This is a genomic window from Bacteroides sp. M10 (genome assembly GCF_014334015.1).
Classification (GTDB): domain Bacteria; phylum Bacteroidota; class Bacteroidia; order Bacteroidales; family Bacteroidaceae; genus Bacteroides; species Bacteroides intestinigallinarum.
In genome coordinates, this window is the sequence record NZ_CP060488.1 from 3009352 (window position 1) to 3067022 (window position 57671).

Annotated in this window: 41 protein-coding genes and 2 pseudogenes (2 of these 43 only partly in view); 30 read left to right on the top strand and 13 right to left on the bottom strand. The window is 42.2% G+C overall.

Features of this window, described 5'->3' with window-relative positions:
- On the bottom strand, positions 1–286 hold the beginning of the coding sequence (rsmA, locus tag H8796_RS10705) for a 16S rRNA (adenine(1518)-N(6)/adenine(1519)-N(6))-dimethyltransferase RsmA (protein WP_117937691.1). 515 nt of this gene lie to the left of the window's left edge; 286 of the gene's 801 nt are visible here — the first part of the coding sequence; the start codon lies at positions 284–286; its stop codon lies off the left edge, out of view.
- A 70-nt stretch (positions 287–356) separates the two neighbouring features.
- Between rsmA and H8796_RS10710 the strand changes: the two genes are divergently transcribed.
- The 10 genes and pseudogenes from H8796_RS10710 to meaB all read left to right on the top strand — a co-directional run bounded on the left by H8796_RS10710 (position 357) and on the right by meaB (position 16980).
- The gene (locus tag H8796_RS10710) at positions 357–1343 is read left to right on the top strand and encodes a lysylphosphatidylglycerol synthase transmembrane domain-containing protein (RefSeq protein ID WP_117937689.1); all 987 of its coding nucleotides are present in this window, start codon (positions 357–359) and stop codon (positions 1341–1343) included.
- 121 nt (positions 1344–1464) lie between these two features.
- The gene (locus H8796_RS10715) at positions 1465–2922 is read left to right on the top strand and encodes an aminoacyl-histidine dipeptidase (protein ID WP_009000363.1); all 1458 of its coding nucleotides are present in this window, start codon (positions 1465–1467) and stop codon (positions 2920–2922) included.
- Positions 2923–3805: 883 nt separating this feature from the next.
- Positions 3806–3976: a hypothetical protein gene (locus tag H8796_RS10720; RefSeq protein ID WP_004301421.1), complete on the top strand. Its 171-nt coding sequence runs from the start codon at positions 3806–3808 to the stop codon at positions 3974–3976.
- Between the two features lie 145 nt (positions 3977–4121).
- Positions 4122–4712, top strand: coding sequence for a tyrosine-type recombinase/integrase (locus H8796_RS10725; RefSeq protein ID WP_187343968.1), 591 nt, complete (start codon positions 4122–4124; stop codon positions 4710–4712).
- 413 nt (positions 4713–5125) lie between these two features.
- Positions 5126–6532, top strand: a complete 1407-nt coding sequence (gene ltrA, locus H8796_RS10730; RefSeq protein ID WP_117938143.1) for a group II intron reverse transcriptase/maturase — start codon at positions 5126–5128, stop codon at positions 6530–6532.
- Positions 6533–6648: 116 nt separating this feature from the next.
- Positions 6649–6960, top strand: a pseudogene (locus H8796_RS10735) (tyrosine-type recombinase/integrase); the annotation flags it as partial.
- Positions 6944–8093: pseudogene (locus tag H8796_RS25630) on the top strand (IS91 family transposase). The pseudogenes H8796_RS10735 and H8796_RS25630, both read left to right, overlap by 17 nt.
- Positions 8094–8837: 744 nt before the next feature.
- Positions 8838–14573, top strand: coding sequence for an alpha-2-macroglobulin (locus H8796_RS10745; protein WP_187343969.1), 5736 nt, complete (start codon positions 8838–8840; stop codon positions 14571–14573).
- Between the two features lie 236 nt (positions 14574–14809).
- Positions 14810–15877, top strand: a complete 1068-nt coding sequence (locus tag H8796_RS10750) for a DUF1573 domain-containing protein (protein WP_187343970.1) — start codon at positions 14810–14812, stop codon at positions 15875–15877.
- 11 nt (positions 15878–15888) lie between these two features.
- Positions 15889–16980, top strand: a complete 1092-nt coding sequence (gene meaB / locus H8796_RS10755) for a methylmalonyl Co-A mutase-associated GTPase MeaB (RefSeq protein ID WP_009000366.1) — start codon at positions 15889–15891, stop codon at positions 16978–16980.
- 86 nt (positions 16981–17066) lie between these two features.
- Here the strand turns inward: meaB and H8796_RS10760 are convergent, their stop codons facing one another.
- Positions 17067–17987, bottom strand: coding sequence for a DMT family transporter (locus H8796_RS10760; protein WP_009000367.1), 921 nt, complete (start codon positions 17985–17987; stop codon positions 17067–17069).
- A gap of 492 nt (positions 17988–18479) precedes the next feature.
- Between H8796_RS10760 and H8796_RS10765 the strand changes: the two genes are divergently transcribed.
- The 15 genes from H8796_RS10765 to H8796_RS10835 all read left to right on the top strand — a co-directional run bounded on the left by H8796_RS10765 (position 18480) and on the right by H8796_RS10835 (position 39584).
- Complete coding sequence (locus tag H8796_RS10765; RefSeq protein ID WP_117934634.1) at positions 18480–19031, top strand: hypothetical protein; 552 nt, start codon at positions 18480–18482, stop codon at positions 19029–19031.
- Positions 19032–19069: 38 nt separating this feature from the next.
- Positions 19070–22147 (top strand): tubulin-like doman-containing protein, encoded by a 3078-nt coding sequence (locus tag H8796_RS10770; RefSeq protein WP_117934637.1) that lies wholly within the window; start codon positions 19070–19072, stop codon positions 22145–22147.
- A 6-nt stretch (positions 22148–22153) separates the two neighbouring features.
- Positions 22154–22831 carry a hypothetical protein gene (locus tag H8796_RS10775; RefSeq protein ID WP_117934640.1) on the top strand — a complete coding sequence of 226 codons (678 nt, stop codon included), beginning with the start codon at positions 22154–22156 and terminating at the stop codon, positions 22829–22831.
- Positions 22831–23835, top strand: a complete 1005-nt coding sequence (locus tag H8796_RS10780; protein ID WP_117934643.1) for a hypothetical protein — start codon at positions 22831–22833, stop codon at positions 23833–23835. Before H8796_RS10775 ends, H8796_RS10780 begins: the two co-directional genes overlap by 1 nt.
- Positions 23832–24596 (top strand): hypothetical protein, encoded by a 765-nt coding sequence (locus H8796_RS10785; protein WP_117934646.1) that lies wholly within the window; start codon positions 23832–23834, stop codon positions 24594–24596. The genes H8796_RS10780 and H8796_RS10785 overlap by 4 nt, the downstream gene beginning before the upstream one ends.
- A gap of 25 nt (positions 24597–24621) precedes the next feature.
- A complete protein-coding gene (locus tag H8796_RS10790; RefSeq protein ID WP_117934648.1) occupies positions 24622–25623 on the top strand; it encodes a hypothetical protein in 1002 nt (333 codons plus the stop codon).
- A gap of 13 nt (positions 25624–25636) precedes the next feature.
- Entirely contained in the window at positions 25637–27007 is a 1371-nt protein-coding gene (locus tag H8796_RS10795) for a hypothetical protein (protein ID WP_233530390.1), read from the top strand.
- 39 nt (positions 27008–27046) lie between these two features.
- Entirely contained in the window at positions 27047–27895 is an 849-nt protein-coding gene (locus H8796_RS10800) for a hypothetical protein (RefSeq protein ID WP_117934651.1), read from the top strand.
- 199 nt (positions 27896–28094) lie between these two features.
- The gene (locus H8796_RS10805) at positions 28095–28949 is read left to right on the top strand and encodes an AAA family ATPase (protein WP_117934653.1); all 855 of its coding nucleotides are present in this window, start codon (positions 28095–28097) and stop codon (positions 28947–28949) included.
- Positions 28927–29943, top strand: a complete 1017-nt coding sequence (locus H8796_RS10810; RefSeq protein ID WP_117934656.1) for a DUF4435 domain-containing protein — start codon at positions 28927–28929, stop codon at positions 29941–29943. Before H8796_RS10805 ends, H8796_RS10810 begins: the two co-directional genes overlap by 23 nt.
- Positions 29944–29980: 37 nt before the next feature.
- Positions 29981–31321, top strand: a complete 1341-nt coding sequence (locus tag H8796_RS10815) for a mechanosensitive ion channel family protein (RefSeq protein WP_117934659.1) — start codon at positions 29981–29983, stop codon at positions 31319–31321.
- Positions 31322–31347: 26 nt separating this feature from the next.
- Positions 31348–32244 carry an AraC family transcriptional regulator gene (locus tag H8796_RS10820; protein WP_009000371.1) on the top strand — a complete coding sequence of 299 codons (897 nt, stop codon included), beginning with the start codon at positions 31348–31350 and terminating at the stop codon, positions 32242–32244.
- A gap of 373 nt (positions 32245–32617) precedes the next feature.
- Positions 32618–35329: a TonB-dependent receptor gene (locus H8796_RS10825; protein WP_117934662.1), complete on the top strand. Its 2712-nt coding sequence runs from the start codon at positions 32618–32620 to the stop codon at positions 35327–35329.
- Positions 35330–35372: 43 nt separating this feature from the next.
- The gene (locus H8796_RS10830; protein WP_117934665.1) at positions 35373–36581 is read left to right on the top strand and encodes a hypothetical protein; all 1209 of its coding nucleotides are present in this window, start codon (positions 35373–35375) and stop codon (positions 36579–36581) included.
- 192 nt (positions 36582–36773) lie between these two features.
- The gene (locus tag H8796_RS10835; protein ID WP_117934667.1) at positions 36774–39584 is read left to right on the top strand and encodes an ATP-binding protein; all 2811 of its coding nucleotides are present in this window, start codon (positions 36774–36776) and stop codon (positions 39582–39584) included.
- Between the two features lie 99 nt (positions 39585–39683).
- Here H8796_RS10835 and H8796_RS10840 read toward each other — a convergent pair whose 3' ends face one another.
- From H8796_RS10840 to H8796_RS10890, 11 genes are all read right to left on the bottom strand, one after another.
- Positions 39684–41123, bottom strand: a complete 1440-nt coding sequence (locus H8796_RS10840) for an NADH-quinone oxidoreductase subunit N (RefSeq protein WP_117934670.1) — start codon at positions 41121–41123, stop codon at positions 39684–39686.
- Between the two features lie 37 nt (positions 41124–41160).
- Positions 41161–42645: a NuoM family protein gene (locus tag H8796_RS10845; protein ID WP_004305342.1), complete on the bottom strand. Its 1485-nt coding sequence runs from the start codon at positions 42643–42645 to the stop codon at positions 41161–41163.
- Positions 42646–42658: 13 nt separating this feature from the next.
- Complete coding sequence (gene nuoL, locus H8796_RS10850) at positions 42659–44548, bottom strand: NADH-quinone oxidoreductase subunit L (protein ID WP_004305340.1); 1890 nt, start codon at positions 44546–44548, stop codon at positions 42659–42661.
- 55 nt (positions 44549–44603) lie between these two features.
- Positions 44604–44912 carry an NADH-quinone oxidoreductase subunit NuoK gene (gene nuoK, locus H8796_RS10855; RefSeq protein ID WP_004301460.1) on the bottom strand — a complete coding sequence of 103 codons (309 nt, stop codon included), beginning with the start codon at positions 44910–44912 and terminating at the stop codon, positions 44604–44606.
- 33 nt (positions 44913–44945) lie between these two features.
- Positions 44946–45458, bottom strand: a complete 513-nt coding sequence (locus H8796_RS10860) for an NADH-quinone oxidoreductase subunit J (RefSeq protein ID WP_117934672.1) — start codon at positions 45456–45458, stop codon at positions 44946–44948.
- Positions 45459–45460: 2 nt separating this feature from the next.
- A complete protein-coding gene (locus H8796_RS10865) occupies positions 45461–45949 on the bottom strand; it encodes a 4Fe-4S binding protein (RefSeq protein WP_004305338.1) in 489 nt (162 codons plus the stop codon).
- A 12-nt stretch (positions 45950–45961) separates the two neighbouring features.
- Entirely contained in the window at positions 45962–47038 is a 1077-nt protein-coding gene (gene nuoH, locus H8796_RS10870; RefSeq protein ID WP_004301463.1) for an NADH-quinone oxidoreductase subunit NuoH, read from the bottom strand.
- A gap of 22 nt (positions 47039–47060) precedes the next feature.
- Positions 47061–48653 carry an NADH-quinone oxidoreductase subunit D gene (locus tag H8796_RS10875; RefSeq protein WP_117934675.1) on the bottom strand — a complete coding sequence of 531 codons (1593 nt, stop codon included), beginning with the start codon at positions 48651–48653 and terminating at the stop codon, positions 47061–47063.
- A gap of 27 nt (positions 48654–48680) precedes the next feature.
- On the bottom strand, positions 48681–49283 hold the full coding sequence (locus tag H8796_RS10880; RefSeq protein WP_004301465.1) for an NADH-quinone oxidoreductase subunit B: 603 nt from the start codon (positions 49281–49283) through the stop codon (positions 48681–48683).
- Positions 49274–49624 carry an NADH-quinone oxidoreductase subunit A gene (locus tag H8796_RS10885; protein WP_004301466.1) on the bottom strand — a complete coding sequence of 117 codons (351 nt, stop codon included), beginning with the start codon at positions 49622–49624 and terminating at the stop codon, positions 49274–49276. Before H8796_RS10885 ends, H8796_RS10880 begins: the two co-directional genes overlap by 10 nt.
- A gap of 118 nt (positions 49625–49742) precedes the next feature.
- Positions 49743–50120, bottom strand: coding sequence for a hypothetical protein (locus tag H8796_RS10890; protein WP_117934678.1), 378 nt, complete (start codon positions 50118–50120; stop codon positions 49743–49745).
- A gap of 262 nt (positions 50121–50382) precedes the next feature.
- On the opposite strand from H8796_RS10890, the gene H8796_RS10895 reads away from it, so the two are divergent.
- The 5 genes from H8796_RS10895 to H8796_RS10915 form a co-directional block, all read left to right on the top strand.
- The gene (locus H8796_RS10895; protein ID WP_117934680.1) at positions 50383–51987 is read left to right on the top strand and encodes a DUF6377 domain-containing protein; all 1605 of its coding nucleotides are present in this window, start codon (positions 50383–50385) and stop codon (positions 51985–51987) included.
- A 192-nt stretch (positions 51988–52179) separates the two neighbouring features.
- Positions 52180–52704, top strand: coding sequence for an RNA polymerase sigma-70 factor (locus H8796_RS10900; RefSeq protein ID WP_117934683.1), 525 nt, complete (start codon positions 52180–52182; stop codon positions 52702–52704).
- Between the two features lie 75 nt (positions 52705–52779).
- Positions 52780–53010, top strand: coding sequence for an anti-sigma factor (locus tag H8796_RS10905; protein WP_117934686.1), 231 nt, complete (start codon positions 52780–52782; stop codon positions 53008–53010).
- 12 nt (positions 53011–53022) lie between these two features.
- Complete coding sequence (locus H8796_RS10910; RefSeq protein ID WP_117934689.1) at positions 53023–55590, top strand: glycoside hydrolase family 38 C-terminal domain-containing protein; 2568 nt, start codon at positions 53023–53025, stop codon at positions 55588–55590.
- A gap of 18 nt (positions 55591–55608) precedes the next feature.
- Positions 55609–57671, top strand: partial view of a GH92 family glycosyl hydrolase gene (locus H8796_RS10915; protein WP_117934692.1) — the 5' portion only. It continues 277 nt past the right edge of the window; the window shows 2063 of its 2340 coding nt (coding positions 1–2063); its start codon is at positions 55609–55611; its stop codon lies beyond the right edge, outside the window.

The window sequence follows — 57671 nt, forward strand, 5'->3', positions numbered from 1 at the left end:
CGAACAGTCGGTGAAGGTTCATTTTCAGGAAGTCATCTTCGATGATGTGGTCCTCCAACGATGGATAAGCTTCGCGAAGATAGGCAACCGACTCATAGTCAACTTCTACGACTTTTATCAACCGGTCTTTTTTCACCAGAAACTGGGTCAATACTCCCATGCCCGGTCCCACCTCCAAAATAGGCAGTTCGGGGAAGGTGTCGACAGTATCGGCAATATCTTGCGCAACTTTCAGATCTTTCAGAAAGTGCTGTCCGAGAAACTTTTTAGGCTTTACTAATTTCATTTACCAACTAAATAATTACTTTTGCAGCCGACAAAGGTAATTCTTTTAAATGAAGAATGAAGAATTAAGGATGAAGAAACTATTAAAAAAGACGCTGAAACTGATATTACCGGTTGTTTTAGGCGGCTTTATCTTATTCTGGGTGTATCGCGACTTTGATTTTACAAAAGCGGGCGATGTGTTATTACACGGTACAAATTGGTGGTGGATGCTCTTCTCATTAGTATTCGGGGTGTTCGCGCAAGTCTTTCGTGGATGGCGGTGGAGGCAGACACTGGAACCGTTGGACGCTTTCCCGAAAAAGAGCGATTGTGTGAATGCTATCTTCATTTCTTATGCAGCCAGCTTGGTGGTTCCCCGGATCGGGGAAGTGAGCCGTTGCGGGGTATTGGCGAAATATGATAACGTCTCGTTTGCCAAGTCGTTGGGAACAGTCGTTACGGAGCGCCTGGTCGATACGTTGACTATTCTTCTCATCACAGGCGTGACTGTCTTGCTTCAATTACCGATATTCGCCACCTTTCTTCAACAGACCGGAACAAAAATTCCTTCCCTTGTCCATCTCCTGACTTCGGTATGGTTTTATATTATCCTGTTCTGTTTTATCGGCGTGGTGATCCTTCTTTATTATTTAAGAAAAACGCTGTTCTTCTATGAACGGGTGAAAGGTTTTGTGCTTAATATATGGGAGGGGATTATGTCTTTAAAGGGAGTGCGCAACATTCCTCTCTTTATTTTTTATACATTGGCCATTTGGGCATGCTACTTTTTCCATTTCTATTTTACATTCTATTGCTTCGCTTTTACGTCACATTTAGGAATTCTGGCAGCATTGGTCATGTTTGTAGGTGGTACGTTTGCCGTGATTGTGCCTACTCCCAACGGGGCGGGACCGTGGCATTTCGCTATCATTTCTATGATGATGCTTTATGGGGTAAATGTGACGGATGCCGGAATCTTTGCCCTGATTGTGCATGGTATTCAAACCTTTCTGGTTGTTCTGTTGGGTATCTATGGCTTTGCTGCCCTGTCGTTCACTAACAGACATCGAGGGTGAAATTTTAGCTAAAAGTGTGTATTCTTAAATGTTTTTGCTGACGTCCTTTGCCATCTGAAAACTTTTCCATAACTTGGCACTGTTTAATTATTAGATTTAAAATCGTTTTAAAATATTTATTATGAGTACCATTCTTTCTTTAGCTCCACAAAACGTGTGGAAGCATTTTTATTCGTTGACACAGATTCCTCGTCCGTCAGGACACATGGAAAAAATAACAGAATTTCTTCTAGGTTTCGGAAAAGGTTTGGGTCTGGAGTCTTTTGTAGACGAAGCAGGTAATGTAATTATCCGTAAACCGGCGACTCCGGGTATGGAAAACCGGAAAGGTGTAATTCTTCAGGCGCACATGGATATGGTTCCGCAGAAGAATAACGATACTGTACACGATTTTGAAAAAGATCCGATTGAAACTTATATAGATGGTGACTGGGTAAAGGCAAAAGGTACTACTTTGGGTGCGGACAACGGACTGGGAGTAGCTGCCATCATGGCCGTGCTGGAAGCAAAAGACTTGAAACACGGTCCTCTGGAAGCTCTTATCACTAAAGACGAAGAAACCGGCATGTACGGTGCATTTGGCTTGAAGCCGGGCACCCTGAACGGTGAAATCCTTTTGAATCTGGATTCCGAAGATGAAGGTGAATTGTATATCGGTTGTGCCGGAGGTATGGACGTAACTGCTACCCTGGAATATAAGGAAGTAGCTCCCGAAGCAGGAGATATCGCAGTGAAAGTTACTTTGAAAGGATTACGCGGCGGACATTCGGGATTGGAAATCAATGAAGGACGTGCCAATGCCAATAAGTTGTTGGTTCGTTTCGTTCGTGAAGCGGTTGCCAGCTATGAAGCCCGTTTGGCTAGCTGGGAAGGTGGTAATATGCGTAATGCTATCCCACGTGAAGCACATGCTGTTATTACCATTCCGGCTGAAAATGAAGAAGAACTGCTGGGCTTGGTGAAATACTGCGAAAACCTGTTCAACGAAGAATATTCGGCTATTGAAACTCCGATCAGCTTTACGGCTGAACGTGTAGAACTTCCTGCCGGTGAAGTACCTGAAGAAATTCAAGACAATCTGATTGATGCAATCTTTGCTTGTCAGAACGGTGTGACACGTATGATCCCTACTGTTCCGGATACGGTAGAAACTTCTTCCAACCTTGCTATTATAACGATTGGTGAAGGAAAGGCAGCCATTAAGATTCTGGCTCGCAGTTCAAGCGATAGCATGAAAGAATATCTGACTACCAGCCTGGAGTCTTGTTTCTCTATGGCAGGGATGAAGGTAGAGATGACAGGCGGATATTCCGGTTGGCAACCTGATGTAAATTCTCCGATTTTACATGCGATGAAGGCATCCTATAAACAACAGTTTGGTGTAGAACCTGCAGTGAAAGTGATTCACGCTGGCTTGGAATGTGGCATTATTGGTGCTATTATTCCGGGATTGGACATGATTTCTTTTGGTCCGACTTTGCGTTCACCGCATTCACCGGACGAAAGAGCGTTGATTCCTACCGTACAGAAGTTCTATGACTTCTTGGTGGCAACTTTGGAGCAAACTCCAATGAAATAACGTATTTCTCTTTATATAAATATTCTCCTATTATATAATAGGTAACCATAGTGAAGGCACGGATGATATTTCATCTGTGCCTTTTTGTCATATTTATTGTAGCGTATATTACAATTCTGCTTTATAACAAATAAATTAATTGATGCAAATCAAGAAATATGCTATAAAACATAAATTTCTCTCTTTTTTAGATCAATGTATAAACAAAGGCTGTATTTTTGTGTTGTAAAACATGTAATTAGGAGGATAACAAAATGAAAAGTTTAAAAAGATTGTTTAGAAAGATCGGCGAAGCCGATGTACATGTTTGGGGATATTCAACAATTAATACCAAACCAAACAAGTAAGTTTTATTTTTTAGTTTTCAAGAATTAGTAATTTTAAAGGTTTAAAGATTATGGCAAAGAAAATGGGTTCTTTAGTTAGAAAAATCCTTAGTGAAGTAGGTCGTAATGAAATGCTTTCATGGGGGTACAGAATTGAGAAATGAGAACAAGTACATTAATTAAGTTTAGAGTGGGGATACGTTATTAAATACGATATCCCCATTTTTTATATCTAAAATTTTAGATAGAGTTGTTTTAGCTAACAACTGTGGCGGGGGATCTGTTTCAGTGTCAGTTCCTCCTTTAATTTCTGTGTTTGGGTACACTGTCTTTTGCCACTTGGGCTGGAATGTATCACATGCGAGTTTGGTTGGTTTTACTATCACACCCTCACCAAATCACTTGAAAGCCTTTGTTCATTGGTGTTACAAAGGGTGAGGGTAACTGTGATTGTAGGGTGAGGGTAATTTTTACTCTCACCCTACAATTATACCTGTAATAAGTGCTTAATGGTTGATTCCTAGTAAGCTATATGCTGATTTGTCTGGTACTAATACATGAAAGATGATGTATTTGTGTCTGATAACTGGCGTAATATTATCTGGAATAACAGGCTGAACGAGATAATAGATACGGATGAATTAATTGTATTCCGTAAAGTTTCGATTGGCTTCTCCATAGGGGAAAATCAGTTTCAAGCTTGTGAACAGTTTGTTTCATACGCTTGAAACACTTAGTTTCAAGGCTTGGAACTACTAGTTGTACTAAATCCCGCATACGTAATAGCTAAAGTTTCGCTTTCTGCATGCGGGATCGTTTTTTTGTTGTACTTTGGAGTAACAATCAATTTTCCAACAAAAAAACATTTTCATTATGGCAAGTATAATTGAGCGTGCCTGTGACTCTATTCCAGAGTTTAGGCAAAAGTACGAAAAGTTTAGTAAAGAACTTCATGTTCAACAGTATTCTTCGGGTACCATTACCGGTTACTGTCACCAGTTAGCCACGCTTTGTTTCCATTTCAAGAAAGTTCCTGAAGACTTGAGTCAGGAGGAGGTTCGTGATTACTTGAGTTGTCTTTCTTCTGGCAATTCCTGTAAAATCAGTAAGTTCAAGCACACCATTTATAGCCTTCGTTGCTACCGCAAGATGATGTCTCTTTCCGTCTGGCATTTTTCTCTTCCGCGTATCCGCAAATCCAAGAAGCTCCCTTTCGTTTTTTCGTGCGAGGAGATTCTTCTGTTTCTCTCTAGTTGTGAGGGGCTTCGTTCGCGAGCTATTTTTTCTCTTATTTACTCGTGCGGTCTTCGGGTAAGCGAACTTCGTCATATGCAAATCTCCCATATTGACAGCCGTCGCATGCAAGTGTTGATTTATCAGGGCAAAGGAAAAAAGGACCGGTATGTTCCTTTATCGGCGCAAACCCTGTTGGATTTGCGCCGATACTTTGTACGCTCGGCATGAGCATTATCTAACGGGTGTAAGTCCCGAGTAAGCCCTAATAGCGGGAATTACATAGCCAATGGCAATGGTGTCCATCGCGAGCTGGAATCAGAAGGAAGCCGGCAGCAAACATCTGACCTGACGAACAGAAACTTCATACAAGGCATTTGACCGTGGGTAAGGTTGCAAAGCGAACCAAAGCCCTATAGCTATTCGGAACGGTTGGTGTAAATGAAGCAGGTATAAGATGGAAAGATAATGCCCCTTATCCGAGGAGGTCTCACGGACGTGCGGACTAGTTTTTTTTTTTTTACGAAATGTACGGAGTAAAGCTTGCCGTGAGAAGTCAGCAGAAGTTATAGTAGTGAAGTTATCGATAAGCTTCATGAAGGACTGAACCTAATAATTAAGCGATAGTAATTGAAAGTTACCTTATGAAAGGACGAATGCAGAAAACATCAGCTCCAGCTAATGACTGCTCTCAAAGAGCTAGGACGGAATCCGAATGGTATGAGGGAGTGCAGACTTTCATGTGGATGACCGAAGACAACATCGTGGAAGTAGCATTCGACAAGGAACATTTGTTTGAACTTATTCTTAGTCCCTCTAATCTGAATAAAGCCTATAAAGCTGTATCCGGCAATAAAGGGTGTGGCGGTATCGACAAGATGTCATGGGAAGAACTGTTTCCATGGCTTTTGGCTAATAAGGATGAGTTTATAATTTCTTTGCAAAACGGGACATATCGTCCTAATCCAGTCCGGAGGGTTGAAATCCCTAAGGCTAATGGCAAGACACGCCTTTTGGGTATTCCTACCGTGGTAGACCGCCTGGTGCAACAAGCCATCCACCAAGTTCTGACACCAATTTACGAGCGTCAGTTCTCCATGACAAGTTATGGCTTCCGTCCAAAAAGGGGCTGCCATGACGCACTGCGAAGAGCGCAGAAGATAGTTGATGAGGGCTACAGATATGTAGTTGACCTTGATCTAGAGCGTTTCTTTGATACAGTAAGTCATAGCAAGCTGATAGAGATACTTAGCCACACAATAAAGGATGGAAGGGTTGTGAGTTTGATACACAAATATCTTCGCAGCGGTGTAATGAACCGAGGCCTGTTCGAAACAAGTACGGAAGGTACTCCCCAGGGTGGTCCTTTAAGTCCGCTGTTAAGCAATATAATGCTTAATGAACTGGACAAAGAACTAGAAAGCCGTGGGCACCCTTTTGTTCGTTATGCTGATGATGCGCTGATATTCTGTAAATCCAAACGCGCAGCACAACGCGTCAAGGAATCCATCACCCGATTCATTGAAGGACAACTCTTTTTGAAAGTGAATCGTGAAAAGACAGTTGTGTCGTACGTGCAAGGAGTAAAGTTCCTTGGCTATTCTTTTTATGTAATGAAAGGCAAATGTCTGCTGACGGTACATCCCCAATCCAAGTCAAAGATGAAATTCAAACTCAAGGAGTTGACAAGTCGTAGTAACGGGTGGGGATATGAATGCAGGAAACAGAAACTTAGGAAATACATAAGAGGATGGTTAGGTTACTATCACTTGGCCCAGATCAAGCGTCTTTGTCTTGAAACGGACGAATGGTTAAGGCGACGGATACGTATGTGTATCTGGAAATCATGGAAGAATCCCAAGACCAGAGTGGCAAATCTAAAGAAATGCGGTGTCCTTGACTGGCAGGCGTATCAATGGGGTAACACTCGACTCGGGTATTGGCGTGTAGCACTCAGCCGTCTGCTTACATTCGCAATGTCTAACGATAAGTTGCGCAGAGCAGGTTATGCTAGCCTAATGGATTATTATCTCGAATGGTACCCAAAATAGGAACCGCCGTATGCGGAACCGCATGTACGGTGGTGTGAGAGGTCGGAAAGCGAAAGTAGGAAGAAAACTACTTCGTTTTCCTCCTACTCGATTCCAGATATCAGCCCAAGTTCTATCTCTTTAACAGCACACCGGGGCATCCAATTAGCGAGGAAGTCATCCGCACTTTGTTTCGTGAAGCCGTATTGCTTGCCGGTATCCGTAAACCCTGTACTTTGCATACCCTGCGTCACAGTTACGCCACTCATTTGTTGGAGTTTGGTGAAAACCTCCTACGCATCCGGGATCTTTTGGGGCATACGAACATTACTACAACCATGACTTATCTTCATATAAGCCGGCTTGAGCAAGGTGGAAAGTCCTTTAGTCCACTTGACAGGGTAATAGCTGGAGCGAATCAGCCCCACAAGGATGAGAACGAAGTTTGAAGTTGCGCAGATAATCTCCCGCTTTAAAGCTCTGTTTTATGAGAAATATGCCCCCTGCCCACAAGTTCGCAAAGTTTTTGGGCATCTGGAACAATGCCGTACCGCTGAACTGGGAGGTCATGTGGATGCCTGCCCTGAATGTGGCGCCATACGTGTCAGCTACAACAGCTGCCGCAACCGGCATTGTCCCAAATGTCAGGGAGTGGAACGTGAGTTGTGGATACAAGCCCGCAAGGAAGACCTGCTTCCGGTAAAATACTTTCATGTGGTTTTCACTCTGCCCGATGCATTGGATCCGGTATCATTGGGCAACATGAGAACTGTCTACAACTCTCTGTTCAGTGCCGCTTGGGATACTTTGAGCACCTTTGCCCGCAACAAAGGGGTACAGGGGGGGAATGATATCCGTACTGCATACCTGGGGAAGTAATTTGCATTATCACCCCCATTTGCATTGCATTGTTCCCTGTGGGGGACTGGACAATAACGGTATGTGGAAGAAACTTTCCTCATCCGGTAAAGAGAGCCCGTTCCTGTTTCCGGTCAAAGCTATGAGCAAGGTGTTCAGAGCTAAATTTATGGCGGCACTCACCAGACAGGCGGATGTCACGCCACAGATCAGAAAGAAGCTATTCCGTACGGAATGGATCGTTTACAGTAAATCGCCTTTTTGTGGAGCGGGCAAAGTGTTGGAATACTTGGGGAGGTACTCACACCGGGTAGCTATCAGTAACAACCGGATTAAGAATGTGACGGACAGGACTGTGACCTTTGATTACAAAGATTACCGGGCGGCAGGCAAGCACAAAGAGCGTGAGCTCACAGGAGAAGAGTTTCTGCATCAATACAGTCTGCATATCCTTCCGCATGGATTTGTACGTATACGCCATTATGGGTTTCTGGCTGGCTGTAACAGGGAGAAACTAAGAAACATACAGATACAGATGGATGTCACGCCTTCTCCAATGAAGAGGGGAAAGAAGATATGGACGGAGGTGTGCAAGCAGAATTGGGAAGAATATAATCTGTGCAAGCATTGTGGAAAGGCACAGATGGTGACCGTAGAGATATTTGCCCGTACAAGAGCACCACCAAACAGGTTCGAAGCAAAACTTCAAGAATCTGTATTTTAAGCATTTAAAGGATACCTCTGAAATCTAATGGGTGGCGGGGGAAGATTACTAGTGCTTATAGTGAACGGAAACGAAAGAAAAAACGTCAAAAGAAGGAAGAACAAGACTGGAGGAAGCTAGGAAGCAAGGAAGATGAACAAAAAACACTGAAAAACAAAGAACGAACAAAAATATTAGATTATACGAAAAAGAGAAAAGAGAGATGAATACCCATAATAAGGAGAGCGTACAACAAAGGCTCCAAATGTCCTACGGACACACGGAGCCCTATATCGTTCACCGGCATGAACAAGCCATTTTATGTAGAGGTGCTGCAAATTATTGAGTGTCTTCTATGAATATACCCGGATTCTTATAAACGAGACAGTGTGTAAGATACCTCTATCTTGCATGCATCTGCATCGGTATCTTGCACTGCTTCAAATACTTGTATATCAGTTAACTATCGCTGGTTTAGTGTAAGGTGCAAGATACTTTTGCATTTATGAACTTGTAAAAGATAGGTGAATCTTATTGCAGAAGATAAACTTTTCAATTAAATAATAAACCGAGTGGCAGTTTTGGGACTTTTTATTTTATTCCAGAGCGAGTTGATTAATAGGCTAATGTTTATACAATATGGTATGGGGCTGATAGCTTGATAAAAGCTTTTTTTAAGCTAAAAAGTACAAATCTTTAAACTTTATTTCCTTACTTTGTTATTTATAAGAGTGAGACTTATAGCAAACTTAAACTAGAAAGATTATGAAAGTAAAGCAGATTTGTATGATGGTGCTGCTATGGTTGGGAGTGATTCCGGCGGTACAGGCACAAACTTTCGACAAATTATGGAAAGAAGTGGAGCAAGCGGAGAAAAAGAGCTTGCCTAAGACTGTGATAAAACTGACTGATGAGATTTATCAGAAAGGGGAAAAAGAGAAAAACTCTCCACAAATGCTCAAAGCATATACGTGGCGGATGAAATATAGGGAAATGTTGAATCCCGACAGTCTTTACGCTGATTTGAAAGGACTGGAACAATGGGTGAAACAGACTGACCAACCAATGGATCGCGCCATCTTACACTCTTTGATAGCGGGAATCTATGCAGATTATGCAGCCAGCAACCAGTGGCAACTCCGCCAACGGACAGAAATCGTAGACCAGACACCTGCTACCGATATGCGTGAATGGACAGCCAATATGTTCATCGAAAAAGTGCGGACAAATATAAAGGAGGCATTGGCCGATTCTGTATTGCTGCTCAAAACGTCCTCACGCGACTATATTCCTTTTGTAGAACTGGGGGAAACGAGCGAATACTATCACCATGATATGTATCATTTATTGGCTTCCCGTAGCATTGAAGCACTGCAACGGGTGGAAGAATTGGGTAACAGGATTACTAATGACGGTACTGTGAATCCGGTCAAACAAGATATAATAGCTATTTATGGAAATATGATTTCCGCTTATAAAGCAACCGGATTAAAAGAAGGTTATGTGTTGACAGCACTTAACTACCTGGAATGGAGATGGAATGCTGATCGGAATATTCGACCTCTGCAGGCTAAGGGCGAACTTCCGGTACTGACGGAAGATACTTATCTGAAAGCTTTGAACACATTGAAAAGCAAGTATGCTTCCGAACCCATCTGTGCCGAAGTCTATTTGGCAGAAGCCCGATATACTATTGGAAAACAACAGCAGCTCAATGCATTGCAGCTTTGCGATGAGGCAATCCGCCTTTATTCAGGCTATCGCAGAATCAATGCTTTGAAAAATCTTCGGGAAGAGATATTGGCTCCTTATTTGAATGTTAATGCATCCGATTTGGCTTTTCCGAACGAAGAGATAGAATTAAGGGTCTCACACAAAAATCTGGATGGTTTCACTGTCCGTCTTTATCAGGCGAAGAAACTGATAAAGGAACAACATTACGCTGTGCTTCGTCCGAAAGATTATCGGACGCAGGACACTGTGTTTACATTCAAAGCTCCTGAACTTGGATCTTACGTGATGCGTATCATACCGGATATTCGTGCGAAGAGAGATAGTGAAAGCAAGTTTGATGTAACACGTTTCAAAGTGCTGACGTGCCGTCTGCCGGAAAAACAGTATCAAGTGGTGACGCTGGATGGACAGACAGGGTATCCCATTCCCCATGCGAAAGTGACGATGTACAGTAATGACGAAAAAGTGTTGCAGGAGTTTACGACAAACGAAGAGGGTAAGGTCGTATTTCCCTGGAAATCCGAATACCGCTATCTGAAAGCTTCCAAGGGGACGGATACGGCAATGCCGAAACAAGGCATTTATGCAGGAAGTTACGGATATTACGGCGACGAAGATAAAGTGACTGAAAATATGACTTTATTGACCGACCGTTCTTTGTATCGTCCCGGACAGACTGTGTATGTGAAGGGAATTGCTTATTCTCAACAATCGGATACGGCGAATGTACTTCCGAACAAGGAATATACGGTGACTTTATTGGATGTAAACAATCAGGAAGTAGGGCAGAAGTCGGTACGTACCAATGAGTTCGGTTCGTTTACCACCGATTTCGCATTGCCTTCGGCCTGTCTGAACGGAATGTTTTCTTTGAAAGCGGGAAGAGGCCGTACAAGCATTCGGGTAGAAGATTATAAACGTCCGACATTTGATATCACTTTTGAAAAGCAACAAGGAAGTTACAAACTGGGTGATGAGGTACAGGTGAAGGGTAAGGTACAATCTTATAGTGGTGTGCTGCTTCAGGATCTTCCGGTGAGATATACGGTAAAGCGTTCTGCATACAGCCTTTGGCGGTTTGCGGAATCCGTGCAGATTGCTTCCGGTGAAGTGATGGCCAATGAGAATGGAGAATTCACGATACCCGTTCGTTTGCAGGAAAGTGATTCTTATAAGAATAATGATAAGGTATATTATCGTTATTCCATTGAGGCCACTGTTACCAATGTGGCAGGTGAAACACAATCTTCTACGGACGTGATTTCGGCAGGAAACCGTTCGTTGATTTTGCAGGTGGAATTGCAAGATAAGACTTGCAAGGATCAACCCTTCGAAACAATGTTTAAAGTGCAGAACCTGAATGGACAACCTGTGGAGGTGAAGGGGAATTATTACTTGTACCCTGCCAAAGACAAGGACTTTAAGCAGCTGGAAGAGAAACCGGTTGCAACGGGAACCTTTACTTCTAATGAAGACATGACGCTCGACTGGAAGAATCTTCCATCGGGACCTTATGTGCTGAAAGCATCAGTGAAAGATAATCAGGGCAAGGAAGTGACTGCTGACACCAACACGATTCTTTTCTCTGTTGAGGACAAACGTCCGCCTGTAGAAACGACGATGTGGTTCTATGGTGCAAATACGGAATTTGATGCTGCTCATCCGGCCGTGTTCTGTTTCGGTACGTCGAAAAAAGATGCTTATGTGATGATGAACGTATTTTCCGGTGATAAATTGCTGGAGAGCAAGACGTTGAATTTGTCAGATACGATTGTCCGTTTCGAGTATCCATATCGGGAAAGTTATGGGGATGGTGTCTTTGTGAATCTCTGTATGGTGAGGGACGGACAGGTTTATCAGGAACAGGTGCGGCTGACCAAACGGATTCCTGATAAGACACTGACTATGAAGTGGGAAGTGTTCCGTGATAAATTGCGTCCGGGACAAAAGGAAGAATGGAAGCTGACGATTAAAACGCCGCAAGGACAAGCTGCTAACGCGGAAATGCTGGCAACGATGTATGATGCCTCCTTGGATAAAATATGGAATCGGCAACAGAATTTCCAAATCTATTATAACCAGATTGTCCCATATTCTAACTGGATGAGTGGGTATTCCGGCAATAATTCATTCAACTACTGGTGGAATACGAAGAGTCTCAAAGTGCCATCATTGGAGTATGACCATTTTGTGATGCTATCGGACTATTATAATAATGGAAGAGATTTGGGTGAAGTAATAGTGAGAGGATATGGCTCGACGAGAAAGTTGACGGTAACAGGTAGCGTTTCGACATTGGACGTTGCAACTTTAAGGAGTAATGCGCCAAAGATGAAATCGGCTATGGCTGCTGATGCCATGACTAATGTTGAATTTCAATCGGAAATGATACCCACGGGAGAAAAAGCGGATGAGGCATCTGACAACGAAATGCTTCCCGAAGCATCTGCTGACTTGCGTACCAATTTAGCAGAAACAGCATTCTTCTATCCTCAACTTCGCACCAATGAACAGGGAGAGATCTCTTTCTCTTTCACGATGCCCGAAAGTCTGACGCGTTGGAACTTCCGTGGATATTCTCATACAAAGGGAATGTTGACGGGAACATTGGATGGCGAAGCTACCACAAGCAAAGAATTTATGCTGACTCCTAATCTCCCTCGTTTTGTGCGTGTGGGTGATAAGACTTCTCTGGCAGCTTCTATCTCTAATATGACTGGTAAGCCGCAAGCCGGAACGGTCAGTCTGGTTCTTTTTGACCCGATGACAGAGAAGGTTATCAGTACACAAAAACAGAAATTCAGCCTTGCTGCCGGAAAGACAATGGGTGTGGACTTCCAGTTTACCGTTAGTGATAAATACGAAATAGTGGGATGCCGGATGATTGCCGACAGTGGTACTTTCAGCGATGGAGAACAACAGTTGCTTCCGGTTCTTAGCAATAAAGAGCATTTGGTGGAGACACTTCCAATGCCAGTGCGTGGAGAAGAAACCCGTACTTTCTCACTCGATCATCTGTTCAATCAACAAAGTAAAACAGCCACAGATCGTAAACTAACTGTTGAATTTACAGGAAACCCGGCTTGGTATGCCGTTCAGGCATTGCCTTCATTGAGTCTTCCGACAAGTAATAATGCTATTTCCTGGGCTACTGCCTACTATGCCAATACGTTGGCCTCGTTTATCATGAACAGTCAGCCGAAGATCAAAGCGGTATTTGAAAGTTGGAAACTGCAAGGAGGTACGAAAGAAACGTTCTTGAGCAATCTGCAAAAGAATCAGGAAGTGAAGAATATCATTTTGTCCGAGTCTCCCTGGGTGCTCGAAGCACAGACGGAAGAGCAACAGAAAGAGCGCATCGCCACCTTGTTTGATTTGAATAACATCCGTAGTAATAATATCGCAGCTTTGACTCGATTGCAGGAGTTACAGAACTCAAATGGGGCATGGTCCTGGTATAAAGGAATGAACGGCAGTCGATCTGTAACTACCTATATCGCCGAACTGAATGCCCGTCTGGCTATGCTGACAGGTGAGAAATTAGGCGGATCGGCTCTTTCTTTGCAACAGAAGGCTTTCTCTTACCTTCATCAATCAGCTTTGGATGAATATAAGGAAATCCTGAAAGCACAGAAAGACGGTGTGAAGTTTACTGGCGTTTCGGGCAGTATTCTGCAATATTTGTATCTCATCGCTATTTCGGGAGAGCAGGTACCCGCAGCCAATAAAGCGGCTTATACCTATTATCTTTCTAAGGTAGGAGAATTGCTTACTTCTCCTTCGATGGATACAAAAGCGATTGCCGCCATTGTGCTTGATAAAGCCGGACGCAAGAAGGAAGCGCAGGAGTTTGTCGCTTCTCTGAAAGAACATCTGACGAAGACAGATGAACAGGGAATGTTCTTTGCTTTCAACGAGAATCCGTATACATGGGGCGGAATGCAGATGCAAGCTCATGTAGATGTGATGGAAGCGCTGGAACAGACAGGTGGCAACAACGATACAGTGGAAGAAATGAAACTTTGGTTGTTGAAGCAAAAGCAGACACAACAGTGGAATTCTCCGGTAGCTACTGCCGATGCGGTATTTGCATTGCTGATGAAGGGTACTAATTTACTCGACAATCAGGGAGATGTACGGATTGTGATTGCTAATGAAGTGTTGGAAACTGTTAGTCCAAGTAAAACGACTGTTCCCGGATTGGGATATATCAAACGTTCTTTCACACAGAAGAATGTGGTGGATGCCCGCAAGATTGAAGTGGAAAAGAGAAATCCGGGTATTGCCTGGGGAGCTGTGTATGCAGAATTTGAATCTCCTGTGAGTGATGTAAAACAACAGGGCGGTGAACTGAATGTTGAGAAACAGTTGTATGTGGAGCGTACGGTGAATAACGTGCCTCAATTGCAGCCTATTACTGCCAAAACGGTTCTTCAGGTAGGTGATAAAGTCGTTTCCCGTTTGAGCATCCGCGTAGACCGTCCGATGAACTTTGTACAGTTGAAAGATCAGCGGGGCGCTTGTTTCGAACCGATCGGCAGTATCTCCGGTTATCGTTGGAACAACGGGCTTGGCTATTACGTAGACATCAAAGATGCATCGACTAATTTCTTCTTCGATCATTTAGGAAAGGGTGTGTACGTGTTGGAATATAGTTACCGTGTCAGTCGTGCAGGAACTTACGAAACAGGTTTGGCAACTATGCAGTGTGCTTATGCACCGGAATACGCTTCGCATTCTGTTTCGATGACAATTATTATTAAATAGTTCCGGCAGGGGATTTTTATTCTCACCGACGAGCGAGGCGTTCCTCACCGATGAAGAGGGTGTTCCTCACCGAGGAAGGCATCCTTCGTCGGTGAGGAACTTTTTTCTTATAAACAGGGGCTTACAAGGACTGCTATTAAGTAAAGTCTTTTCCCAATCTGTGTTAATCTGTGTAATCTGTGGTGAAAAACTCATCTAAAACCCCTACATTTGTGCACCAAAATAAAAAATATCGCATGAAACGTAGTTTACTATCTATATTAACTTTGCTTACTGTCGCTTTGGCAGCCGTTGCCCAACCGCGTATCTCTTCAAATAAAGAGACACATAACTTCGGACAAATAGAATGGAAACGTCCGGTGACTGTGGAATATACCATCACTAACACGGGAAACCAACCGTTGGTGCTGACCAACGTCACGACCTCTTGTGCCTGTGCCGTGGCCGACTGGACGAAAGAACCGATTGCTCCCGGAGGAAAAGGAATAGTAAAGGCTACTTTTGATGCAAAGGCATTAGGGCATTTTGAAAAGTCGGTAGGCATCTATAGCAATGCCAGTCCGAGTCTGGTTTATCTGAAGTTTACTGGTGAAGTAGTACAGGAAATTAAAGATTATACCAAGTTGCTTCCCCATGCCATCGGAAATATCCGTTTAGATCGTGATGAGTTTGCTTTTCCTGATGTCTATCGCGGACAGCAACCTTCATTGACTTTTAGCATCGCCAATCTTTCCGATCGTCCTTACGAACCGGTGTTGATGCACCTGCCTCCTTATCTGAAAATGGAAGCGGAACCTAAAGTTCTGTTGAAAGGTAAGAAAGGAACTGTTAAACTGACACTGGATGCAAGCCAGTTGAAAGATTATGGATTGACACAGACATCTGTTTACCTTTCCCGTTTTTCCGGTGATAAGGTGAGCGAAGACAATGAAATACCGGTTTCGGCTATTCTTCTTCCCGACTTCTCACGTATGACAGAAAAAGATTCTCTGAACGCTCCTGCCATGCATATTTCGGAAACGAATATTGATCTTAGTATCCCGTTGATAAAGAAGAATAAGGTAAGCCATGATATATTGATTGCCAATTCCGGAAAAACTCCGTTAGTTATCAGTAAGTTGCAGGTATTTAATTCATCGGTAGGAGTGAGCCTGAAGAAGACTGTCCTTCCCCCGGATGGAATGACGAAACTTAAAGTGACCATTCGTAAGCGTGACGTAGGTAATAAAAAACATCATTTACGTATCTTGATGATAACGAATGATCCGTTACGCCCGAAAGTTGAAATCAATATCAAACGCTAAATCCTATTGTTATGGAACATCCTGAAAATAGTGAAGAATATAAGGGACTTGTTGTCAATAAAGGTATTGAGCAACCCTCATCTGTGAATCCCTACTTAAAGCGGAAACCTAAGAAACGCCAACTTTCAGTAGCAGAGTTTGTAGAAGGTATCGTAAAGGGGGATGTCACTATATTGAGTCAGGCTGTGACATTGGTGGAAAGCGTAAAGCCTGAACATCAGGCTGTCTCACAGGAAATCATCGAGAAATGTCTGCCATTTTCCGGCAATTCGGTCCGGATCGGTATCAGTGGTGTTCCCGGTGCGGGAAAGAGTACGTCGATAGATGTATTCGGTCTGCATGTACTCGAAAAAGGGGGCAAACTGGCAGTATTGGCTATCGACCCCAGTAGTGAACGCAGTAAAGGCAGTATCCTGGGAGATAAAACGCGTATGGAACAGCTTTCCGTACATCCTAAATCGTTCATCCGCCCTAGTCCATCGGCCGGTTCATTGGGAGGAGTGGCACGTAAAACACGTGAGACGATTATTCTTTGTGAAGCTGCCGGATTCGATAAGATTTTTGTGGAGACCGTAGGAGTGGGACAGAGTGAAACGGCTGTTCACTCGATGGTCGATTTTTTCCTGTTGATTCAGTTGTCCGGTACGGGAGATGAATTGCAAGGGATTAAGCGTGGTATTATGGAAATGGCGGACGGTATCGTTATCAATAAGGCTGATGGAGATAATCTGGAACGTGCCAAGTTGGCTGCCACTCAATTCCGTAATGCATTACATCTGTTTCCTGCGCCTGAATCCGGATGGACTCCCAAAGTATTGACTTACTCCGGCTTTTATAACCTGGGAGTAAAGGAGGTCTGGGACATGATTTACGAATACATTGACTTCGTGAAAGGAAACGGCTATTTTGAATATCGCCGCAACGAACAAAGTAAATACTGGATGTATGAAAGCATTAATGAACAACTTCGTGACAGCTTTTATCATAATCCGAAGATTGAAGCAATGCTCTTAGAAAAAGAACAGCAGGTATTGAAAGGTAACCTGACTTCGTTTATAGCTGCAAGAAGTCTGCTCGATACTTATTTTGAGGATTTGAAATAGCTTTAATTATAATAAGATTCTAATCTATTAAAGAATACATTTTGTATAAAAGGGTAGAAAGACTAGGTGTCTTCTACCCTTTTATACTATGAATGAAGCTTTTCCGCTTTTTCAAGATCAGCCCTTGATTTACTCTGTGTTACGATATACACTCCCAGGAATACGAGCGCGATAGCGATTCCTTTCTCCCAGCCGAAACTTCCGATTCCCATAGTAATTGCTGCAATTGTAGCCACAATCGGTTGCATATAATTGTACATACTGACTACTGTCGGACGGAGAAGTTTCTGTGCAGTCATGATACAGAGATAAGCGAGGAAACTACCTCCTAATACGACATAAAGTACCTGTAGAATGGCAACTGTGGAAATAGAAGCCCATTGAATAGTGGAAATATCGTAATATGAAAACGGTATATAACATATCGAAGCGTATATAAACATCCACTTATTAATTGTTACTGCCGAATATCGTTGAGACAATCCTTTGAATACAGTCAGGTATATAGAGAAGCTGATTTGCGCAACGAGACAAAGTAAGTCACCAATCAGGCTTCCGTTTCCGTTGTTTCCCGCCTGACTGCTCACAATAAGAATGAGCGCTCCCATAGCCCCTACAAAAATTCCCAGTACTTTCTTATTTGTCACCGGTTCTTTTAAATAGATAGCTGCTACAACCATGGTCACAATCGGTAAAGTGGTCGTTACGATAGAAGCGTCGATGGGAGAAGTCATAGAAAGCCCGAAGATAAATACTCCTTGGTTGAATACTAACGCAAATAATGAAGCGAAAAAAATCTTCAGCATATCACGATGATCCACATGTTCCTGTTTGCAAAATATAGAGAGCAGCCAGAAAGCTGCTGCTGCTCCCACCATGCGGAACGTGGTAACTGAAATAGCGGAAAACTCTTGAAGAGCCGACTTACCGATGGGAGACATCAATCCCCACATGACGTTTGCTGTAAGTGCAAACAGATGACCATGCAGATTCTTACTTTTGTCCATGTTGATATTGATTAATCTACAATTTTTTTATATGAATAACAGTCAAACAGAGAAAACGGTTGCAAAGGTAGCTTTTTATTCTTATATTTTCCCAATTTAATGTATTAATAAACGGACGTTATGGTTTCAACAAAACGAAGTCCGGTATCTTTTTATTGTTGTCAAAATGCTTAATTTTACTAGGGTCTTGCTAGATGATTAAAAAACTCTTTGAAAATTTGCATCTTTTGATAAAACAATTACTTTTGCACATCTAGATAAGCTCTAGGAGGGTTGACGAATTTTCAAAAAGCGCTTTTAGTAGTTGTCTTTAACTCTTTTTTAAGTTGTAATGTAAGTATTTACGTATTGATGAATCTGGCTTTTTCTATTAAAGAGTGGTATGCGTACTTAAAAGATGAAGACAAATAATGAAACAAATTCCTGCGCTTTTTTTTGTATCTAATAAAAAGGTTGAATCAGTGGAATTTATAGACCGGAAAAACAGTCCATATGGGTATACTAGGCTTTATCGTTACGCTCTTTTGGGGAATACTGGCAGGAATTGTAGTGACGATTCTTATCGTGTATTTGATAAATAAACTAATGGATACCCCAAAGTGGTTGGTTGGATTGATAGGACTTTTTCTTCTCTTCTTTCTTTCCTTTCAGTTTACGGCAATTATTGGTGCCGGAAAAGTAAAAGGAGTAGTTGAAGACATTACTGGCCTAAGTAATACTGTTAGTGGACAGGTCGATTGGAATAATATTGAAACGACCTATCCTGTTTTAAAACCTTATCTTGATAAAGTCGGAACGAAAGCAGACGAGATGATAGACAAGAAAACTTCGGCGCTTTCTCTTATTAATAGCGTCATTAATGGCTTTATGTGGCGACGTACGGCATGGGCATTGGGCGGAATAATGATATGTTTCGTGGTGGCTGCCTTGCCAGCATTGACCGGAAATGGGCGTAATCGACAGGGACGACGAGGGGCATCAGCTTCTACCCGTCATCGGACTACGCAACATACAAGTCGTTCACATCGGCTACGATCAAGATAAAGAGAACAAAAAAACAATTATAAATACTAAGTGATATTATGGAAACATTAGACCCGAAAAGTCCTAACCACATCCTAGTCGGTTTAGGCGGTACAGGTGGTAAAGTGCTGAAAGCTATTCGCAAACGCATTTATCAGGAATTTCCCAATGATGAAGAACGTGATAAACTGTCTATCGGTTTTGTCTATGTCGATTCTACGCGTGAGATGATGACACCGGGTGATCCTTCTTTCCGTGTGATGGGGAAGGACGCTTCGTTTACAGAAAGTGAGTTTGTGGATATTAAGTCGGTAGACCTGAAACAGATTCTAGATAATGTATCCAATTATCCCGGTTTGAAGACCATTGTGAAGAATGGTGCTTCAATGAAGAATACTTTGGGGGAAGTGGGACAGGCTGCCGGGCAGAAACGTCGTGCAGGACGCATTCTTTTTGCTGCAAATTGCAATAAGTATCTTTCTGCTTTGAAAGGACAGTACAATAAAGTGAAGTCCCTGACCAACAAAGATGAAGTTAATATTCATATCTTTACTGGTTTGGCCGGTGGTACGGGATCGGGTGCTATTATCGATGTCGTTGCCCAGACTCGTGCCCAAGAGACTTATAAGCATGCTAACATTATGGTTTATGCCATGGTACCTGAATTGGATATTCCCTCCGGATGTCAGGCGGGACGTTACCATCAAAATGGTTATGCTGCATTGAAAGAGTTGAGTGCGCTTAATATCGGACGCTTTGTTCCTTCGGATGTTATTCGTGGAGAAGAACATATGGAGTTGGATTTTACTCCTAATAAACAGTTCGGTTTAATGCTTTATTCTAATGTGAATGAAAATGGCGTAGTAGTCAATTCCTTTACAGAGTTACCACAGCTGTTGGCGGATACCGTTTATTTCCGTCTGTTTCTGGAAGAGAAACATGGCACGACTGATGATCTTTTACGTTCTTTCAGTTTGGAGAATATCAATGACTTCTGTGTAGAGTATAGTGAAAAGTCGAAAGGAACAGATAAGGAACGTGCTCGTACGAAAGCAATCAATACATTTGGCATTAAACGCATTATCTATCCGGAGAAACGAATTTTGGAACACATCACTTATACCGTAGGTGAGCGTGTTCTGTGGCAGATGCAATATAATAATTTCAAGGATGATTTCGGGTTTGTGCAGGAATCGGTTCGTAAGGATTATCGTGAGTTGTATATCAATGACAAGAACTTGCGCGACTGGCTGCTGGATGACAGTCATTTGATGCTGGAAGAAAAAATATTCGATACAGATAAATATTGCAGTAAGATAGAGAATTTCTGGAGTGATATTACTAATAGCTATTCTTATGATGATGCTAAAGCGGTAGATCCGGAACCTTTGAGATTCCTTGAAAGTATCTGTGCGGATACTTATAAGAATGCTTTCCGTAATAAGCAGGGGGTAGAAGTTTACTATCAGGACAAGAGCAATGACCAGTTACTGAAAGAACAGGCGCAATATATCATTGAGCGTATAGAGAAGAATTTGTATACGAAATGGTATGAGGGTTCTCTTTCTTTGGAAGATTTGCTGAATATCTGTGACACTGTATTGACTTATATAAAAGACCGCAAAGAGAAGATAGAAAACGATATTGCCGGAGTTGATGAAAAGATTAAAGTGAATGAGGACGATGCTGATGCTAACAACTACGATTATAACCATTTGTCATTGTTGCAGCGTGCTACCGGACGTTCACCCCGTCTCTACTCCGATCATCAAATGATAATGAAGGATCTCTATGCGTTACGAACTCAACGTGTTGCTTATGAATTTGAAGGTAAGTTGTTGGGTAAGCTACGTGCAGCGTTTGAAGAATTCAGTGCAGAAGTAAGTCAGTTCATCGGTGTGTTGCTGGTATCAATGGATGCTGCTGAAAAACGTATTGCCGATCGTAATAAGAACACGAAAGGAATAGCCGATTTGTCGAGTGCTATTGTGGAAGTCAGTGAGGACGAAAAGATGCTCAAGCTCGAACAGGCGTTGATTCTGGATAAGAATCAGCAGGAAACCTGGTCGGGAAATATCCGTAAGGCTATTACAGGCAACCGCAATTATGCTCACTTTAGCGAACTGGCTGCCACTACTTCCGAAGATGCTATTTTCGATATATTCGATACGGAGTTGAGCCCGAAGATACGTGAAAAACACGATCAGGATTATCAGAATGATAAGATTTTGGGACTGAATGTATTGCAACAGTTGCAAAAGGTATTGCTTACGGATACGGATATTCGTAATTTCGCTTCTAATGTAATTAATCAGAGTGGTACATTCCTGAAACTGGATGATGGACAACTTTCGAAAGCATTGAATAATAATGAAAACCCGGTTTCTCATCCTGAATCGATCAATCGTAAGACTATTCTGATTTCTATGCCGACTGATGAGGGTAACGACTCACTCAAAACATTTGCCAACAAATTGAAAGCCGCATTACAAGGTGCTTTCGGAAATGCTACACCGGGAAGTACAATCAATTTTAATACTTCCAGTGATCGTATGAATGAAATTGCTGTCATTTCCATCCGGTATTGTTTCCCGATGCGTGCCATTGCTTGGTTGCCTTCTTATGATCGTGCGTATAACGATATGGTGAACAATAAGAATGAATTGGCTGCAAAAGAAGCCCGTATCTTACTTCATTGCGAAGGTGACGGTACGGAATTGCCGGACCTTACGGGAGAAAAAAAGGTTTCACCGAAAGATTTTATCCCTTATTTCTTCGTGGCTGCTGCAAACAATATTCTTGCCGTACGTGAGAACGAGCGGGAAGAAAAAGGCTGGTGTATTGTCACTGCCGATGAATGGGGAGCTGAAATGGTAACTCTTATCGCATCCCAGTTTACAGAACTTCTGACTAGTGAAGATTTAACGGAAGAAGTGCTGGATACTATCAAAGAAAAGGTAGATGAAGTATTGAAGAACCCGGACTTGAAGATGAGTGACCGCGCCGCTATGGTAGAAGGAGTGAAGGTAGTGATGCGCGATTACGTAAGTAAGGAGTGCTCCAGTCCTACATCCCCCAAGTATCAGCAATACAGCGCTGAAGCAAAGAAAGCATTGGAAATGATTAATAAGAAATAAAAAATTATGGCAAGACCTAGTGAACGCGACAGATACAAATATGGTATCTGCACCAATCGTGACAAGAATGGAGAAGGAACTCCTTGTCCTAAATGCGAAAGTAAAGAAGTACAGAAAGTAAGAGGTGGACAGGACTTCGTATGCGAAGAATGTAAAGACCCGCTGCGTATGGTTCCACCTCCCAAAGAGGGACCAAATATGAAGATGATCGGCGGTATTATTGCAGCCGTTGTGGTACTTGGTGGTGTGGGTCTCGGTATCGCTTTTAGCGGTGGAGAGAAAACAAGTGATCCCATTGGAGGAATAGAGCCGGATTCTATTAACGTTGTTAATCAACCGCAGGAAGATGACGGAGTGGAAACAGACCAATCGCATACAAAAGATCAAGTAGAAGTAGTTGTTGCTGATAAAGGAAATGCCGGAGTGACTGACGGTGGAACAACAGGCGGTATCGTAACGAAAGACTTCGGTTATGCTGTCTACAAAGGACGTATGAAGAACGGCCTGATGAACGATGAGAATGGAGTTTTGACATTTAAGACAACTCATATTATAGAACCGCGCGACGTGAAAAAGCGTGAAGCTAAGGCAGGTGAAAAGGTGGTTGGTATCTTTGAAGACGGTCATCTCATTACCGGTACGTGGTATAAGAGCGATGGAAACAAAGAGGTAATCATTCCGTAATGAGGAATCCGTCCACTCAAATAATCTACATAATTCTTTTGCTGTTCCCGCTTTCCGTGTGGGGGCAGCAAACAAGAAAATGGGGAAATGGAAAACTACGCCAGACGGTTGTTTCCATCTCCTCCGATGTTCCTTTTGCTACGGCAGCTTATGATTTTGCAGAACGGTATCTGATCCAATTGCAAAAGATGTCCGTTGCCGAGCGGAAATCGCAGATGGAGCGTGATAATGTGCTGATAACACAGGGGAGTATGGATCTTTTGAATCTCATCAACGAACAGACATCAATGAATTTTTCCGAGAAGGAAAACCGTTACATCGTGTCGCTTATCAATGAGAAATTTCTTTTGATCGAACTCTCTTTTCCGGCTTCATGCCAATTGCTGACCGGAAAAAATCTGAAAGAACTGGAAGCCGACTTTGTAAAAGGATTAGCTTCTTATAGTTACACTCCATCTTCTTCGCAACCCATACGGAAGGAACTTAAAAAGTTGGCGGGAGACTATTATGTGAAAACGGGGGATACCTATTACATAGAAGAAATCAACGGGAATCTTTATTTCGAGGAAAAGAACCGCGTTTTGCATCCGGTGTTCAGCATGGATCATCCTGCCGAGAGCGTGTTTAATCTTTTTCTTAGTGAAGATACACCTTGCAATGTTTCTATCAATCTAACCGTACGCCAATATGGGCTGAAAAGAGAACAGATGGAACTTCCCGTCCGCTCCTGGATATCCTATATGCGTAATCAGGGTTGCACTCTTTATGTGGGTATTGAAGCGTTGGAAACCAATGCGGTAAAGGCGTATGTCTTTGCGGTGAATACTGTGTTAAAGTATAATCATGTGATGAATGTGGAAATTCCCAACTCGCTCCTAAGCGGAGGGAAAGGAAAAGTAGAGGGCGATGTAACCTTGTTTGTCCCCACCCACAATATTTCATCACTTTTTGAAGAACTTAATTGGGTAAATACTACCCCAAAAAGGCAGATTAAAGTAAAATGAAGAAGATAATTACTTTGTTATTGTTTTGCGGAGCATATTGCAGCCTGATGGCACAGAGTGAAGCCGAAACAAAGGCGCAGATCAATAAGATCAAGCGTTCGCAGTCTTATCTTTCCGCAGAGGCTACCATGCCTACTGAAGAAGAGGCCATTCAACAAGCCAAAGAACTGTTAGTGAGTGAAATCAATGATTGGGTAGCCGGTAAGCGGAAAAGTGGTGAAGTGAAACAAGTTGTTTTACAAGACATTAATACCTGTACCCAGCGGATGGATATGAAACGCGGAGTGAGAACCCGTGCATTTGTATACGTGAAGAAAAATGAGATTGTGCTCATTTACGGTGAAGGACAAATCATGTTGAGTGAAGAAGAAAAAGGAGCCGATTTACAACCTTTGTCCGAGATATCAGAACCGATCAAGATAGAGTCTGCCAAGAAGTCTGCAAAAGACGAGAAGATGGTTTCGACTGTGGAAAAGATTAGTCCCGAACAGGAGAGTCTGAATCAGGTTCTTGCGGCAAAAACAATGACGGAGATGAAACAGGTTTTTGCTTCGCTTAAAGAGCAGGATCGAATATCCTATGGCGTATATGCTCCTGAAACGGTAGCAGAACAATGTTATTTATTGTTTTATACCCGTACAGGCGAGGTAAAAGGAGTGGTGAAGAAGAATGAAAAGGAACTGAATGACGTCCGGACAAAAGAGGCTACGGATATTGCTTCTTTTAGCGGTTGTGGAGCCTACTGGTTCATTCTTAAATAACAAACATAAGTAGAAAGAGAAGAAAATGAAAAGTATAATTTTGAGTTGGGCATTGGTAGCGGTTTGTACACTGATGACTCTACCTGTGCAAGCCCAGGATGCTGTGAGACTGGAAATTGCTGACGGTTTATATGATGCCGGCTTAAAGGCAAAGATGGAAAAGTCGACCAGCGCACTCCTGACAGAAATCAATAAAGCATTTAAAGAAGGCAGAGCATTGAATCTGGTGTCTTTAGGACTGACCGATACGGCAGAACGCGGATTGAATGCGTTGTGGGAGAATACCCATTTCTATTGTGATGACTCGGAAGTCGTTCAATCTTGCATCCGCAATGGAAACGGATATCAGGTTCGCCAAATACCTCTAATGATTAAGCCTGTAGGCGAGACATTGGATGATGAATATCAGGAAGCAGTGGTTAACTATGACGCAAGTGGAAACATCACGCGTTTCAATTTTACACTTAGCACCACTGTTTATCAAAATGTGATGAAGAAAGGCAAGACGGTGACAGAAGTAGCCCGTCGCCAAGAAATCCTTTCCTACGTAGAGCAGTTCCGTACGGCTTACAACGAACAGGATATTCATTTTCTGGATAATATCTTCAGTGAAGACGCATTGATTATCACAGGTTCGGTGACTAAAGTGAAGAAAACCGACGGTGCAGGCATTACTTATAATAAAGTAACCTATAAGAAACAAGGTAAGCAGGAATACATCAACAACTTGAAAAAGAGCTTTGCTGCCAACAAGTGGATTAATGTCCGCTTTGACGATGTGAAGGTTGTAAAGCATCCTAACCCGAAGATGGAAGGCTTTTATGGAGTAACCGTTCATCAACTTTATGCCAACAGCAGCGGCTATAACGATGATGGCTATCTGTTTATGTTGTGGGATTTCCGCGATAAGAATCAGGTGCAGATTCATGTGCGTACCTGGCAACCTCGTTGGATGAATGATAATCACACGGAAGAAATAGCCCAGGAAGAAATCTTCACTCCCGGCGATTTCGTAATTGATTTATAATTGTAAAAGTACGATGAAACGACCATATCATATTTTGTTATTGCTAAGCTGTGCGTTAGTGATAGGGATGAAGGCAAGTGCACAAAGGGTTTTCTTTGTGGAGCCCAAAGAAGATCCCACCATTACAGCCGGCCCTAATCAGGTAAAGATTATCATCAATTCTAATAGCGATAAGTTGGTGATGACTCATAATATGGGCGAGGAAAAAGGAGTAAGAACCACGAATGACGACGGAACTTACCGCTATACCATCAATTATAGTTTTCCCGAAGATTATGAAGATGATTTTATAAAATCCACTTTCCTGGTCAGACTACCCGTCGGGCAGAAAGACTTTATGCTTGTTTTGCGAAAAGGAAAAGGATACGTGGGGACGTTCAATGAGAACTTTATAACGATTGAAAGGAATAATGACGGACTCTTCCCGCAGTCGAAAGCTGCGAAAGTAACGTTCCTGTCTGCCATGAAAAAGGTGAATATAGAGTGTAATGGCAAGTTGTGTTTTGCCGACGGACAGGCTGTTCCGGTGACTGATGTCAACTTCACTTCTTCGGTGAAGCAGGAAGGCGGTGATTTGAATGCCTATAGCATTGAATTCATGTTGGATGAAGAGAAAAAGACACCGACATATGTCAAACACCCTATATTCAAAATTAAGGTAGGCTCTTCCAATGCCATTGATGTAGACCTCGGAGGTGACTTGGAATTTAAGAAGTCATATAGCTATACCATTGTCAGCAACGTGAAAATCGTAGAAAAAGAAGCTTCATTTGACGAACTGCTCGCTAAAGCTCAAGCCAAAGAGAAAGAAGCCGATTTCTTTGCTGCCGCCAATGCTTATCAGGATGCCCGCAGCCATGAAAACTGCCCTGTGGATAAACGGAGTGAGCTGGAAGCACAACTGGGTAAGATGAATTCTGCCCGTAAATTCCTTTTTTATGCAGAGAAATTCGAAAGACAAGGAGCGAGAGTGGAACGCAAAGAAGGATTTACGGCTGACAGCGTATTTATCTACTATCGGGGAGCGATCCGTAGCTACAAGAAAGTGTTGGAATATGCTCCCGGTACGACGGAATTCGAACGCCGTGCAGAAGAATTGGACGAGAAATTGAAGGCTCACCCACTGAATAATAAAGTGGCAACAGTCACTGTGAAATATCAGGAAATAACCGGCAGACACCCGAATGGTGGTGGAATCCCCATCTATGCTTCCAATACCCCTGGCAATCCGAAGCCAGACAGTGATGACAAACCTCTGGGCACTACCCGGGGCGACGGCTCATTCCGTGTTGTTTTCAAGGATACGCCTCCTTCTTATCTCTACTTCTATGGCGATAAGAAATCTTATAAGATAGATAGCACGACAACTGAAATAATATTCTAATCAAATCTACTATAATTAAACATTTTAAACTTTGCAATCATGAGAAACAAACATCTGTTATTAGTTTTCGTAGCTATGCTAGGATTGGCTTTTGTGTACCCGACCTCTTTGAGTGCCCAAAAAGACAAGAAGAAAAAAGAGAAAAAAGAAATTATCTGGGAGCTGCCCGAACCATCGGGAGATGCAACCATTGATGGATATCTGTTGTCTTGTGACACCTTGTATAACAAGATTTCAACATATCGGGATAGCCTTTCTCACTACAAATATCGGGAGGCTTCTTTCTCCGTAGGAGGAAAAAACTATCTTTTCAAATGTATGATCGATTCCGTAAACAATCAGTTCTTGAGCTATGGTATGGGACGTTGGCAGGTAGCACAAGGCATTATGACGGGAGCTGAAATAGTTCTTGATGCCACCAGTCTTAGTTTGAATACGGCTTCCGCAGCTCTTGCTCTTCCGAACCTGAAGTTGAAGGCAATCAAATATTTTAAACCGGTCAAGGACTTGGGACCTCACGTGATTGGTATGGGCTTGAAAGAAATTCCCGCCATCAAGAAAGAGTGTCAGAACACCATGCGTAAGTATGGCAATGCAAAGAAAGTAGCTATCCTTCCTGAAAATCTCGACCCGACTGTCCGCGAACATCTGATGGCTGAATTGGGAATCGATGCAAATACCTTTGAAAAATGGTACTACAAATATATTTTCGTCAATGAAGATATACAGGAAGCTGCCGAAGGAACCGAGAACCAAGTTGTAGAAAAGACGGAAGAAGAAAAAGACGCAGGCAATAAACTGACGGATTACAAGAACTTCGGTGTAGCCGATTTGCCGGAAGGACAGGCTGAACCGTCGGCAGAGGAAGAAATGAACTTATTGAGTTAATCGTAATTTGACTTGTTCTTATACTTCTGACATAAAGAACCGTTTTTGAAATACGAATGACGCAGTAATGTGGACAAAATCAAAAATCCACATTACCTGCGCCATTCTTTTTATTTGTTACCTTTATTGAAAACTGCTGTAAACGTGATTCATTTATCGTATGATTTGTTTATATTTGCCTTGATTAAACTTGAATATTATGGAACAACAGGCCAATTATATCCGTCGTATCGAAATACACGGACTATGGGAACGCTTTAATATAGGATGGGATTTGCGTCCCGATGTGAATATCCTCTCCGGCATCAACGGAGTGGGGAAGACTACCATTCTGAACCGTTCGGTGGGATATCTCGAGGAACTTTCCGGTGAAATGAAAAGTGACGAGAAGAACGGAGTGCGTCTTTTCTTTGACGATCCCCAGGCAACCTATATCCCCTATGATGTGATCCGGAGCTACGACCGTCCCTTGATTATGGGAGACTTCACAGCCCGTATGGCAGACAAGAATGTAAAGTCCGAACTGGATTGGCAACTCTACCTGCTGCAACGCCGTTATCTCGATTATCAGGTCAACATAGGCAATAAGATGATCGAAATGCTTTCCAGCACTGATGAGGAAGAACGCCGTAAGGCAGCCACTCTATCTCATGCTAAGCGCCGCTTTCAGGATATGATTGACGAATTATTCAGCTATACACGTAAAAAGATAGACCGGAAACGAAATGATATTGCTTTCTATCAGGATGGCGAACTATTGTTTCCCTATAAACTATCGTCCGGCGAAAAGCAAATGCTGGTTATTCTGCTGACCGTACTTGTGCAGGACAACAGCCACTGCGTACTGTTTATGGATGAGCCGGAAGCTTCCCTTCACATAGAATGGCAGCAAAAACTGATTGCCATGATACGTGAGCTGAATCCGAATGTGCAGATCATCCTGACCACTCATTCACCTGCCGTCATTATGGAAGGCTGGCTGGATGCCGTGACAGAAGTAAGCGATATATCTACCAATATAAATCAAACAAATGGCAACTTCACTACGAGATAATCTGACTTCTTCCTATTTCAATGCCGCCCATAAGCTTTATCCGAAGAAAGCCCGCCGACGTATCATCGCTTATGTAGAAAGCTATGATGACATTGCTTTCTGGCGCACATTGCTTGAAGAATTTGAAGATGATGAACACTATTTCCAAGTGATGCTTCCTTCGGCCACCTCCCTGGCAAAAGGAAAAAAGATGGTCCTCATGAACACGCTGAATACAGCCGAACTGGGGAGAAGCCTGATTGCCTGTGTGGACAGCGACTATGATTTCCTGTTGCAGGGAGCCACTAATACCTCCCGTAAAATCAACCGGAACAGATATATTTTTCAGACTTATACTTATGCTATTGAAAACTATCATTGTTTTGCCGAAAGCCTTCACGAGGTATGCGTGCAGGCCACATTGAACGATCGTTCCATCCTGGATTTCAACTCCTACCTGAAGCGGTACTCCGAAATTGTATATCCACTTTTTCTCTGGAACGTCTGGTTCTATCGCCAACGGGATACTTACACCTTCCCGATGTACGATTTCCATACCTATACTTCTTTGCGTGAGATTAATCTCCGGTATCCGGAAAAGAGCCTGGAATCACTCCAACAACGGGTTAACCAGAAGTTGGCAGAGTTGAAAAAGAAATTTCCTCATAACATTAATCAAGTAAACGGACTGCAGGCTGAATTTAAAGAACTGGGCTTGGTGCCGGAAACTACCTACTTGTATATGCAGGGACACCATGTGATGGATAATGTGGTAATGAAACTCTTGATTCCGGTCTGCACCGTATTACGCCGTGAACGGGAACAGGAAATCAAACGACTGGCCGAACATAATGAACAATTCAGAAACGAACTTACTTGTTATCAGAACAGTCAGGTAAATGTGGAAATCATGCTCAAGAAGAATGTAGCCTACAAAAGGCTCTTCCATTACGATTGGCTGCGGCAGGATATCAGTGAATATTTAGAAGAAGGAAGAAATAAACAGAAATCATAAATAAAAGAAAAACTAAAAAAGAGAGAGAAGATTGCTTATGAAAGAAGTAAAGGAAGTAGTTGATACTGTGAGTGTAGCATTGGCAAATGGACGGCCGGAAGAAGCAGGTAATGTAATGATGCAAGAAGTAAACCATGCTTTGCTTTCGATGGGAGTAGATGAAGTCTGGGCGGATAAGATTGATAACTTTATCATCTTATTGTGCATAATCGGAATCGCTTTACTAGCCAATCTGATTTGCCGCAAGATTATTCTGCGTACCGTAGCCAAATTGGTGAAACAGACGAAAGCAACCTGGGATGATATTGTATTTAATGATAAAGTGATGCTGAATATCAGCAGATTGGTAGCACCTATTTTGATTTATATATCTATCCCTATCGCATTTCCCGAACATGCGGACTCCGGTTTGCTGGACTTCCTTCGCAGACTTTGCATGATTTATATCCTGGCAGTCTTTCTTCGCTTCGTTAGTGCGTTGTTCACAGCCGTTTACCTCGTATATAGCGCACGCGAACAATATAAGGACAAACCTTTGAAGGGACTTTTGCAGACAGCACAAGTCATTCTCTTCTTTATAGGAGCTATTATTATTATCAGTATCCTGATAAAGCAAAGTCCGGTGGTACTGCTGACCGGATTGGGCGCTTCCGCTGCCGTTTTGATGTTAGTATTCAAGGACAGTATCATGGGATTTGTCTCCGGTATCCAGCTTTCTGCCAACAATATGCTGAAAGTGGGTGATTGGATCACGATGCCGAAATACGGTGCGGACGGTACGGTGATAGAGGTAACGTTGAATACCGTAAAAGTGCGTAACTTTGATAACACCATCACTACCATTCCCCCATACCTGTTGATTAGTGACTCTTTCCAGAACTGGCAGGGAATGCAGGAATCCGGCGGGCGCCGTGTGAAACGTTCCATTAATATAGACATGACCAGCGTGCACTTCTGTACACCGGAAATGTTGGCAAAATACCGGAAGATACAACTCTTGACGAACTATGTGGATGAAACGGAAAAGGTAGTGGAAGAATATAATAAGGAGCATCACATCGACAACTCCGTCTTAGTGAATGGACGCCGGCAAACAAACCTGGGAGTTTTCCGCGCCTATCTGACTAATTATCTGAAAAACCTGCCTACCGTTAATCAGGATCTGACCTGCATGGTACGTCAGCTCCAACCTACCGAAACCGGTATTCCGTTGGAACTTTACTTCTTTTCTGCCAATAAAGTATGGGTTGCCTACGAAGGTATACAGGCAGATGTTTTCGATCATGTGCTTGCCATTATTCCCGAATTCGATCTGCGTGTCTTCCAGAATCCGTCAGGAGCAGACCTCCATCGGATAGGGGTAAAGATAGAAAACTAATCAAACGCTTATAAATTACTATTACTATGACTACACCGTTATCCAACCAGATTATCCGTGAAATCACTCCTTTATCAGATAAGGATTGCTTTTACATTGCGGAGCGTTATAAAACGGAATTCACTTATCCTATTCACAATCACTCCGAATTTGAATTGAACTTCACCGAAAAGGCTGCCGGAGTGAGGCGGATTGTAGGAGATTCTTCCGAAGTGATAGGTGACTATGATCTGGTGTTGATAACGGGAAAAGACCTGGAACACGTCTGGGAACAGAACGACTGTCGTTCTAAAGAGATACGGGAGATTACCATCCAGTTTTCTTCCGATCTTTTCTTCAAGAGTTTTATCAATAAGAATCAATTCGACTCTATCCGCCGGATGCTGGATAAGGCACAAAAAGGACTTTGTTTTCCCATGTCTGCCATACTGAAAATTTATCCGTTGCTGGATACACTTGCTTCCGAGAAACAGGGGTTCTATGCAGTCATCAAGTTTATGACGATACTGTATGAGCTTTCTCTCTTTGAAGAAGAAGCCCGTACATTGTCCAGTTCGTCTTTTGCCAAGATAGATATTCATTCGGACAGCCGTCGTGTGCAAAAGGTGCAGGAATATATCAATGAACATTATCAGGAGGAAATACGTCTGGGGCAATTGGCTGATATGGTGGGAATGACGGATGTGTCGTTCAGCCGGTTCTTCAAACTGCGTACCGGAAAGAATTTATCTGATTATATCATTGATATTCGTTTGGGCTTTGCTTCCCGGTTACTGGTAGATTCTACTATGTCTATTGCCGAGATTTGTTATGAGTGCGGTTTTAATAATCTTTCCAATTTTAATCGTATCTTTAAAAAGAAAAAGAGTTGTTCGCCCAAAGAGTTTCGTGAGAACTACCGGAAGAAAAAGAAATTGATTTAGCCTGTTCTTCCTTATGAACTAATTCGCCGAATACGGAGAATTAGGTTTCGATATGCATAAAATTAATCGTCTGACAATTGTTATCTTTTCGTCTGACTACTGTTGAACTTTCGTCTGACAACTGTCAGACGAAAGTTCAACAGTAGTCAGACGATTAGTTTTATTCGTAATGAGGGATAAAACAGTGAAGTTACAGTCTTAAATTGGCTTATAAACAGGTTAGAGTTATGTCGTAAGTGATTGATAATATGTTTGTAACATGTTGTAATCATCTTGCAACGACTCTTTCAATAAATTGTATTTACTTCGTCTTATTGTTGTAATGCCCGACTCCTACCTTTGCCGACGTAATTAAAATGTAGAGCGAAGTTAGATGAAAAAACTATTTCTTATTCGATTTTCAGTGGCAGCTTTCTTTTGCCTGTTTATATTTTCCGCATCGGCTGTCAATATCAAGATTAAAGGAGCTGTGAAAGACAAACTATCCAAAGAGCCTTTGATAGGAGCTACTATACGTCTGTTAGGCACTCAAGTCGGAGCAGTTACCGATATGGATGGTAATTTCGAATTGAACAGCGTGGGTGTTCTGGAAGGTATGTATGACGTCGAGATCAAATATGTAGGCTACAAGACAGAAGTGCGCCGTAAAGTACGTGTGGAAAATGGAAAGCTGGTGATTTTGAATTTGGAACTGGAAACAGATGCACAAGAACTTTCCGACGTGGTGGTAGTAGCCAAAAAGAACCGGGAAAATGAGAATATGCTGTTGCTCGAACAGCAGAAAGCAGTGATTGCCGTGCAATCCGTCGGCGTCAGGGAACTCTCCCGCAAGGGTGTTTCGGATGCAGAAGGTGCCGTGACTAAAGTTGCCGGAGTATCTAAACAAGACGGGGTGAAGAATGTTTTTGTCCGTGGATTGGGAGACCGTTACAATGCAACTACGTTCAACGGATTCGCTCTTCCTTCCGAAGATCCGGAATATAAGAATATCTCTCTTGATTTCTTCGGTACGGATATAATCCAGTCTGTAGGCGTAAATAAAGCATTCAACGCAGGAGGCAGCAGTGATGTTGGAGGGGCAACCATAGATATTGTATCCAAGGAGCTGATCGGTAGCGGTCATCTGGGATTCGGCATTTCCGGTGGCTTGAACACGCAGACTGTAGCGGCTGATTTTCTGAAACAGGATGGGGTGAACTTTATGGGCTTTGCCAATCGTACCGAACCTGTGGATGAAAACTCATGGAACTTCAAAAATAAGTTAGACCCTTCCGGTCAACATCTCCAGATCAACCGGAGTTATAGCATTTCCGGTGGTAAACGATTCTATGTCGGCGAAGACAAAAATCCGCTTTCTTTCTTCCTGACTGCCGGACATACGACGGACTATCAGTATACGGATGAAATCATACGTAATACAACTACCAGCGGTACGATATACAAAGATATGAATGGCAAGAAGTATACGGAGAATATCAGTCAGCTGGCACTTGCCAATGTTGATTTCGATATGCAGAACCGTCATCATATCAGTTATAATTTTATGATGATTCATGCTAATACTCAATCAGTGGGCGATTACAATGGTAAGAACTCTATTTTTAGTGACGACTATGAAAACCTCGGATTCACCCGTCGTCAACAGGCGAATGACAATATGTTGATCGTTAATCAGCTGATGACTAACTGGGGATTAACCAAATCGTTAAGTCTGGATGCAGGTGCTTCCTATAACATGGTGAAAGGTTATGAACCGGACCGTCGTATCAACAACCTGACCAAAGCCGAAAATGGATATACATTGCTTAGAGGAAACTCGCAACAGCGCTATTTCTCAACTTTAGACGAAAACGATCTGAATGTAAAAGCAGGCTTGGTCTATCGTCTGAAAGATGATGTGGAAGAGATATCAAATGTCCGTTTCGGATATGCAGGCAGATTCGTTGATGATAACTTCAAAGCTACGGAGTATAACCTGACGGTAGGGCATGTTTCTACCATTCCTTCTTTGGATGACTTCTCGCTTGATGATTATTATAATCAGGAAAACTTTTCTTCCGACTGGTTTAAGATACAGAAGAATATAGATGAATATACAGTAAAAAAGAATATTCATTCCGCTTATGCCGAAGCTACCTACCAGTTTACTTCCCGTTGGATTGTGAATCTGGGATTGAAATATGACAAGGTGGATATTGAAGTGGATTATAATGTAAATCGTGGAGGCTCTAAAGGAAACAATACCATTCAGAAAGATTATTTCCTGCCCAGCTTGAATCTCAAATACAATCTGAATGAGAAAAACTCGCTTCGTCTGGGAGCCAGCAAAACGTATACGCTGCCGCAGGCAAAGGAAATATCTCCTTATCGTTATGTCGGTGTGAACTTCAACAGCCAGGGTAACCCCAATCTGAAACCTTCGGATAATTATAACCTTGATCTGAAATGGGACTTTAATCCCACTCCGACCGAATTGATTTCTCTCACGGCTTTTTATAAACTTATCAAGAATCCCATATCCCGCATAGAAGTGGCAAGTGCCGGAGGTTATCTTTCTTATGAGAATATAGCAGACAAAGCAACCGTAGCCGGAGTAGAAGTGGAAATACGTAAGAATCTGTTTGTCCGTCCGGTGGGTAATGCCGCGAATGGAATAAATAAACTCTCTTTAGGATTGAACGGCTCTTATATCTATACGAATGCAAAAATGCCTTTGGCAACGGTAACTACCGGTTCGCAACTGGAAGGAGCTGCACCGTGGATTGTCAATTTCGATCTCTCACATAACTTCACGAAGGGTAAGCGTAGCTTTGTCAATACATTGGTACTTAATTATGTGAGTGATAAGATATATACCATTGGTACACAGGGTTATCAGGATATGATGGAGCAGGGAATCCTGACACTGGATTTTGTGTCTCAAGCTAAACTCAATAAACATCTCTCACTCAACCTGAAAGCTCGTAATCTGCTGAATCCCTCGTATAAGTTAAGTCGCAAAGCGAACGAAAACGGGGAGAAAGTGATACTGAATGATTATAAGAAAGGAATAAATATAAGCCTGGGTGTGTCGTGTACATTCTAAGCCGGGTGATGAAATAAGATTATTAACTAATAATGAAAGCAAAATGAAAAGATTGTTTGTGAACTTTATGACATTTGCCGTTATGGCAACAGCACTTACATTGACTGCATGTAGCAGTGATAGTGACGGAGACGGCGATGGTAACGGAAATGGTGGAAACAATGGCGGAACAGGTAGCTCTATCGTTGTGGGTGAAAATATCCTGTCCGGAACGCTGACCGGAGAGCAAACGTTGGAAGCTAAGGAATATATTCTGAACGGAACAGTCGTGATTGAAGACGGAGGACGTCTGAATATCCCTGCCGGAACAACGATTAAAGCTCGTGAAGGTTTCAGCAGTTATCTGCTGGTAGCACAGGGTGGTAAACTTTATGCTGACGGTACCGCTGCCAAGCCAATCGTTTTCACAGCCAACTCAACAAGTCCTACATCCGGTTATTGGGGAGGAGTCATTATCAACGGTAAAGCTCCGATCTCCGGCTCGAATGCAAATAAGAGTGATACTGGCTTGACGGAAATCGACAATAACTATAAATATGGTGGTAGTGTCGATAATGATAATTCCGGTTCATTGACTTATGTGAAAATCTGCTATGCCGGTGCCCGCTCTACAGCAGATATCGAACACAACGGATTGACGCTGAACGGTGTTGGAAACGGTACCAAGATTGAGAATATCTATATTCTTGAAAGTGCGGATGATGCCATCGAATTCTTTGGTGGTACAGTGAATGTAACGAACCTGTTGGCTGTAAACCCGGATGATGATATGTTCGACTTTACTCAAGGATATTCCGGTACATTGAAGAACTGCTATGGTGTTTGGGAAAGCGGTTATACCAGTACAGAAGCAGATCCGCGCGGTATTGAAGCAGACGGTAATCTGGACGGTATCTATCCCGATCATCTGCGTCAATCGGACTTTACGGTTGAGAACATGACGATCGTAAATAATGCTGCAAATACAACGGACAATGTAGACCGTATGCAGGATGTGATAAAAATTCGTCGTGGCGCAAAAGCTACCATCACAAATGCCCTTGTCAAAGGTACTGGCGGAACCATCGACCTGATTGATATGAACGATAGTAAAGGGGCGGGAAATGCAGCGTCCAGCATCAGCATCACCAATACATTGAATTTTAAGAATAAGCTGAATGGTACATTGAATACATTTACCGAGCCAACTACTAACACAGGTGCAGATGTATCCTTGTTTACTTGGACCGGATATAACCTCTCCTCATTATAAGTAAGATATAGATTAGCGAAGTTTATCTTTTTCAATGGGAGGTATGGGAGAATTTGTAACAAACAGATTCTCCCATATTCTATTTGTTTTGTTTCATAATCTTCTTTTAGCTTTTTTATTTAGTTCTTTATGGTATGAGTGATTTCCTTTTTCGTATATTTGTCGACCTATTATCTTACAATGATATAAATTATGCAAACAGACAACGAGCGGTACCATAAAATGGCTTCTCTTGCACAGATCGGGTGGTGGGAAGTAGATTTAACGACAGGATATTACTTATGTTCCGATTATCTTTGTGATCTTCTGGGGTTGGATGGAGACACTATTTCTAATTCGGACTTTCTGAATCTGGTACGTGAAGATTATCGCAAACAGATAGCCCAGGAATTTCAGGCGAATTCTTCTATTCATAAGGACTTTTACGAACAAACTTTCCCTATTCATTCAAAATATGGTGAGGTTTGGTTGCATACCCGTTTGGCTTTTCGTGAAAAGGGGACAGGTGCTGGTGGAGGTGATAAGTCTTTCGGGGTAATCCAGCGTATCGAGGCTCCTAAGGAAGAAGAGCAAAGGGATGCATTAAGACGTGTAAATGACTTGCTTCGCCGTCAGAATTTTGTGTCGCAATCATTGCTTCGTTTCCTTCGTGACAAAGAGGTGGAATCGTGTACAACAGATATTTTAAAAGACATTTTGGATCTTTATAATGGAGAAGGTCGCGTTTATATTTTTGAGTATGACGAGACCCACACTCATCATAGTTGCACTTACGAAGTTGTTTCCGAGGGGGTGTCAGCAGAAAAAGAGACTCTTCAAAATATACCTATCAGTCAATCGAAATGGTGGAGTGAACAGATATTAGCTGGTAAACCGATTCTATTAAATACATTGGAACAGTTGCCCGAAGAAGCAGCTGATGAGTATCAGATACTTGCTGTCCAGGGGATCCGTTCTTTGATGGTTACCCCATTACTGGCAGGTGACCACATTTGGGGGTATATGGGCATTGATTTGGTGAAGAATTACCATGACTGGAGTAATGAAGATTTTCAGTGGTTTTCCTCATTGGGAAATATCATAAGCATTTGTATTGAATTGCGTAAAGCTAAAGACAAGGTCATCCGTGAACAGGCTTTCCTGAATAACCTGTTCCATTTTATGCCGATGGGATATATACGTATGTCTATTATCCGTGACGAGAATAATAATCCTTGTGATTATCGGGTGACGGATGCAAATGAAGTAAGTTCTGCATTTTTCGGACATCCTTTGGAATCCTATATTGGTGCTTTGGGATCTGAAAAGCATTCCGACTATCTCCAAAAACTTGATTTCCTGAAAGAAATTCTGGAAAGTGATTCTTATAAGGAGAAAGATGAATATTTCTCTAAAACGGAACGCTATACTCATTGGATTATTTATTCTCCGGAAAAGGACGAAGTTGTCGGGTTATTCCTCGATTCCACGGGATCTGTAAAAGCCAATCGGGCACTCGACCGTAGTGAAAAGCTTTTTAAAAATATTTTTGCCAATATTCCGGCAGGAGTCGAAATCTACGATAAGGACGGATATCTGATGGATTTGAATAATAAAGATCTTGAGATATTCGGTGTAGTGAATAAATCGGATGTGATAGGGATTAACTTCTTTGAGAATCCGAATGTGCCGCAAAGTATCCGTGATCGTGTACGGAATGAAGATTTAGTCGATTTCCGGCTTAACTATTCTTTTGAGCAAGCGGGGGGATATTATGAAACAAGTCGCTCCAACGTGATCGAACTATATTCGAAAGTTAGTAAACTATATGACAACGAGGGGAACTTCAACGGATATATCCTAATCAGCATTGACAATACGGAACGCATTGACGCGATGAATCGTATCCGTGATTTTGAGAATTTCTTCCTGATGATATCCGACTATGCCAAGGTAGGTTATGCCAAACTGAATCTTTTGAACCGGAAAGGCTATGCCATTAAACAGTGGTATAAGAACTTGGGTGAGGAGGAAGATGTTCCTTTGAGCGAGGTTGTAGGAGTTTATGGCCAAATGCATCCGGAAGACCGTAAACGTTTTCTTGATTTCTATGACGAAGTCAGGGAGGGAAGAAGAAGACATTTCCAGGGGGAGATGCGTATTCGTCGTCCTGGAACAAAGAACGAATGGAATTGGGTTAGCAGTAATGTGATGGTCACCAACTATAGACCGGAAGAAAACGAAATAGAAATCATCGGTATCAATTATGACATCACAGAGCTGAAAGAGACCGAAGCTGAACTGATTCAGGCACGCGATAAAGCAGAGATGATGGATCGCTTGAAAAGTGCTTTCCTTGCAAATATGAGTCATGAAATCCGTACGCCGCTGAATGCTATTGTCGGTTTCTCCGATTTGCTGGTGGAAACTGAAGACATGGCAGAACGTCAGGAATATATTAAGATCGTACGTGAGAATAATGATCTCTTACTGCAACTTATTTCGGATATACTCGACCTGTCGAAGATTGAGGCTGGTACGTTTGAGTTTACTAATGGAGACGTAGATGTAAACTTGTTGTGTGAGGATATTGTCCGCTCGATGCGTATGAAAGCGAAAGAAGATGTGGAACTGGTACTCGATAATCACCTCCCGGCTTGTCATGTCATTAGTGACCGTAATCGTATACATCAAGTAATCTCTAACTTTGTTAATAATGCAATGAAGTTTACCTCCGAAGGGAGTATTCATGTCGGATATGAACTAAAAGAGGGAGAATTGGAGTTTTATGTCAAAGATACGGGCATCGGTATTGAGAAAGAGCAGTTACCGCATATTTTTGAACGTTTCGTGAAGCTAAATTCTTTTGTGCACGGTACAGGATTGGGACTTTCTATCTGTCAAAGTATTGTAGAACAACTGGGTGGACGTATTGGCGTTGACTCTGAAAAAGGAAAAGGATCACGGTTCTGGTTCACTATTCCCGGGGTAATTGTGACGGAAGAGATGAGTTGCGCCCAGTAAAGGGGCAATTTAATATATAAAAGAAACGGTCTTGGTTTTTATGTCGATTGATGCTGACATGAAACCAAGACCGTTTCTTATGTTATAGAGGTTGTCCGTTTATATTCCGAACGACAATTTATCGATAGACTGATATACGATGCTTGCGATACCCAGTCCGATGATACCCAGTGTGCAGAGTGCCAGTCCCCATTTCGTGCAACGGTCGCTGCGGAAAGTAGGAATTGGGCTATCGGAAGGAGTGATGTACATTGCTTTTACAATCAACAGATAATAGTACAATGAAATCACTGTGTTTACCAATGCAATGAATACCAGCAAGTGGAAACCTGCATCGAAAGCAGCCATGAAGATAAAGAACTTGGAGAAGAATCCCGCAAACGGAGGGATACCTGCCAATGAGAACAGAGACAGAGTCATCAGAAAAGCAATTTTGGGATTCGTTTTATAAAGTCCTGCATAATCTTCGAGCGTGAATTTCTGGCTGCGTAAGGCCACGATAGTAATCACAGCAAATACTCCGAGGTTGGCAGCAGCATACACTAATACGTAATATACCAAAGCTGTCATGCCCTGTGCTGTACCTCCGATAACGCCCAACATAATGTATCCCGCTTGCGAAATACTGGAGAACGCCATCAAACGTTTCAGGTTCTGCTGACGGACAGCAAATATATTGGCAATCGTGATAGAAGCGATGGTTACCCAATAAAGTACTTCCTGCCAGTCATTAATCATTGGAGCGAATACTTTGATAAGTACAGCCAATAAAACAAATGCAGCCGATCCTTTGGATATAACACTCAAATAAGCGGTAACTGCGCTCGGAGCACCTTCGTAAACGTCTGCTGTCCATAAGTGGAATGGAACCAATGATAATTTGAATGCCATTCCTGTAAAGAAGAATACAAATGCCATGATCTGCAACGGATTTCCGTCAATATGGGCAGGAAGGTCATCGAAATAAAGAGTACCGGCAGAACCGTAGATCATTGACAGACCGAACAACAGTAATGCACTGGAGAAAAGGGCTGTCAGAATGTATTTAGCTCCTGCTTCGGCAGAGTTATGACGGTATTTGTCAAAGGCAATCAGTGCTGCCATCGGGATAGATGCAGTTTCCAGTCCGATGAAGAACATCAGGAAGTGTCCGGCAGAAATCATGAGGTACATACCAAACAAGGTAGAGAGGGTAAGTACATAGAATTCTCCTTGCTTGAACGAAGTATCTTCTCTTTTCATCCATTCGTGTGCCATCAGGAAAACAATCAGTGTGCCGACGTTCAGGATGGATTTAACCACTGTGTGCATCGGTACATAATGATACATACCGCCGAATGCATCGGCAGCAGTCCCCGGAATTAAGTTGATAGCTGTATGGATAGCCATCAGAATAACGGGTAACATTGTGTTCAGGCGTGCTTTCCCACCATTTTTGTGTGCATCCGGACTCATGAAGAGGTCAGCTAGAAATAGCAGCAGTAGGACAGCTATGAGCGACAGCTCTTCTCGCATATATAGAAATTGTGAATAATCCATATTTACAAATTAATAATTAAAGATTAAAAATTAAAGGTTATGGAATCAGTTGTGAGACTACGGGGAGTACACTTTCACCAATCATGTGGCTAACCCAGAAAGGAGCCATACCTAGTCCGGCTACACAAACGATGAGGCAGATAACGGCTACACGTTCGTCCCAAGTCGCATCAGTCAGTTCGAGATGATGCTTGTTGGTACAGGTTCCGTATAGAATTTTACCTACCAGACGCAGAATGTAGACTGCAGTAATCACAATCGAAGAACAAGCGATGATAGTCAGTACACGGTGGAACTGGTCGTTGTTCTGGAAAGAGCCGACGAAAATAGTCATTTCAGCAATAAAACCACTTAATCCCGGCAGACCGAGGTTGGCAAGACCGGCAATTACATAACATACACTAAGGAACGGCATAACTTTCATTAAGCCGGCAAGCTCGCGAACGTCACGTGTGTGTGTACGTCCATAAATCATACCGATAAGAGCAAAGAACAAGGCTGTCATCAATCCGTGTGAAAGCATCTGAAGGATAGCTCCTGTTGCTGCTGTCTGATTCAGCATCAGAATGGCGAAAAGAACCAGTCCGCAGTGAGATACGGATGAATACGCATTGATATATTTCAAGTCGGTCTGTACGCAAGCGGAGAATGCACCGTAAACTACAGAGATACCTGTCAATATCAGGAATATCCATGAAAGTTCGTTAGCAGCTTCCGGCATCAGATACATGGCGATACGGAAACATCCGTAACCTCCCAGTTTCATCAATACTCCGGCATGAAGCATAGATACGGCAGTCGGGGCGGAAGCGTGACCGTCAGGACTCCATGTGTGGAACGGGAAAAGGGCACCTAATACACCGAAACCAAGGAAAGTCAGCGGGAACCAGATGCATTGCTGTGCAAAAGGTATGTTGTGCAACTGTGCGATTTCAAGAAGATTCATGGTCGTTGCTCCCGAACCGAAATAGATTCCGAGAATACCGATCAGCAGGAAGGCAGAACCACCCATCAACATGAGGGTTAACTTCATGGCTGCATATTCTTTACGTCCCGATCCCCATACACCAATCAACAGGTACATCGGTATCAATGCGATTTCGTAGAACATGAACATGGTGAATAAATCGACGGATATAAAGAATCCGAATACTCCCATAGACAATAGGGTGAACCAAAGGAAATATTCTTTTGTCAGCGGTTGCAGACGCCAGGAAGCAAATGTACCGGTGAACACAATGACAGCGGACAATAACAACATGGCTACCGAAATTCCGTCAACACCTACTGAATAGGATATGTGAAGCGGGGCATACCAAAGCGTATCTGCACGGAAAAGCATTTCTGCCGTGTTTCCGGCACTACGCTCTCCCAGATACAGGAATGTAAGTACGACGGAGGCAATCAGAAGTGCCGATGCGCCAGTAACCATAACCCCCCGGATGGCTTTGATTCCTCGTGCTGCCCAGAGTCCGGCCAGCATCAATAAGGGGATAAGTACGAATATTGATAAGAAATTCATATCGTTCTGTGCTTTATAAAATTAATAGTAGGATAAGTGCCAGTGCACCGCAAAGGAACACGTACGCATATTGTTGTACCTGACCGCTCTGCAAACCACGGATCTCGTCGCTTGTGGTGTTGGTAGCCCATGCCAGAAAATCAAAGAATCCATCCACTACATGACGGTCGAACCATGCGATAGGAGTAGAGATGCAGCGGAAGATAATCTTATGCGTGATAAACTGGTATATATCGTCAATATAAAAGCGGTTATAAGCAGCCTTGTGCAGACCTTTGAACTGTTTTTCCAATGAATCGGCAACCGGTTGTTTGGCATTCTTGTACATCCATGTAGCGATTGCAATCGAAATAATCGCAATGACAACACTCGTAATAGCCACTGACGGATCAAGATGGATAGAATAAGATTCGCCATTCGAACTGATGAAGTGTCCGAAAGGAATAAATCCGGCCCCGCAAGTTACTACTGCCAGAAACATCAACGGGAAAGTCATAGCCAGCGGACTTTCATGTGGTGTGTGGTGTGCATGGAGTTCTTTGTTTTCCTTGCCCCAGAAAATACCGTAGTACAGACGGAACATATAGAAAGCAGTCATCGCAGCAATTACTGTCATTACCCATCCCATTACAGGGCTGTATTGGAAGCAAGCAGCCAGAATTTCATCTTTCGAGAAGAAACCCGAGAATGGAGGAATACCGGCAATAGCAAGACAAGCAATCAGGAATGTCCAGTGAGTGATCGGCATATATTTACGTAGACCTCCCATCGCGGACATTTCGTTAGAATGTACAGCATGAATGATACTACCTGCACCGAGGAAGAGCAATGCCTTAAACATAGCATGTGTGAAGAGGTGGAACATGGAAGCCATGTAGCCCAAGCCTCCTTCGTGAGGATCCATGGAAGTACAAACACCCAGAGCTACCATCATGAAACCAATCTGTGAAATGGTAGAGAAAGCCAGTACGCGTTTAATATCTGATTGTACGCAAGCCACACTTGCTGCATAGAATGCGGTGAATGCACCTACCCAGGCAACCATGTGCAACGTATTCGGTGCATAGGCAATGAAAAGCGGGAACATACGTGCCACCAAATATACACCGGCAACGACCATTGTAGCTGCATGAATCAATGCACTGACCGGAGTAGGACCTTCCATTGCATCCGGCAACCAGATATGCAACGGGAACATGGCACTTTTACCGGCACCACCGACAAACATCAATCCGAGAGCCAATGGAAGCATAGAAGCTCCACCGCTTATCAAGGATACTGTGTCCGGGGTAAATCCGAATGTACCACCATAATATCCGTAAATCAGGATACCGATCAAGAAGCCCAAGTCGGCAAAGCGAGTGACAATAAATGCTTTCTTGGAAGCGGCAATTGCAGCTGGTTTTGTATAGTAGAAACCGATTAGCAGATAAGAACTTACACCCACCAATTCCCAAAAAAGGTACATCTGGAAGATGTTGGTCGCAACGACCAATCCCAGCATAGACATCGTAAACAGGGATAGGAAAGCATAATAACGTTGAAAACCTACCTCACCTTTCATGTAACCGAAAGAGTAGATATGTACCATCAGTGACACGGTAGAGATAACAATCAACATCATGACTGATATAGGATCGAGCAGGATGCCCAAATCAAAGTGTAAGGTCTCTGTAAAAGGAAGCCACGTGAAGTTGTAAGGTATCAGTGTGGCGAATGTTCCGTCTTCCAGTCGTGGAGCCGAGAAATATTGGATGGCTGTAACGTAAGATAGTACCGCTACTGCTCCCAGTATCAGCGTACCAATTGTGCCCGCTGTCCGGTGGGACATCCATTTACCTCCGATTCCCAGTATGAGAAAGGAGAAGAAAGGAAGAAGGAGTATTAGAATTGTTAGTTCCATACAGTTTTATTTTTATTACTTGATTTATTATTATTTGTTCTTGGTGAGAAACAAATCACCACTTCAGCTCGTCCAAGTTGCGCACCTGGATGCTTCGGAGATTACGATAAATGTTAATCATGATGGCAATGGCTACTGCAGTTTCCGCAGCCGAGATGGCGATGGAAAAGAGTGCAAAGAAATAGCCTTCCATTCCCTCCGGAAAGAGAAAACGGTTGAACACGGCAAAGTTGATGTCCGTGGCATTCAGCATTAACTCTACAGAAATCAGGATCGCCAGTGTGTTCCGGCGGGTAAAGAATCCATAGATTCCTGCAAACATCATGATGGTAGAAACTACCAGATAATATTCCATGTGTATCATATACTTAATACTTAATAGTTAATACTTGATTTTCTATCTCTTACGTGCAATTATGATACCACCGATGATACAAGCCAGCAACAGGATACTAACAGCTTCGAAAGGTAATATATAACCGTATTTGTCGCTACTAAGCAAAGCGTTCCCGATAGCATGAATGTCAATCTCCTGCGGGGCAAGATTAGCCGTCTGCATGAAATTATGCTTCAATGTGATAGTCAGGATAATTGCTAAACCGGCAATCATGGTAATGAGCCCGGCCAAGAGCTTACTTCGTTTTGCTTTCTCAGCGCGATCACCTTCTCCGCTGGTCAACAGAATGGAGAATACATAAAGAACGACGATACCACCGGCATAAACCATTATCTGAACAGAGCCCAGGAAGGTGTAACCCAGCAAAAAATAGATGCCGGCCGTGCCGAAGAGCACGAAGAGCAGGTAGGTAGCCGAGCGTACGATACGTTGGGTAGTCACCGTCATGATGGACATAGCAATAATAAATGCTGCCAAAAAGTAGAATACTACTGTTTCAAGTGTTGATCCCATATCTAAACTTCTTTTTTCTTTTCTATTACTTTACTACCGTCGTGATTCAGTTTCAGGACGAGTTTCGTCCGGTCGAATACTGCATGTTCGAAGTTTTGGTCGAACGTAATCGCATCATGCGGACAAGCATTGACACAGAGTTGGCAGAACATACAGGCACCCAGGTCATATTCATAGGTTGCCAGGATTTTCTTTTTCTTGCCATCTTCTGTTTCGACGGTTTCGCTGGTCACTTTGATTGTATCGTTCGGACAAGCCATTTGGCACAATCCACAGGCTACACAGCGATGTTCATTATTCTCATTGTGTGGCATATTCAGCGTACCACGGAAACGGTCGAACATTTTCAGCTCTTTCCGGTTTTCGGGATATTGCTCGGTCACTTTCTTGCGGAAGTATACCTTGATGCTGGTTTTCATACCCGTTGCCAGTGTGCTGATGCCGTGCACCAGACCACCTAAGTACGTATATTTTTTATCTTTATATTCCATAATTTTCATTTATCAAAAGTGGAAGCCGAAAGCTACGCAGCATGCCATTAATAATAGGTTTACCATAGAAATTGGAACCAGATATTTCCATTCCAGATTCAGAATCTGGTCGATACGTAAACGTGGGAACGTCCATTTGATCCACATCAGAAGGAACACCACGAAGAATGCTTTAGCGAAGAACCAGATAAAGCCCGGAATATAATCCATTACAGCGTTGAATCCATCCAGTCCGACGATGTGTAACGGCATCCATCCTCCCAGGAAGATAGTGGCGGCAACACTGGCCACGATAAACAGATTCAGGTATTCTGCCAGATAGAAGAAACCGAAACCCATACCGGAGTATTCTGTGTGGTATCCGGCAGTCAGCTCACTTTCCGCTTCGGGAAGGTCGAACGGGCCACGGTTACATTCTGCATTTCCGGCAATCAGGTAAATGATAAAAGCAATGACTGCAGGGATATGTCCCTTGAAGATGAACCAGCCGTCAGCCTGTCCTTCTACGATTTCAGAAAATTGCATGGTTCCCATCAGTACTACCATAGTCATGATACTCATACCAACAGAAAGTTCGTAACTGATAATCTGTGCACCGCTTCGCATGGCACCGATCAAAGAGAATTTGTTGTTACTACCCCAACCGGCCAGCAAGATGCCGACAACTCCAATGCTGGAAGCAGCCAACAGGAAGAACACGCCCACGTTAAAGTCGAGAATCGCTGCACCTTTATTAAAAGGAATACAAGCGAAAGTCAGGAATGAGGCGATAATCACCATGAATGGAGCGAGATTGTAAAGGAAATGGTCGGCACCCTTCGGCATGAAGATTTCTTTGGTCATCATTTTGAGTACGTCGCAGACCACTTGAATAGAACCCCATTTACCAACACGGTTCGGACCAAGACGACACTGGAAGAAACCGCAAACTTTACGCTCCATGTAGATCAATATGATAGCCAGGATGGCATACAGTGCTACGAGGCACACGCCGACAGCTACACATTCTATAAAGATGGCTAATCCCTCCGGCATAATGGAGAGTAGTAGCTCATGTATCCAGTTTGTTACTATACTAAAGTCGAACATATATTCTTAATAATTAAGTATTTTATCTATCAATATCCGGAACGACATAATCTATTGTTCCGCCAATAGCAATTAAGTCGGCAATCTTTGTTCCCCGGCAGATGGTGTCGATTGCGGCAACAAGCGGCAATCCCGTAGCACGGTAGTGCAGGCGGTAAGGCATTTTGTCACCCTGGCTTTCAAGGAAGACACCAAATTCACCACGACTTCCTTCTACTGCAGCATAATAACTGCCTTCCGGAACACGGATGATAGGCTTCATCTTCTCCTGATAAGGTCCTTCGGGAATATTGTCTATTAATTGTTCGATGATGTTCAGACTTTCCATGATTTCATCCATACGTACCAGGTAACGGGCAAAGCAGTCACCTTCCGTATAAATAATTTCTTTGAAATCTACTTTGTCGTATACACCGTATGGCATTCGTTTGCGTACGTCACACGCCCATCCTGAAGCACGGCCTGTACCTCCGGTACAACCGAAAGAGATGGCATCTTCACGGCTTAACACACCGACGCCTTTCATACGGCTTTGTGCGATGATGTTACCCGTAAATATATCATGATATTCGTGGATGATTCCTCTCATATAAGGAATGAACTCTTTTACTCGTTTGACGAAGTTAGGATGAAGATCAGCCTGTACACCGCCAATCGTATTGTAGTTCATAATCAGACGTCCGCCACAAGTCTCTTCAAAGATGTCGAGAATTTTCTCGCGATCACGGAATCCATAGAAAAATGCTGTTAATGCTCCCAAGTCCATGGCAAGACAAGAGTAGAACAGCAAGTGAGAGTCGATACGTTGCAATTCATCCATAATGGTACGGATATACTTCACACGTTCGCTAACCTCAATACCCATAGCCTTTTCAATACACATACACAGTGCATGACGGTTCTGGTGTGCACCCAGATAGTCAAGACGGTCTGTCAAGGCTAATGTTTGAGGGTAGGTAAGGCTTTCATTCATTTTCTCGATGCCCCTGTGGATATAACCGCAGTTCGCATCAATCTTACGAATGATTTCACCTTCCAGAGAAACACGGAAGCGCATTACACCATGAGTAGCAGGGTGTTGCGGGCCGATGTTAACTACATATTCTTCTTCACCGAACAACTTCATCTCTTTATTTTTGACGGTTCCGTCCGGGTTCAGTTCTATTTCTTGAGTCGTATCAAACGTCTCTTCATTGGTCATACACAATGGGTTATCCTTTTCCGGATCATTATCTTTGCGCATTGGATAACCTATCCAATCGTTACGCAGATAAAGTCGGCGCATGTCAGGATGACCGATAAAAGTGATACCGTAATAATCGAAAACTTCACGTTCGTAGAAGTCGGCTATCTTCCAAATGTCGCTGACAGATGGAATTTCAGGTAGCTCGCGGTTGGTTGTCGCTGTTTTTAGTGCTATCCGTTCGCCTGTAATGGTAGATTCCAAATGGTAGACTACGCCTAAACCGCGGAGTTTTTCCGGAGCGTCTTTCTCATCGGCTACTCCCCAGTCCATACCGGTGAGGCTTTCGAGAAAGTCCATCTGTTTTTCATTTCGCAAGCGCAGCATCTCGTCGTGTAACGCTGCAGGAGCTATAAATTGTATTTCTTGCATAAATCCTTTAAATTACAGAATGTAGAATCATTCTTCATTTTTTAAATAATCCGGTTTCTTCTCTTTTCTGTTTACTCCACCAAAGAACTTTTCTATTTTCACTTTGCGTTGCAATTGCATCATACCATAATAGAAAGCTTCAGGACGTGGCGGGCATCCGGGAATATATACATCTACCGGAAGAATCTTGTCCACTCCGTTTACTACGTGATAGGACTTTTTGAAAGGACCTCCGCTGACAGCGCATCCGCCTACGGCAACCACATACTTCGGATCGGGCATTTGGTCATAGAGTCGTTTCAGTACCGGAGCCATTTTATTGGTGATTGTTCCGCATACCATAATCATATCAGCCTGGCGCGGACTGGCACGTGCTACTTCAAACCCAAAGCGGGCCATGTCATAACGCGCGGCACCCAGTGCCATAAATTCGATACCACAGCAACTGGTTGCAAAGGTAAGCGGCCACAGTGAGTTACTGCGTCCCCAGTTGATAAAGTCGTCAAGAACTCCAAGGGCAACGTTTGCTCCTCCTGCATTAAGTTCCTTGACCAACTTTTCCAATGATTCATTGTCGATAAACTCATCATACGGAATAGATTTTATTTTTGGCTTTTTGGTTATTTCCATTCCAAAGCTCCTTTCCTCCAGGCATAAGCAAGACCCAGAACTAAAATGATAAAGAAGAAGAGAACACTAATAAGTCCCTGTGGTCCCATGTCGTGCATAACTACTGCCCATGGGAACAGTAAAGCAGTTTCGACATCGAACATCAGGAACAGGATAGCAAACAGGTAGTAGCCTACGCGAAACTGCATCCATGATTTACCACGTGTCGGTATACCACATTCATAAGCCTCAAACTTTTGCAGATTGTATGAACGGGGAGAAATAGCACGCGAAAGAGCTACTACTACACCGACAAAAGCAAGCGCTGTCAGTAAAACAACAACTAAAAATGTAAAATTCATAATTCAATAGCTGTTTAGATTGAATATTATATAGAAATAAACAATTAATCTATTCGCCCTATGGAGAATAAAACCAACTGTAATAAAAGACGAGTAAAAGAGTCTACTGTACTGTAGGCTAAATGACAATCTTTCTTAACTCATATATATAATAGGAGATAGGATCATAATAGCACGTTGGGGGATGAGAAGATGAAGAGTGGTACGGTGTTTGAGAATTGTGATGTTCCCCGGAAAAGGCAACTGGCAACAGTACGCTTTTATTTGCCGGGACATGCGTGACGTCCGTATGACTCATATCACAAGATTGGGTAGCGTAAAGGTTATAAAGACGTTCTAAAGCATTTTGTATCGGACGATCTTGCGACACATAGCATTTCTCCTGCCGATAAGTCGGGGAGGAAACTTTGCACATATCTTCCATTGCTCCGTTAGTTGCACAATGGATGAGCAAAGCCAATACTAAAAGTAGTCCGAATTTTAAGCTTTGTTTCATCTTTCTCCTTTAACGGCTGCAAATATAGAACTAATATTTATACTTTTTGCAAAGTCCGAGTGGCAAAAAAGCTTTTTTTAACTCCGCTTCTTTGCGATTCGTTTTTTGGTCGGTACGGTTTCATGAAAAATTATTTTAGAATGAGACAAATCTTTCTCTTGTATTTGTTAAAAGATGCAATAAAAAGAACGATTTACTTCCTTTTTTACGAATTACACAAATAAAATACATTTTTTTGCAGACTAAGAAAGAACGCACTAATATGAAACGCACACTTTGGTTTACATTTTTTCTCTTGAACTCCTTATTTTACCTTTATGCAGGTAATGAAAATGACTCTTTGTTGAAGGTGTTGGACAAAGTGATTTCTGAACGTTTGGTGTATACACAGAAAAAGGAAACCACCATAAAAGAATTGAAGACAAAGAAGTCTGGACAGCATACTCCGGAGGATTTATACAATTTGAATAAAGAGATTATCCACCAGTATGAAACTTTTGTCTGCGACTCTGCCGAGCAGTATATTCATGAAAATATTGAGATTGCAAAGCGGATGGGAAATAAGGAGTATCTTTTGGAAGAAGAACTTCGATTGGCTTTTACTTATTCCTTATCAGGATTGTTCCTTCAGGCGAATGACATTTTTAAGTCGATAAAGTGTGCAGATTTGCCCGATCATCTGAAAGCATTATATTGTTGGAATAAGATACGCTATTATGAAAATCTCATTAAATATACAGATGACGTACGATTCTCAAATGGATATATTGCAGAGAAAGAAGCTTACCGGGATACAGTGATGAGTATCTTGTTCGATCAGTCCGACGAATACAGGAAAGAAAAAGCAGTGAAACTTCAAGATCAGGGTAATACAAAAGAATCGCTCTCAATATTGACCGAGATATATAATAAGCAGGAGCCGGAATCTCATGGATATGCTATGATGTCTATGGGACTTGCACGAATCTATCGGTTGATGAAAAATCCTGAACTGGAGGAAAAGTACCTGATACTGGCTGCTATGACAGATACGAAGTTGGCGGTGAAAGAGAATGAAGCATTGTTGACTTTGGCAGTCAACTTGTATCATAAAGGTGATATAGACCGGGCTTATAATTATATAAAAGTAGCTTTGGATGATGCCATCTTCTACAACTCTCGTTTTAAGAATACTGTAATAGCCCGTATTCATCCAATTATAGAAAATACCTATTTATATAGATTGGAAGAGCAGAAACGGAACCTGCGTTTTTACATATTGCTGACCAGCTTGTTTGTGGTGGCTCTTGCGATCACTCTGTATTTCACGTATAAACAAACAAAGATTGTGTCCCGGGCTAAACGACACCTTAAAACCATGAATGAGGAATTGATTGGATTGAATAAGAATCTTGATGAAGCGAATCTAATCAAAGAGAAGTATGTGGGGTATTTTATGAACCAGTGTGCCGTCTATATTAATAAATTGGATGAATACAGGAAGAATGTAAACAGGAAAATAAAGACAGGACAAATTGATGATTTGTATAAATCCTCTTCCCGTCCTTTTGAAAAGGAACTTGAAGAACTTTATAATAACTTCGATAAAGCATTTCTTAAATTGTATCCCAATTTTGTAGAAGAGTTTAATTCTCTGTTGAAACCGGAGGAGCGTTACAAGCTCGAAAAAGACCAGTTAAATACAGAATTGCGCATATTTGCATTGATTCGATTAGGGATCATAGACGTAGGTCAGATTGCTGTATTTCTACATTATTCTGTGCAGACAATTTATAATTATAAGAGTAAAGTGAAGAGAATGTCTGTTCTTGATAGTAATCTCTTTGAAGAAGAGGTGAAAAAGCTCGGTTCTTTATCTCAAAAATGATTCTACAGGGTTTACCAAAACAACAAAACGATATCGCGGTAAAATATTGATTATTAAATATATATATGCTTTTTGATCTTTAAAACGTCTACTTTCCCGCCTACTTCCACACAGAAGTAGGCTTTTTTCATCTCTATATTTGCAACATAAGATTTTTGATAACTGAATACTAATCTAAAGAAACACACAACTATGAGCTTTTCAGAATTATATCTTATGTATTATCCCAAACTTGTTCGGTTCGCAAAAGAATTTGTTGTACTGGAAGAGGATGCTGAAAACATAACGCAAGATGTGTTTACAGATCTATGGGAGAGAAGAGATGCGATAGATCATATCGAAAATGTAAATGCATACCTTTTCAGACTTGTAAGAAACAGATGCTTGGATTATCTGAAGCATAAGGTGTTCGAACAAAAATATGCAGAGAATGTGCAAGCCTCTTTCGAGATAGAATTAAATTTGAAATTGCAATCTTTAGACCGTTTTGATGTATCTGATATATCCGAGGGAAATGAAATGGAAAGACTGGTCAGAGATGCTATCAACAGCTTACCTAAAAGATGCCGTGATATATTCTTGTTAAGTCGTATGAAAGGATTGAAATACAGGGAGATTTCCGAGAAACTGGGAATTTCGGTGAATACGGTGGAATGTCAGATGGGAATAGCACTTAAAAAATTGAGAGTAAAGCTTAATGTGTGCTTAGCTGCGTGACTTTTAATTAATTTATTGATATTCTTTTAGGGGTTTTTATGCATTTAATCGTTCTTTGATAAAAAAGGACGAGGAATGAAGAATTTTCTGAATAGATATTTTGCTGATGAGCTGACTTCTGATGAAAAAAGAAATTTTCTGCAGGAAGTGGACAATAGTGAAGAACTTAAAGAAGAATTTATTGAAAATCAGAATCTTGTAGTACTTCTTGATTGGACATTTCCGGAGAATGAGAATGACGAAGAAGTTGCGCAGCAAAAATTAAAAGAATTTATGCGTAAAATGGAGCAACGCAAAACCAAATAGTCTTAGGATACCATGAATAAAATTTATATCATATTACTGACTGTTTTCTTATCTGGTAATGCCTATTCGCAGCAAGCCTATTTTGTTGACGGATACCATGGCGGAATATATGGTCATTATCCGGTGAAGTGGAAAACGCAATTTATAGTGGATCAGTTGCACATACATCCGGATTGGCGAATAGGTCTGGAAATAGAACCTGAAACTTGGGATACGGTTCGTGTACAGACCCCAGAGGCCTACCAGCATTTTAAGGAAGTGGCAACCAGTCAGCAGGTAGAATTTACGAATCCTACTTATGCGCAGCCTTATTGCTATAATATTTCGGGTGAAAGTATCATACGGCAGTTTCAATATGGTATAGCTAAAATAAATGCACATTTTCCAGAGGTGGATTTCGTCACTTATTCCGTGGAGGAACCTTGTTTCACAAGCTGTCTGCCACAAATTCTTAAACTATTCGGTTTTAAATATGCTGTATTGAAATGTCCTAATACTTGTTGGGGAGGATATACGGCTGCTTATGGTGGTGAACTGGTTAACTGGGTAGGACCAGATGGTACTTCCATATTGACAGTTCCCCGGTATGCTTGTGAAGAATTGGAGCAGAAATCAACTTGGCAAACAACTGCCTGGGGGAATTCGGACGCATATTTGAAAGCTTGTCGTGATGCTGGTATTCAGCATCCGGTTGGTATGTGTTTTCAGGATGCCGGATGGAAAAATGGTCCGTGGATAGGAAGTGGGAAGAACACAAAAAATAACTCTATATATATGAGATGGAGAGATTACATTGAAAAGATCTCCATTGGAAAAACAGATGATGACTGGCATTTCTCACAGGAGGACATGCATGTAAACCTGATGTGGGGAAGTCAAGTGATGCAGCGTATCGCACAGGAAGTACGCACATCTGAAAATCGGATTATCATGGCGGAAAAAATGTCCGTGATGGCTTATCTGAAGAATAAATATACCTGTCCACAAGCTGATATGGATGAGGCATGGCGCACTTTAATGCTGGCGCAGCATCATGACTCATGGATTGTGCCCTACAATGGATTGAATAAACAGGGTACATGGGCAGATCAGATCAAACGCTGGACAGATAGTACGAATGCTATTGCCGATGGAATTATCGGAGCATCTATGCAGAGCTTTGATAATCCCATTGCTCAACAGAAAAAGTTTACTCAACAACAGTATATACGCGTTTTCAATACTTTAGGAACGGAAAGAAAAGAAACAATGAATGTCCTTCTTCCTTCAGAACCAGGATATTCGGATTTAGGTATTTATGATTGGAAAGGGAAAGAAATAGGTTGCTTTGTAGAAAGTGAGGGTGAAAAAATAAGATTGTTTTTTGAAGCAGATATTCCTCCTTTCGGTTACTCCACGTATTGCATAAAAAAGAAAGAAACAGGTAAAAGAGCAGTTTCAGGGAATGAACAGGTTTCAAAAAGTGAAAAGGTTAATGAACAGGAGTACGTGGTTGAAAATGATATGTATAAGATTGTTTTCGACTTATCGAAAGGAGGAATTATAAAAAGTCTGATTGCCAAGAAAGAGGGGAATAAAGACTTTGCATGTAAAACAGGTGAATATTCTTTGGGAGAATTGAGAGGTTTCTTTTATGAAGAAAATAAATTTCATTCTTCTACGGAAACACCGGGCAAACTGACGGCATTGAGGGATAACACGTATGAGAAAAAAGTAAAGATACAAGGAGAAATTGCTTCTCATCCGTTTACACAGATTGTAACTCTTTCTAAAGGAACAAAACGAATTGATTTTGAATTGACAATCGATTGGAAAAAGAATGTAGGTATTGGAGAGTATAAGGAAAATCATTGGAGTGATAATCGTAGGGCCTTTTGTGACGACCGGTTTAAACTGAATGTTCTGTTTCCAGCCGATCTTCGTTCTCCTCGTATCTATAAGAATGCACCGTTTGATGTTTGTGAAAGTAAACTCGACAATACATTCTTTAATTCCTGGGATCAGATCAAACATAATATCATACTTCATTGGGTTGATTTGGCTGAACAGGAGGGCGATTATGCGCTGGCTTTATTGTCAGATCATACCACTTCTTATTCTCATGGGAAAGATTATCCGTTAGGGCTCACAGCTCAATATTCGGGAGGAGGACTTTGGGGGCCGGATTATAAAATTACGCAGCCGCTGAAGATGAAATATGCAATCATACCTCATCGTGGTAAATGGGACAAAGCATCAATAGCAGATGATAGCGATTGCTGGAATGAGCCGTTGCTATATTCCTGCCATTCAATAGCAGCTTTGGAATCAAAATCATTTGTCGATTTGCAAAATACAGGTTATCAAATAAGTGCTGCCCGGTTGGAAAGTGGAAAGATTATATTACGCTTGTTTAATGCAGAAGGAAATGACAAGCTGCAGAAGATCGTTTTCGATATGCCATTATCAGGTGTGGAAAAAGTCGATCTGAATGGACAATGCATCGAAAGAAAGAAAATAAAAACACATGCCGGAAAGTCGGAAATGACTATTTCAATGCCTCGCTTTGGTATAAAGACATTTGTTTTGGGTTTGAATTAAAATAATTATAATATTGTTATGTATAAAGCAACTGCTAGTCTTTTAATTGCTTGCTCTTTGTGGTGGATGACAGGGTGCTCATCGGTCCAGACAGCTTCGGAAGAACTAATCCCGACGGATTATGTAAATCCATTTATTGGCGCCAGTACCAGTGTGGGAGCTGCCGGCGTTTATCATGGGTTAGGTAAAACTTTTCCTGGGGCTACGACTCCTTATGGTATGGTGCAAGTTAGCCCGAACACAATAACAGGAGGCGATAACGGTTCCGGTTATAGTGATGAGCATAAAACGATTGAGGGATTTGCTTTTACCCAGATGAGTGGCGTAGGGTGGTTTGGGGATCTAGGAAATTTCCTTGTAATGCCAACTACGGGTGAATTATATAAAGTGGCAGGCAAAGAGAATAACGATAGTATCAAAGGATATCGTTCGGCTTATAATAAAGTAACCGAGACAGCTAAGGCCGGATATTATTCTGTAGAGTTGACTGATTACAAAATAAAAGTGGAGAGTAGTGCGACGCCGCATTGTGGAATATTACGTTTCACTTATCCCTCTAACGATCAATCCCGTATTCAGATAGATTTGGCACGCAGGGTAGGAGGAACATCTACTTCCCAATATATTAAAGTGGTAGATGATTATACGATTCAAGGCTGGATGAAGTGCACACCCGATGGTGGTGGATGGGGTAATGGTGCCGGGAAAGCAAATTATACCGTTTATTATTATGCGCAATTCAGTAAACCTCTGACTGATTACGGTTTCTGGAGTGCAGATATTCCTGACCAATGGACCCGGAAGCGGGATGAGGTAGTGAGTATTCCCTATCTGACACGTGTTTCACAGGCTCCGATTATAAAAGATAAGAAAGAGTTGGAAGGCAAACACTTGGGCTTCTTTACTGAATTTCCGACTAAAGAAGGGGAAAGCGTGGAGATGAAAGTGGGTATCTCTTTCGTCGATATGGAAGGAGCTGCTAATAATTTTAAACAGGAAATTGCTTCTAAAAGCTTTGATCAGGTAAAGAAGGAGGCAAATGATTTATGGAACAAGGAGCTTAGTCGTATACAAGTATCTGGAGGGACGAATGATGAAAAAACAATTTTCTATACGGCTTTATATCATACGATGATTGATCCCCGTATTTATACAGACGTAGATGGACGTTATGTAGGCGGAGATTATAATGTACACACAGAAGACAGTACATTTACGAAACGTACGATTTTTAGTGGATGGGATGTGTTCCGTAGCCAATTTCCTCTGCAGACTATTATTAATCCGCGTTTGGTTAGTGATGAATTAAATTCTTTGATAACGATGGCTGATCAAAGCGGGCGTAAATATTACGAACGCTGGGAATTTCTAAATTCTTATTCCGGCTGTATGTTGGGGAATCCTGCTTTGTCTGTATTGGCTGATGCTTATATAAAAGGAATCCGTACGTATGATATCGAAAAAGCATATCAGTATGCCGTCAATACGTCTCATCGTTTTGGCAATGATTCATTGGGCTATACTTCGGGATCGTTGAGTATCTCACATACTTTGGAATATGCTTATACGGACTGGTGTATATCTCAATTAGCCGAAGCTTTGGGAAAAGAAGAGGATACAAAGCTTTTTTATGAAAAAGGACAGGCTTACCATAATATTTTTGATAAAGAAGAAGAATGGTTTCGTCCTCGCAAGGTGGATGGTACTTGGGAAGTATGGCCGGAAAATGGACGTCTTGAAGAATGGTATGGTTGTATAGAAGCAAATGCTTATCAACAAGGCTGGTTTGTTCCACACGATGTTCAAGGAATGGTAGAGTTGATGGGAGGGGAAGACAAGGTGATCGCAGATTTACTTGATTTTTTCAATAAAACTCCTTCCAACATGTTATGGAATGAATTTTATAACCATGCAAATGAGCCGGTACACTTCGTGCCTTTCTTGTTTAATCAGCTTGCGGTACCTTGGTATACGCAGAAGTGGACTCGTCACACCTGTGAAAAAGCTTATGCAAATAAAGTAGAGGGGATTGTTGGTAATGAGGATGTGGGGCAAATGTCAGCATGGTATATTTTAGCAGC

Excerpts from the sequence above, each read along its gene's own strand:
- H8796_RS10770 (WP_117934637.1), top strand. The coding sequence starts at position 19,070 with ATGGAAACATTAGACCCGAAAAGTCCTAACCACATCCTAGTCGGTTTA.
- H8796_RS10840 (WP_117934670.1), bottom strand. The coding sequence starts at position 41,123 with ATGGATTATTCACAATTTCTATATATGCGAGAAGAGCTGTCGCTCATA.
- H8796_RS10835 (WP_117934667.1), top strand. The coding sequence starts at position 36,774 with ATGCAAACAGACAACGAGCGGTACCATAAAATGGCTTCTCTTGCACAG.
- H8796_RS10900 (WP_117934683.1), top strand. The coding sequence starts at position 52,180 with ATGAGCTTTTCAGAATTATATCTTATGTATTATCCCAAACTTGTTCGG.
- ltrA (WP_117938143.1), top strand. The coding sequence starts at position 5,126 with ATGAAAGGACGAATGCAGAAAACATCAGCTCCAGCTAATGACTGCTCT.
- H8796_RS10880 (WP_004301465.1), bottom strand. The coding sequence starts at position 49,283 with ATGGAAATAACCAAAAAGCCAAAAATAAAATCTATTCCGTATGATGAG.
- H8796_RS10905 (WP_117934686.1), top strand. The coding sequence starts at position 52,780 with ATGAAGAATTTTCTGAATAGATATTTTGCTGATGAGCTGACTTCTGAT.
- H8796_RS10845 (WP_004305342.1), bottom strand. The coding sequence starts at position 42,645 with ATGAATTTCTTATCAATATTCGTACTTATCCCCTTATTGATGCTGGCC.
- H8796_RS10760 (WP_009000367.1), bottom strand. The coding sequence starts at position 17,987 with ATGGACAAAAGTAAGAATCTGCATGGTCATCTGTTTGCACTTACAGCA.
- H8796_RS10765 (WP_117934634.1), top strand. The coding sequence starts at position 18,480 with ATGGGTATACTAGGCTTTATCGTTACGCTCTTTTGGGGAATACTGGCA.
- H8796_RS10815 (WP_117934659.1), top strand. The coding sequence starts at position 29,981 with ATGAAAGAAGTAAAGGAAGTAGTTGATACTGTGAGTGTAGCATTGGCA.
- H8796_RS10745 (WP_187343969.1), top strand. The coding sequence starts at position 8,838 with ATGAAAGTAAAGCAGATTTGTATGATGGTGCTGCTATGGTTGGGAGTG.
- H8796_RS10810 (WP_117934656.1), top strand. The coding sequence starts at position 28,927 with ATGGCAACTTCACTACGAGATAATCTGACTTCTTCCTATTTCAATGCC.
- nuoH (WP_004301463.1), bottom strand. The coding sequence starts at position 47,038 with ATGTTCGACTTTAGTATAGTAACAAACTGGATACATGAGCTACTACTC.
- H8796_RS10720 (WP_004301421.1), top strand. The coding sequence starts at position 3,806 with ATGAAAGATGATGTATTTGTGTCTGATAACTGGCGTAATATTATCTGG.
- H8796_RS10830 (WP_117934665.1), top strand. The coding sequence starts at position 35,373 with ATGAAAAGATTGTTTGTGAACTTTATGACATTTGCCGTTATGGCAACA.
- H8796_RS10715 (WP_009000363.1), top strand. The coding sequence starts at position 1,465 with ATGAGTACCATTCTTTCTTTAGCTCCACAAAACGTGTGGAAGCATTTT.
- H8796_RS10785 (WP_117934646.1), top strand. The coding sequence starts at position 23,832 with ATGAAGAAGATAATTACTTTGTTATTGTTTTGCGGAGCATATTGCAGC.
- H8796_RS10825 (WP_117934662.1), top strand. The coding sequence starts at position 32,618 with ATGAAAAAACTATTTCTTATTCGATTTTCAGTGGCAGCTTTCTTTTGC.
- H8796_RS10800 (WP_117934651.1), top strand. The coding sequence starts at position 27,047 with ATGAGAAACAAACATCTGTTATTAGTTTTCGTAGCTATGCTAGGATTG.
- H8796_RS10885 (WP_004301466.1), bottom strand. The coding sequence starts at position 49,624 with ATGAATTTTACATTTTTAGTTGTTGTTTTACTGACAGCGCTTGCTTTT.
- H8796_RS10725 (WP_187343968.1), top strand. The coding sequence starts at position 4,122 with ATGGCAAGTATAATTGAGCGTGCCTGTGACTCTATTCCAGAGTTTAGG.
- H8796_RS10780 (WP_117934643.1), top strand. The coding sequence starts at position 22,831 with ATGAGGAATCCGTCCACTCAAATAATCTACATAATTCTTTTGCTGTTC.
- H8796_RS10865 (WP_004305338.1), bottom strand. The coding sequence starts at position 45,949 with ATGGAATATAAAGATAAAAAATATACGTACTTAGGTGGTCTGGTGCAC.
- H8796_RS10750 (WP_187343970.1), top strand. The coding sequence starts at position 14,810 with ATGAAACGTAGTTTACTATCTATATTAACTTTGCTTACTGTCGCTTTG.
- H8796_RS10895 (WP_117934680.1), top strand. The coding sequence starts at position 50,383 with ATGAAACGCACACTTTGGTTTACATTTTTTCTCTTGAACTCCTTATTT.
- H8796_RS10875 (WP_117934675.1), bottom strand. The coding sequence starts at position 48,653 with ATGCAAGAAATACAATTTATAGCTCCTGCAGCGTTACACGACGAGATG.
- meaB (WP_009000366.1), top strand. The coding sequence starts at position 15,889 with ATGGAACATCCTGAAAATAGTGAAGAATATAAGGGACTTGTTGTCAAT.
- nuoL (WP_004305340.1), bottom strand. The coding sequence starts at position 44,548 with ATGGAACTAACAATTCTAATACTCCTTCTTCCTTTCTTCTCCTTTCTC.
- H8796_RS10890 (WP_117934678.1), bottom strand. The coding sequence starts at position 50,120 with ATGAAACAAAGCTTAAAATTCGGACTACTTTTAGTATTGGCTTTGCTC.
- H8796_RS10775 (WP_117934640.1), top strand. The coding sequence starts at position 22,154 with ATGGCAAGACCTAGTGAACGCGACAGATACAAATATGGTATCTGCACC.
- H8796_RS10710 (WP_117937689.1), top strand. The coding sequence starts at position 357 with ATGAAGAAACTATTAAAAAAGACGCTGAAACTGATATTACCGGTTGTT.
- H8796_RS10795 (WP_233530390.1), top strand. The coding sequence starts at position 25,637 with ATGAAACGACCATATCATATTTTGTTATTGCTAAGCTGTGCGTTAGTG.
- H8796_RS10860 (WP_117934672.1), bottom strand. The coding sequence starts at position 45,458 with ATGGGATCAACACTTGAAACAGTAGTATTCTACTTTTTGGCAGCATTT.
- H8796_RS10790 (WP_117934648.1), top strand. The coding sequence starts at position 24,622 with ATGAAAAGTATAATTTTGAGTTGGGCATTGGTAGCGGTTTGTACACTG.
- nuoK (WP_004301460.1), bottom strand. The coding sequence starts at position 44,912 with ATGATACACATGGAATATTATCTGGTAGTTTCTACCATCATGATGTTT.
- H8796_RS10820 (WP_009000371.1), top strand. The coding sequence starts at position 31,348 with ATGACTACACCGTTATCCAACCAGATTATCCGTGAAATCACTCCTTTA.
- H8796_RS10805 (WP_117934653.1), top strand. The coding sequence starts at position 28,095 with ATGGAACAACAGGCCAATTATATCCGTCGTATCGAAATACACGGACTA.
- H8796_RS10910 (WP_117934689.1), top strand. The coding sequence starts at position 53,023 with ATGAATAAAATTTATATCATATTACTGACTGTTTTCTTATCTGGTAAT.